The 48,004-nt window shown below is 34.8% G+C and carries 49 protein-coding genes and 4 other annotated features; of the genes, 3 read left to right on the forward strand and 46 right to left on the reverse strand.

Annotated features, from left to right (window positions below; translation table 11 throughout):
- Together J6D32_RS07470 and J6D32_RS07475 are read right to left on the reverse strand one after the other, a co-directional pair.
- Positions 1–341: PH domain-containing protein (locus tag J6D32_RS07470; protein ID WP_287467500.1), on the reverse strand; the 341-nt coding region annotated here is incomplete at its 3' end.
- Positions 342–353: 12 nt separating this feature from the next.
- Entirely contained in the window at positions 354–1,193 is an 840-nt protein-coding gene (locus tag J6D32_RS07475; protein WP_132942791.1) for a hypothetical protein, read from the reverse strand.
- 380 nt (positions 1,194–1,573) lie between these two features.
- On the opposite strand from J6D32_RS07475, the gene J6D32_RS07480 reads away from it, so the two are divergent.
- Positions 1,574–2,026: a NanQ anomerase/TabA/YiaL family protein gene (locus tag J6D32_RS07480; RefSeq protein ID WP_006785780.1), complete on the forward strand. Its 453-nt coding sequence runs from the start codon at positions 1,574–1,576 to the stop codon at positions 2,024–2,026.
- A 28-nt stretch (positions 2,027–2,054) separates the two neighbouring features.
- Here J6D32_RS07480 and J6D32_RS07485 read toward each other — a convergent pair whose 3' ends face one another.
- The 25 genes from J6D32_RS07485 to J6D32_RS07605 form a co-directional block, all read right to left on the reverse strand.
- Entirely contained in the window at positions 2,055–2,699 is a 645-nt protein-coding gene (locus tag J6D32_RS07485) for a peptidylprolyl isomerase (protein ID WP_006785781.1), read from the reverse strand.
- A gap of 14 nt (positions 2,700–2,713) precedes the next feature.
- Positions 2,714–3,430 (reverse strand): GntR family transcriptional regulator, encoded by a 717-nt coding sequence (locus J6D32_RS07490; protein WP_006785782.1) that lies wholly within the window; start codon positions 3,428–3,430, stop codon positions 2,714–2,716.
- A 98-nt stretch (positions 3,431–3,528) separates the two neighbouring features.
- A complete protein-coding gene (locus J6D32_RS07495) occupies positions 3,529–4,227 on the reverse strand; it encodes an N-acetylmannosamine-6-phosphate 2-epimerase (protein ID WP_006785783.1) in 699 nt (232 codons plus the stop codon).
- Between the two features lie 34 nt (positions 4,228–4,261).
- Entirely contained in the window at positions 4,262–5,296 is a 1,035-nt protein-coding gene (locus J6D32_RS07500; protein ID WP_009606272.1) for an ABC transporter ATP-binding protein, read from the reverse strand.
- On the reverse strand, positions 5,286–6,293 hold the full coding sequence (locus J6D32_RS07505; RefSeq protein WP_009606273.1) for an ABC transporter ATP-binding protein: 1,008 nt from the start codon (positions 6,291–6,293) through the stop codon (positions 5,286–5,288). The genes J6D32_RS07500 and J6D32_RS07505 overlap by 11 nt, the downstream gene beginning before the upstream one ends.
- 12 nt (positions 6,294–6,305) lie before the next feature.
- Positions 6,306–7,235, reverse strand: coding sequence for an ABC transporter permease (locus tag J6D32_RS07510; RefSeq protein WP_006785786.1), 930 nt, complete (start codon positions 7,233–7,235; stop codon positions 6,306–6,308).
- Positions 7,236–7,244: 9 nt separating this feature from the next.
- Positions 7,245–8,204 carry an ABC transporter permease gene (locus tag J6D32_RS07515; protein WP_006785787.1) on the reverse strand — a complete coding sequence of 320 codons (960 nt, stop codon included), beginning with the start codon at positions 8,202–8,204 and terminating at the stop codon, positions 7,245–7,247.
- 75 nt (positions 8,205–8,279) lie between these two features.
- Positions 8,280–9,965: an ABC transporter substrate-binding protein gene (locus J6D32_RS07520; protein WP_006785788.1), complete on the reverse strand. Its 1,686-nt coding sequence runs from the start codon at positions 9,963–9,965 to the stop codon at positions 8,280–8,282.
- A 235-nt stretch (positions 9,966–10,200) separates the two neighbouring features.
- Positions 10,201–10,977 (reverse strand): glucosamine-6-phosphate deaminase, encoded by a 777-nt coding sequence (gene nagB, locus J6D32_RS07525; protein WP_006785489.1) that lies wholly within the window; start codon positions 10,975–10,977, stop codon positions 10,201–10,203.
- 129 nt (positions 10,978–11,106) lie between these two features.
- Positions 11,107–12,045, reverse strand: a complete 939-nt coding sequence (locus tag J6D32_RS07530; RefSeq protein WP_009606912.1) for an ROK family protein — start codon at positions 12,043–12,045, stop codon at positions 11,107–11,109.
- A complete protein-coding gene (locus J6D32_RS07535; RefSeq protein ID WP_006785487.1) occupies positions 12,042–13,010 on the reverse strand; it encodes an acetylxylan esterase in 969 nt (322 codons plus the stop codon). Before J6D32_RS07535 ends, J6D32_RS07530 begins: the two co-directional genes overlap by 4 nt.
- A 1-nt stretch (position 13,011) precedes the next feature.
- Complete coding sequence (locus tag J6D32_RS07540; RefSeq protein ID WP_055165623.1) at positions 13,012–13,977, reverse strand: acetylxylan esterase; 966 nt, start codon at positions 13,975–13,977, stop codon at positions 13,012–13,014.
- A gap of 100 nt (positions 13,978–14,077) precedes the next feature.
- The gene (locus J6D32_RS07545; protein WP_006785485.1) at positions 14,078–15,007 is read right to left on the reverse strand and encodes a dihydrodipicolinate synthase family protein; all 930 of its coding nucleotides are present in this window, start codon (positions 15,005–15,007) and stop codon (positions 14,078–14,080) included.
- A 269-nt stretch (positions 15,008–15,276) separates the two neighbouring features.
- A complete protein-coding gene (locus tag J6D32_RS07550; RefSeq protein WP_006785484.1) occupies positions 15,277–16,212 on the reverse strand; it encodes a LysM peptidoglycan-binding domain-containing protein in 936 nt (311 codons plus the stop codon).
- A gap of 538 nt (positions 16,213–16,750) precedes the next feature.
- Positions 16,751–18,034 carry a GTPase ObgE gene (obgE, locus tag J6D32_RS07555; protein ID WP_006785483.1) on the reverse strand — a complete coding sequence of 428 codons (1,284 nt, stop codon included), beginning with the start codon at positions 18,032–18,034 and terminating at the stop codon, positions 16,751–16,753.
- Positions 18,035–18,182: 148 nt separating this feature from the next.
- On the reverse strand, positions 18,183–18,467 hold the full coding sequence (rpmA, locus tag J6D32_RS07560; RefSeq protein ID WP_006785482.1) for a 50S ribosomal protein L27: 285 nt from the start codon (positions 18,465–18,467) through the stop codon (positions 18,183–18,185).
- 11 nt (positions 18,468–18,478) lie between these two features.
- Positions 18,479–18,790: a ribosomal-processing cysteine protease Prp gene (locus J6D32_RS07565; protein WP_006785481.1), complete on the reverse strand. Its 312-nt coding sequence runs from the start codon at positions 18,788–18,790 to the stop codon at positions 18,479–18,481.
- Between the two features lie 11 nt (positions 18,791–18,801).
- Positions 18,802–19,110 (reverse strand): 50S ribosomal protein L21, encoded by a 309-nt coding sequence (gene rplU, locus J6D32_RS07570; RefSeq protein WP_006785480.1) that lies wholly within the window; start codon positions 19,108–19,110, stop codon positions 18,802–18,804.
- Positions 19,111–19,128: 18 nt separating this feature from the next.
- Positions 19,129–19,204 (reverse strand) — a sequence feature (ribosomal protein L21 leader region).
- Positions 19,205–19,392: 188 nt separating this feature from the next.
- Positions 19,393–19,764: a response regulator gene (locus J6D32_RS07575; RefSeq protein WP_006785479.1), complete on the reverse strand. Its 372-nt coding sequence runs from the start codon at positions 19,762–19,764 to the stop codon at positions 19,393–19,395.
- Between the two features lie 46 nt (positions 19,765–19,810).
- The gene (locus J6D32_RS07580) at positions 19,811–20,629 is read right to left on the reverse strand and encodes a site-2 protease family protein (protein ID WP_006785478.1); all 819 of its coding nucleotides are present in this window, start codon (positions 20,627–20,629) and stop codon (positions 19,811–19,813) included.
- A 20-nt stretch (positions 20,630–20,649) separates the two neighbouring features.
- Positions 20,650–21,441, reverse strand: a complete 792-nt coding sequence (locus J6D32_RS07585; protein ID WP_006785477.1) for a M23 family metallopeptidase — start codon at positions 21,439–21,441, stop codon at positions 20,650–20,652.
- A gap of 201 nt (positions 21,442–21,642) precedes the next feature.
- Complete coding sequence (mreD, locus tag J6D32_RS07590; protein ID WP_006785476.1) at positions 21,643–22,158, reverse strand: rod shape-determining protein MreD; 516 nt, start codon at positions 22,156–22,158, stop codon at positions 21,643–21,645.
- The gene (gene mreC / locus J6D32_RS07595; protein WP_006785475.1) at positions 22,151–23,002 is read right to left on the reverse strand and encodes a rod shape-determining protein MreC; all 852 of its coding nucleotides are present in this window, start codon (positions 23,000–23,002) and stop codon (positions 22,151–22,153) included. Before mreC ends, mreD begins: the two co-directional genes overlap by 8 nt.
- 293 nt (positions 23,003–23,295) lie before the next feature.
- Positions 23,296–23,898: a GNAT family N-acetyltransferase gene (locus J6D32_RS07600; protein WP_009606904.1), complete on the reverse strand. Its 603-nt coding sequence runs from the start codon at positions 23,896–23,898 to the stop codon at positions 23,296–23,298.
- A gap of 95 nt (positions 23,899–23,993) precedes the next feature.
- The gene (locus J6D32_RS07605; protein WP_006785473.1) at positions 23,994–24,152 is read right to left on the reverse strand and encodes a hypothetical protein; all 159 of its coding nucleotides are present in this window, start codon (positions 24,150–24,152) and stop codon (positions 23,994–23,996) included.
- Between the two features lie 308 nt (positions 24,153–24,460).
- Here J6D32_RS07605 and J6D32_RS07610 point away from each other — a divergent pair, with 308 nt between their 5' ends.
- The gene (locus J6D32_RS07610; RefSeq protein ID WP_006785472.1) at positions 24,461–24,799 is read left to right on the forward strand and encodes a DUF1622 domain-containing protein; all 339 of its coding nucleotides are present in this window, start codon (positions 24,461–24,463) and stop codon (positions 24,797–24,799) included.
- Positions 24,800–24,830: 31 nt separating this feature from the next.
- Here the strand turns inward: J6D32_RS07610 and radC are convergent, their stop codons facing one another.
- The 19 genes from radC to J6D32_RS07705 all read right to left on the reverse strand — a co-directional run bounded on the left by radC (position 24,831) and on the right by J6D32_RS07705 (position 47,167).
- A complete protein-coding gene (radC, locus tag J6D32_RS07615; RefSeq protein ID WP_006785471.1) occupies positions 24,831–25,502 on the reverse strand; it encodes a RadC family protein in 672 nt (223 codons plus the stop codon).
- Between the two features lie 34 nt (positions 25,503–25,536).
- Complete coding sequence (locus tag J6D32_RS07620) at positions 25,537–26,202, reverse strand: sporulation protein (protein ID WP_229059721.1); 666 nt, start codon at positions 26,200–26,202, stop codon at positions 25,537–25,539.
- 100 nt (positions 26,203–26,302) lie between these two features.
- Positions 26,303–27,583 (reverse strand): bifunctional folylpolyglutamate synthase/dihydrofolate synthase, encoded by a 1,281-nt coding sequence (locus tag J6D32_RS07625; RefSeq protein WP_287467501.1) that lies wholly within the window; start codon positions 27,581–27,583, stop codon positions 26,303–26,305.
- A 35-nt stretch (positions 27,584–27,618) separates the two neighbouring features.
- The gene (locus J6D32_RS07630; RefSeq protein ID WP_006785468.1) at positions 27,619–28,131 is read right to left on the reverse strand and encodes a PASTA domain-containing protein; all 513 of its coding nucleotides are present in this window, start codon (positions 28,129–28,131) and stop codon (positions 27,619–27,621) included.
- A 270-nt stretch (positions 28,132–28,401) separates the two neighbouring features.
- Positions 28,402–31,038: a valine--tRNA ligase gene (locus J6D32_RS07635; RefSeq protein ID WP_006785467.1), complete on the reverse strand. Its 2,637-nt coding sequence runs from the start codon at positions 31,036–31,038 to the stop codon at positions 28,402–28,404.
- A gap of 270 nt (positions 31,039–31,308) precedes the next feature.
- Positions 31,309–31,529, reverse strand: a binding site (T-box leader).
- Positions 31,530–32,020: 491 nt separating this feature from the next.
- A complete protein-coding gene (locus tag J6D32_RS07640; protein ID WP_006785466.1) occupies positions 32,021–33,004 on the reverse strand; it encodes a hypothetical protein in 984 nt (327 codons plus the stop codon).
- Positions 32,982–34,955 (reverse strand): hypothetical protein, encoded by a 1,974-nt coding sequence (locus J6D32_RS07645; RefSeq protein ID WP_006785465.1) that lies wholly within the window; start codon positions 34,953–34,955, stop codon positions 32,982–32,984. The genes J6D32_RS07640 and J6D32_RS07645 overlap by 23 nt, the downstream gene beginning before the upstream one ends.
- A gap of 454 nt (positions 34,956–35,409) precedes the next feature.
- Positions 35,410–36,495: a M42 family metallopeptidase gene (locus J6D32_RS07650; RefSeq protein ID WP_006785464.1), complete on the reverse strand. Its 1,086-nt coding sequence runs from the start codon at positions 36,493–36,495 to the stop codon at positions 35,410–35,412.
- A gap of 142 nt (positions 36,496–36,637) precedes the next feature.
- Positions 36,638–36,997: a 50S ribosomal protein L20 gene (gene rplT / locus J6D32_RS07655; protein ID WP_006785463.1), complete on the reverse strand. Its 360-nt coding sequence runs from the start codon at positions 36,995–36,997 to the stop codon at positions 36,638–36,640.
- A 41-nt stretch (positions 36,998–37,038) separates the two neighbouring features.
- The gene (rpmI, locus tag J6D32_RS07660) at positions 37,039–37,236 is read right to left on the reverse strand and encodes a 50S ribosomal protein L35 (RefSeq protein ID WP_006785462.1); all 198 of its coding nucleotides are present in this window, start codon (positions 37,234–37,236) and stop codon (positions 37,039–37,041) included.
- 24 nt (positions 37,237–37,260) lie between these two features.
- The gene (gene infC, locus J6D32_RS07665; RefSeq protein ID WP_170837685.1) at positions 37,261–37,797 is read right to left on the reverse strand and encodes a translation initiation factor IF-3; all 537 of its coding nucleotides are present in this window, start codon (positions 37,795–37,797) and stop codon (positions 37,261–37,263) included.
- A gap of 25 nt (positions 37,798–37,822) precedes the next feature.
- Positions 37,823–37,947 (reverse strand) — a sequence feature (ribosomal protein L20 leader region).
- Positions 37,948–37,990: 43 nt separating this feature from the next.
- Complete coding sequence (locus tag J6D32_RS07670; protein WP_006785460.1) at positions 37,991–39,007, reverse strand: hypothetical protein; 1,017 nt, start codon at positions 39,005–39,007, stop codon at positions 37,991–37,993.
- 163 nt (positions 39,008–39,170) lie between these two features.
- The gene (thrS, locus tag J6D32_RS07675; protein WP_006785459.1) at positions 39,171–41,108 is read right to left on the reverse strand and encodes a threonine--tRNA ligase; all 1,938 of its coding nucleotides are present in this window, start codon (positions 41,106–41,108) and stop codon (positions 39,171–39,173) included.
- A gap of 76 nt (positions 41,109–41,184) precedes the next feature.
- Positions 41,185–41,399 (reverse strand) — a binding site (T-box leader).
- Between the two features lie 84 nt (positions 41,400–41,483).
- The gene (gene dnaI / locus J6D32_RS07680) at positions 41,484–42,392 is read right to left on the reverse strand and encodes a primosomal protein DnaI (protein ID WP_006785458.1); all 909 of its coding nucleotides are present in this window, start codon (positions 42,390–42,392) and stop codon (positions 41,484–41,486) included.
- A 5-nt stretch (positions 42,393–42,397) separates the two neighbouring features.
- The gene (locus J6D32_RS07685) at positions 42,398–43,765 is read right to left on the reverse strand and encodes a replication initiation and membrane attachment family protein (RefSeq protein WP_006785457.1); all 1,368 of its coding nucleotides are present in this window, start codon (positions 43,763–43,765) and stop codon (positions 42,398–42,400) included.
- Positions 43,766–43,828: 63 nt separating this feature from the next.
- Entirely contained in the window at positions 43,829–44,194 is a 366-nt protein-coding gene (locus J6D32_RS07690) for a hypothetical protein (RefSeq protein ID WP_006785456.1), read from the reverse strand.
- 39 nt (positions 44,195–44,233) lie between these two features.
- The gene (gene coaE / locus J6D32_RS07695) at positions 44,234–44,848 is read right to left on the reverse strand and encodes a dephospho-CoA kinase (protein ID WP_006785455.1); all 615 of its coding nucleotides are present in this window, start codon (positions 44,846–44,848) and stop codon (positions 44,234–44,236) included.
- Positions 44,849–44,862: 14 nt separating this feature from the next.
- Entirely contained in the window at positions 44,863–45,696 is an 834-nt protein-coding gene (gene mutM / locus J6D32_RS07700) for a DNA-formamidopyrimidine glycosylase (RefSeq protein WP_006785454.1), read from the reverse strand.
- 40 nt (positions 45,697–45,736) lie between these two features.
- Positions 45,737–47,167 (reverse strand): hypothetical protein, encoded by a 1,431-nt coding sequence (locus tag J6D32_RS07705; protein ID WP_287467502.1) that lies wholly within the window; start codon positions 47,165–47,167, stop codon positions 45,737–45,739.
- 245 nt (positions 47,168–47,412) lie between these two features.
- Here J6D32_RS07705 and J6D32_RS07710 point away from each other — a divergent pair, with 245 nt between their 5' ends.
- The gene (locus tag J6D32_RS07710; RefSeq protein ID WP_287467503.1) at positions 47,413–47,883 is read left to right on the forward strand and encodes a GNAT family N-acetyltransferase; all 471 of its coding nucleotides are present in this window, start codon (positions 47,413–47,415) and stop codon (positions 47,881–47,883) included.
- Positions 47,884–48,004 lie beyond the last annotated feature (121 nt).

The raw sequence follows: 48,004 nt of genomic DNA on the forward strand, positions 1-48,004 counted from the left end.
ACTTCTGTGACATTAACACCCCTTGCAATGGTTTTTTCAATAACGCCATATCCTGATACCCAGATCTTAAAATCAACATCTAAATCCACTGTTCCAGCTGCCTCCAAACTAAAACACGAAATTTTATGATAGGGAATGTTTACATACTCAACCTTACTTCCCGTCACACCCTGGACATCTGATAGGATTAATCGTTTATTTGTCAACACAATATAGTCTCGAAATGATTTAAAAGCAAACTTAATCTCCTCATCTGAAGTTAAAATTCGTTTAAACTTCTCATCCACCTTATCAGGATGAATCTCTACCGAATTACCCGATAACTTTTGCATGAATGACATGCCATCCCCTCCTTAAAAATTATCCACATATATTCCACGAGTTTCTTGTTCAAAATACAACGATCCCACCGTTTGAACACGTCCATCTGGATGATGATAATAAATAAAACGCTCTTCTCCCTCGTAAAAGGCATCGACATTAAAAACAATCCCAAATTTCTGACTTTTAGGCACAATCTCACTGTAAGCCCCTAAGTAATGAATATGATTAACATCAGAATCTAGATAAACATCCTCAGGAATACTAATCGTCGGATAATCGGAATTTAATCGAAAATTATTTAAATTAATCAGAGCTCCCAAATCCGTCGCTTCCGTGACTTCAAGTACGACGACAACCGTCCAAGTCGGTCCATTTTCATAGTATCCCCAATCCCACTCATCAGTTGACTTAAATTTTCCAAGGTTTAACGTGAAGTGATTCGCCAAATAAAATAATTCAGAATTTAAATCGGATGAAATAACATCTGAGATGAGATTTTCAGTTCCTTGAATTGAGGTCTGTTTTGTAAAGTACATTTGCTCAACCACTACTATTCCAAGCATGATTAAAACTGCTACTCCTACTATCATGCCAATTTTAATTTCTTTAACCAAATGATTCGAAGCACCAGAGAGACTCGGATAGATACGATCCATTTCTTCCGCTCTTTCATCTAATTCGTCTAATCGGCATTCCATAATACAGTCATAAGCTTCCTCCCATTCCTGTAGCTTCTGCCTGTAATACATATTACACTTAGCCTCTTTTTTATATTTCAAAACGAGCTCATCATAAATCGCTTCAATTTCTTCAAGCGACATCGAAGCATTCACTCCTAATACTTGATAGGCACGATTTAAATCATCCATTTCTTTCCCCCTACTCCCTTTCCATCCATTCACTCACAGTATTTCATTTCATTTTATGAATAAAAATCAAAATAAATGTCATTTCATCAGTAAAAGCCAAAAAACGGGTAGAGTTAGCCCCTACTCGTTTTTTATCACCCACGTCATAACTTTCATACTTTATAATCGATCTATCCCTGCTCCTAATTTCTAGTTCCTATCCTCTTCATATGTAAAGTATTTTTAATTTTATTTTCTGTTTTTTTCAATTTTCCAAACCTTCAATTTGCTTAAAAATTAGAATGACTTAATTCATTCAAAATTCATCTTCAACTCTTATATGTAACCTCTTACCTAAAGGATGGAATGTGGTATAATATGGATGTTGAGGGGGAATAACAATGATAATCGGAAAACTAAAAGACTTACCACGTTACAAAGGATTAAACCAAAACTTAGATACAGCTATTGATTTTATTTCAAATCATGATTTATCGACTTTACCACTAGGCAAAACTGAAATTGATGGAAATGATGTCTTTATTAATCGATTTGATTACTATGGAGAAGAACTTTCTAATTGCTTACTTGAGGGGCATCAAAATTATTTAGATATCCATCTCGTGTTATCAGGATGCGAATACTTAGGATATGCAGATGTTAGTGATTTAAATATCAAAACAACTTATGACGAGAAAACTGATTTCATTGAATTTGAGGGAACTCCGTTGATTAACTGTCCATGTTATCCTGAAACATTCGTCATCGTGTTTCCAGAAGATATTCACATGCCAAAATTAAAAATCAATCACGAACTCGTTCAAAAAGCAGTTTGTAAAGTTAAATTATCATAAACAAAAAGAGGCCCTTGGCCTCTTTTTCCTATTCTGAAATTACTTCTGGTTCAGGATAATCAATCCCAAACGTATTCACCGTCATAGACTCAATGATGACTTCTTTATCAACGGGTCTTCCATCAGGCGCAACCGTTAATGATTCTAAAGCATGCGCTACATCCATTCCACTAATCACTTTTCCAAAAGCTGCATAAGAACCATCTAAATGAGGAAATTCACCCAGCATAATAAAGAATTGACTTCCGGCACTGTCCATATCATTTGAACGTGCCATCGATAATACACCTTCTGTATGTTTTAAATCATTTCCAATCCCATTCGCTGCAAATTCTCCAACAATTTGATAACCAGGTCCACCACTTCCAATTCCTGTCGGATCCCCACCTTGTAAAACAAATCCTTTATCCACTCGATGAATCGTTAATCCATCATAAAACCCTTTTTCGATTAATGAAATAAAATTATACACGGTATTCGGTGCGATCTGCGGATACAATTGGGCTTCAATGGTTCCATAATCTTTAATAACCATCGTCACAATCGGTAATTGTTCAGGTGTTTCAACTTCTGGATAAATAATTTCATCTGGTAATTCAACTTTACTGCATCCCATTACGATTAAAGTCATGGCACACATGATGATTCCGGCTAAATATTTTATTTTTTTCATTTTTTAAATCCCCCTTAAATTCCTTTTCGATAAGCTGGCTGAATAAATTTATAGCGATCGGCTCGGTAATATGATTCCACGTATTCAAAAATTTGACCACTTTTTAAGTAAGACTGTAAACAAATGAGTAAACAAGGTGCTCCCGCTTCTACTTCTAAATAAGTACTAATCGGGGCTTCTAGTGAAATAGCTTCAATTTCTTGAATCGAATAATCAATTAAAAGTCCTAACTCTTTTTCAATGTAATCATATAATGAAATAGCGCCGATATCATCAGGTAATGACTTAATAATTTGAACCGGTAAATAAACAATTTCTACTGCCATTGGTTCTTCATCAGCCATGCGAACACGTTTTAATTCAATCACTTCTTGACCTTCTTTAATTTGAAGTTTACTTGCAACGATTTCATTGGCGAGCCTCACGGTCTGACTAATTAATCGACTACTCGGTTTGAATCCTTTTTGAATCATATCTTCGCTAAAACTTGTCAGTCCATGAATGCTTTTTTCATACTTTTGATGATTAACAAACGTTCCTTTCCCTTTTACGCGATACAAAACACCTTCGTACACTAATTCATTAATCGCTTGACGTGCTGTCATCCGACTCACATCATAAAGTTTCGCTAATTCCGGTTCTGAAGGAATCGTTTGATGCTCTTTATAATGTCCCACTTGTATTTGCTCTTTTAATTCTCGTGCAATTTCACGATATCTTGGTAACGACACGCCTCATCCATCCTTTATATTATATTAATTTGATTTTACCAAAAGAAAAACCAGGTGTCTATGTAATCTGACACCTGGTTCTTTTTGTTTTATTGTTTCTAATCTTGATGCAAAGCATCAACAAATCGTTTTGTGATTTCTAAAGGCCTTGTAATAGCCCCTCCCACAACAACGGAAAAAGCCCCAATTTCAAGCATTTTAGCCGCTTGTTCTGGATAATGAATTTTACCTTCTGCAATAACAGGCACCTTAATTGTTTGAGCTAACTTTTCTACTAACTCATAATCAGGTCCCCCACTTGGCATTGAATAACTGGTATACCCACTTAAAGTCGTTCCAACAAAGTCAACCCCACTTTCATAGGCATAAACGCCTTCTTCATATGTTGAAATATCAGCCATTAATAACAACTCTGGATATTTGTCCTTAATAGCCTGAATAAATTCTTTAACACTGCGTCCATCTACTCGATCTCTTAACGTACAATCAAGCGCCACAATATCTGCACCAGCCCCAACTAATTGATCCACTTCATCCATTGTCACTGTAATATATTGCTCAAACCCTTCGTATTGTTTTTTAATAATCCCGATAATCGGTAAATTTGTTTCTTCTTTAATCAAGGCAACATCACGAACACTATTCGTTCGAATCGCACAAGCTCCCCCACGTTTTGCAGCTCGTGCCATCAAAGGCATGACACTATAATCCTCTTGATATAATGGTTCACCCTCTAAAGCCTGGCAGGACACAATTAAATTCCCTTTTAATTTTTCAAGTATAAAATCTTTTGTCACGTTTCCCCTCTCCTTTTATAACCGACATCAACCCTTAAATAACTTCTTCGACATCTTGACTCATTTTATCTGCAACAAGGTGACAAGCCACAAAATGTTCTTCTCCGTCAATCAAGTAACGTTTTAATTCTGGTATGACTGTTTTACATTTTTCCATACAATCTTTACAACGTCCATGAAAATGACAACCACTCGGCGGATTAACTGGACTTGGAACATCGCCCTCAAGAACAATACGTTCGGTCTTTTTATCTAAATCAGCTACCGGAATAGCCGATAAAAGAGCTTGTGTATATGGGTGAAGCGTATGCGAGAAAATCTGATCTGTTTTAGCAAGTTCAACAATTTTTCCAAGATACATCACCGCAATTCGATCACTAATATATTCAACAACACTTAAATCGTGTGTAATAAAAATATATGTTAAATTTCGTTCTTTTTTGAGTTGTTTTAATAAGTTTAACACTTGAGCTTGAATAGAAACGTCTAAAGCACTAACGGATTCATCACAAACGATTAACTCAGGATTAATACTTAATGCTCTCGCAATCCCAATTCGTTGTCGTTGACCACCCGAAAATTCATTAGGATAACGATCCATATAATCGCGTCGCATATTAACTGCCTCTAATAAATCACCAATAATTTGTCGTCTCTCTTTTTTGGATTTAACGCCAAATTTTTTCAAAGGATCTGATAAAGATTGATAAATAGTAAACGCAGGATTCAACGAAGAATGAGGATCTTGAAACACAATCTGCATCTTTTGTCGGGCCAAATCCATTTCCTCTGCTGTCAGTTTTCTTAAATCTTTTTGACCTTCTTCTTGAAATTGATACAGCATTTCTCCAGCAGTTGGTCTAACTAATTGTAAGATTGATTTTCCAAGCGTTGTTTTCCCACATCCTGACTCTCCCACTAATCCAATCGTTTCGCCACGATAAATGGTTAAGTCAATTCCATTAACAGCTTGAACATACTGTTCCTTTTTCTTAAACAATCCCGATTTAATTGGAAAATAAGTCTTAACCCCTTTTAATTCTAATAAAACTTCCTGATTATTTTCCACTATTCATCACCTCTTTATATTTAAAACAGCGAACCATATGCGTGCCATCAACCATGGTTTCCCCTGGCATTTGATTACATTTTTCACACGAAAACTCACAACGTGGTGCAAATTGACATCCAGTCGGACGATCAAATGGATCAGGTGTTGAACCTTTGATTGGTTGAAGATCTTGATGACTTCCTTTTCCTAGAATCGGAATAGATTTCAGTAAAGCTTTTGTATATGGGTGCGCAGGGGTTCTTAGTATTTCGTCAACACTTCCACACTCAATAATATTTCCCATATACATCACTGCAACATCATCTGCTAGCTCACTCACCACTCCCATATCATGAGTAATCAATAAAATAGCCGTTTCATGATCTTTCTTTAATTGATTCATTAACTCAAAAATTTGTGCCTGAATCGTTACATCGAGTGCAGTCGTCGGTTCATCCGCAATTAAAACTTTAGGATTGCAACTCATCGCCATCGCAATCATTGCACGTTGACGCATTCCACCTGAAAACTGATGTGGATACTCATCAATTCGCTTTTCTGGAAATGGGATTCCCATCTTTTTTAATAATTGTAATGTTCGTTCTCGAGCCTCTTTTTTACTTATTTTTTCATGCGCTAAAATGTTTTCCATGATTTGAAATCCAACTGTATACACCGGATTTAAAGCCGTCATCGGATCTTGAAAAATCATTGAGATCTCCTGCCCACGTAAGGCTCGCATTTCTTTTCCATTGCGCTTTAATTGATCAATTCGAATATCTCCTTGATGCGAATGATAAATAATTTCTCCCGCTTCAATGCGAGCTAACTTCGGTAACAATTGCATAATAGAAGATGAGGTTACACTTTTTCCACATCCTGATTCTCCAACAATACATAATGTTTTTCCTTTTTTTATTTCAAACGAAACGCCATTAATGACTTTATTACAACGTTGATTCGTATAAAAATACGTATTTAAATTATTAACGGTCACTACTGCTTCATTTTGCACACTCTCACACCCCTATCCTTGTTGTGTTGGGTCGGTACTATCTCTTAGTCCATCTCCAATAAAGTTAATACTCATCACAAATAATGAAATAACAACCCCAACGGGTAACCACAACCACCAGCTATTTTGTAACGTAAACATATCCTGTGCGGCATTTAAAATATTTCCCCAAGTCGCGATTTGTAATGGAACTCCCAGTCCTAGAAAACTCAAAGATGCTTCTTCTAAAATAAACATCGCTGTACTTAAAGTAATATTAACTAAAATAGGACCAATCGCATTCGGTAACATGTGTTTATAACAAATCACAAATGAATTTAATCCAAAGGCTCTTAATGATTGAACATATTCCTCCTCTCGAATGGATAATATTTGAGCGCGTGTTAAACGATAAACACTCCCCCATCCAGTTAAAATAAAAATAATGATTAAATTCATTAAACTTTGTCCAAGAATAGTCACCAATAATAAGACAAGTACTAATTGGGGAAATGACATAAAGACTTCAGAAATACGTAGGATTAAAGCATCAAACCAACCACCACGATATCCTCCATAACAACCCAGTAATACTCCAATACTTGCACATCCTAATGCACTTCCAAGTCCAATTAAGATTGAAATTCTCCCTCCATATAAGACCCTGGCAAAGACATCACGCCCGACCTTATCTGTCCCAAACCAATGAGTGGCTGATGGAGCTTTTAAAACACTACTCATATCAATGGCTAGTGGATCATACAGCGTTAAAAGTGGCGCAAAAATCGCCGATAACAAAATAACTCCAAAAATAATAACGCCAATAACGGCTAACCGATTATTTAATAACTTTCTTAAAGAACGATTCATCTTTTTGTGACCGAGTTGCCCTTTTTCCTCTGCTTCTCTTAATTTATCAAGTCTTCGATCAAATCGACTTCTCTTCATTACACTCGCACTCATAAGAACCTCCTATTTTAATTTAACTCGTGGATCAAGTAAGGCTGTCACCACATCAACTAAGAAACTAGCAGTTAAAACAGCTAAGACAGAAAATAAAGCAATCATCATAACTAATGGATAATTTTGCGCACGCACAGCGGTTGCAAAGGCATTTCCAACACCCGGCCATCTAAAAATCGTTTCAATCACAACGGCTCCCCCGATGAGTGTTGGTAACCTAAATCCAATTAAAACAACAACCGGTGTCAATGCCACCCTAAATCCATGAACTAAATTAACCCGCCACTCAGGTAACCCTTTGCTACGTGCTGTTCTAATGTACTCTTTGTTCATCGTATCTAACATACTTGAGCGTGCATAACGCATAACCCCTGCTGTTAGGGCAATTCCAAGAACTAACGCAGGTAAAATTAAATATTCGATTCGATCAAAAAAGGCTGTTTGTCCAGGCATCGAACGTCCGCCAACGGGTAACCATTCTAAATTTAATGAGAACATTAAAATACATAACATTCCGAAGAAAAATTGTGGAATCGAAACTCCAATCATACCAGCTACTGTTAATAACCCTTCTGTAAAAGTCCCACGACGAATCGCACTGAATAATCCAAGGATACTTCCAAGAACAGTTGAAATAAATAAAGCGGCTGCTGATAACTCAAGCGTTGCTGGAATTAACTCTTTTAAGATTTGGCTAATCGGAACACCACTTGAAACACTATATCCAAAATTTCCTTGTAACAGTTCAACGACCCAACGGAAATAACGAACTAAGAATGGATCATTTAAACCATATAACTGGCGTAACTCTTCAAGCTTTGCTGGATCGGCATTGGCTAATAATTCTGGACTAATTAAATGTGATACGGCGTCACCTGGCGTTAATTCTAATCCTAAATAAATTAAAAACGTAATAATGAACACCATCGGAATCATTCCGAGTAATCTTTTAACAATAAAATTAAACATGTGGCCCTCCCCCATATTTTAAAATAAGGAGTGGATTTAAGTTCCACTCCTTAAATCATGACACTAAGAATTAAATTATTCCGCTAATTCCCAGTTTTGAATTTCCCAGTTGTAGTTATACTGTGGGTTCCCGATTGCATCAGCCCCTTTAACAATTTTTTGACTTTGCACTAAGAAAACTGGCTGGTAATATAATGCCATTGTAAATAATGTTTCATTTTCGTATTTTTGTAATTCATAGAATGCATCTTGTTGAACTTTAGCATCCATTGATGAGTTTGTTGCATCAATTAAAGTATTTAACGTCTCATCTGATGGAGTATGTGAGTTAGAAGCTGAGCCTGTACGGTAGCGGTCATAATATTCATGCATTGATAAAGCAGCATTTGCTCCATATGCCATATCCCAATCAACAGCTGATGGTCCGTTGACTTGATCTTCTGGTGCTGACCATAAAATCGTTGCTAAATCTCCCTCAACTAATCTAAAATTCATCTGTATACCGATTTGGCTTAAGTAAGCTTGAATAGTTGTCATTAAATCAACAGTTAATTGGTCTGTGTAGTAGTAAACAACATCTAACACATAATTTGGATCCCAATTTGCCTCAGCTAATAATTCTTTTGCTTTTTCTGGATTATATTCATAATCATTTAAACCAGAAACTTTGCTTGATCCATTTGGCGTTAAGCTATTAGCAGGAACAGCTGAACCATTGAATAAGTTATCACAAATTGCTTGCATATCGATTCCATAACGAATCGCTTGACGAATGCGTGCATCAGCTAATGGTGAAACAGATCCATCTTTTTTATTAAATTTATTTACATACAATAAACGAGTATAACGAACATCCACTTGATTAATAGTTAATCCCTCAACCCCTTGTAAAGCTTTCACATCATCAACATTTTTCGTATACCCATAGTCAAGTAATCCAGCTTTTGCGTTATTAACAAAGTTTGAATCACTTTCACCACTTGGTGTTAAATGAATTTTAAAATTTGCCACACCATCATAGTATTGATCAAATGGAACTAATACGGTATAGTCGTTCATTTTTACTTCTTCAATTTTATATGGACCTGACCCAATTGGGTTTTGGAAGAATTTTGCTTGTTGAATTTGAAGCGGGTCAACATCTGTGAAATACTTTTGTGGTAATGGAGCAAATTGTGTAAAAGTTAACAACGCATCTGGTGCTACTTTTTCAAACGTAATCATCACATTATTTCCATCAATCACGATTCCTTCAAGTTCTTCTGTATCTCCTGCTAAATAAGCATCAGCTCCTAAAATAGCATGGAAAGTTGACGTGAAGACTGGATTTAACACAGCGGTTCTCATTGAGTATTCGATGCTCCATTTAATATCTTCAGGTGTAATCTTTTCTCCATCATGCCAATAGATATTATCTCTTAAAACAAAAGTTAATTGTGTTCCATCTTCACTTAAGGAATAGTCTGAAGCAAGTCCTCCCTCTACTGGATTTAAGTTTTCATCTGCTTCAATTAAGTGCTCATATAATACTTTGTTATACATAAATAATCCTGGGTTTAACCATGGTGTTTCAAAAAACTCAACAGCCCCCCCATTTGAATACAGAACTTTTTCTTCATTAGATGTTGCTGGTTGCTCTGCAACTGTTCCTCCATTTGAACTATCGTTAGTTTCATTTTTTGCCTCATTTCCTCCATTACCACAAGCCACTAAAGATACACACGCTAGTGTTGCAATCATCCCAGTAAATAACTTCTTCATCCACTTTTCCTCCATCTCAATTTGATGTGAAAAAAATATTCATCATCTAAATTTTTTTTGAATATTTATTTCATTTACAAACTCATCATATCATCGCCCACACCCCGTGTAAACGTTTTTAAAAAATGAGAAAAAATAGTCCTAATGAGAAACAAATTTGTCCATATCATCACTTTTTTAGGGTTCAATATAAAAAAACAGATGGTTTGATGACCATCTGTTTTTTTGACTTTTTTTATTCTGCAACAGCTGTTGAAGCCAATTGAATATTTAACTTTTTTGTATCCAACTTAACTTCAGATAAAGCTTCCTCATCTGCAATTAAAATGACATTGGGATGCACTTGTAAGATTGAAGCTGGACAATCCGTTGTCACACTTCCCCCTACCATATGTGCAACTGCTTTCGCTTTATTTTTTCCAAGTGCGATTAACACAATTTGATTCGCTTGTAAAATGGAGCGAATCCCCATCGTCACTGCATATTTTGGTACCTCATCTAATGACTCAAAAAATCTCGCATTATCAAGACGAGTTTGCTCATCTAATGTTACAACATGAGTCGTTGCATTAAATGGTGTTCCAGGCTCATTAAATCCAATATGCCCATTTGAACCAATACCTAAAATTTGAAGATCTACTTTATTTTGACGAATCACTTCATCATATCGTAAACATTCATCCTGCGGATTCAAACAATCTCCTGATGGAATATTAACATTATTTAAATCAATATCAATATGATTAAATAATTGTTCTTTCATAAATGTCGCATAACTTTGAGAATGTGTTGCATCAATCCCAACATATTCGTCTAAATTAATCGTTTTAACATGTTGATACGACGTCTTATTTTTTTTATGATCTTCAATCATCGCCTGATATAATCCAATCGGGCTACTTCCAGTTGCTAAACCTAAAACAGGATTTTCTTTTGTTTTTACAACCTTTAAGACTTCCGAAAGAGCAGCCTGTCCCATTGCTTCTACAGATTTAACTTTAATAATTTTCATCCTTATTCCTCCTTAATCAAAATCTTCTCAAATTCTTGATTATCTTCCTTACCTACATTATACCTGTCTATACAAGTCCTGTCTATACAAGTTTTTGATTTTTTTTAAAAAGGCCTAACTGGCCTTTCATTAAATATGATGAATATGATAATAAACTGCACCAACTAAACCGGCATTATTAAAAAGCATGGCCGATTCAACTTTCAATTCTTTTTTGAACTGTTCCATTGCATGAGATAAGACATACTCTCTAATAGGCTTAATAAATCGCTCTTCTTGCGTGCAAACACCGCCACCAATCACAATAATTTCAGGATTAAATAAATGAACCAAACTCACAAGTCCTTTTGCAATCATAAGAATCCATTCTTCTACCATATCAGCTACTTTTTCATTCCCCGCTTCTAACGCCTCAAAAATAACACGTCCATTTACCTCATCCCTTGAAACAGGTAAATCTAACTCATCATACCCCTCTAAAACTTTGTTAACTAACGCCGTCATCGATGCATAATTTTCATAGCACCCTATATTTCCACAACGACATTTCACACCATGAGAATCAATCGAAAAATGCCCTAACTCACCCCCAATTCCAGTAGTCCCTTGCAAAATCTCGCCATTCACTAGGATTCCACCTCCAACTCCTGTTCCAATGGTTATTCCGATGACATGCTCGTAACCTTTCGCACGCCCTAACCACTTCTCACCGATAATCATACAGTTCGCATCATTTAAAACGGTCGTTTTCAATCCATATTTAAGCTCTAATTCCTCTTTAATATTTGTATGACACCAATTTTTAATATTTCCCCCAACACCAATGACACACCCACTTCGATAATCGATTTGTCCTGTTGCTGATACTCCAATCCCTAAAAAATCTGCCAACTCTACCTGCTCTTTTTCAAAAAACTCATCAATTGCTACCTTAACTGTTTCAATAATAGGGGTCTCATAAGCATCAACTGCAACACCTTTACTATACGTTGAAATAATCTCTCCCGTTTTATCAACAATCCCTAACTTAACAGCCGTCCCACCAATATCAACGCCTAAATATTTCATACACACCCCTCCTCAAATTGAATAAATCTTAAAACTTCATCTTCAAATCGATTGCAAAGTTCATGATCAAACTTTGCAAATACTAAGTGCATCTTATTACACATTGCCTGATTGAAAATAGCATACTGCGTACTTGGTGGACAAGATGAATCAAGCAAACCTGTTCCAAGTAAAAATTTACAGTTTAATTGCTTCGCAAAATGGACCACATCTAAATACCCAAGTCTTGAAAACACCTCATCCTCACGCTCATGAAGTGGATCAAACCATCTAAAATAATAACGAAGTCCTTCATACATTAATGAATCTAAATCCATTTCCCATACTCGTTTAAAGTCAGCTAAAAAAGGATCTTTAGCCACACATTTGTTAATTTCTTTATTCATTGCGGCCACAACAATCGCAAGTGCTCCACCTTGTCCTTGTCCATAAGAGACTATTTTTTTGGTATCAATTTGAGGTAATTGTGATCCAATTTTTGATAATAAATAGGCATCTAAATAAACTTTTCGATAATACATTTGATCCAGTTCATCATCAATGCCTATCATTAAATGACCACAGACAGTTGTTCCTAAAACACCTCCCAAATCTTCACTCATTCCGCCTTGTCCTCGACAATCCATTGCTAACACGGCATAACCAATGCCAATATAGCGCGTTAGATGATACCAACTCTTACTACTTTGCTTATAATCATGAAATTGAAGGATAAGCGGTACATTTTGGCGATTCTTTGGACAAATATATTTCGCATGAATTCTTGCGCCATCAATTCCCTTAAAATATAACTCATAATAGTCAGCACACTCATTTAAGAACTCTTTTTTTACCAATTCATACTCTAAGTCTCTCTCATTTAGTCGCGCTATTTGTCGATTCCAATAGTCAATAAAATCCGAGGGATAATTTCCTTTTCCTAAATAACAATTAAGTTCCTGTATAGGCATATCCATCATTGGCATCTTAATCACTCCCCTCTAGAAAAAAATCAATTAACAAATTATCAAAAATTCCAATTTCTTCATGTTTATAATCAGGAAAGATGACGTGTTTTTTCGGTCCATTCAAATGATTAAAAACAGCAAACTGCGTACTAGGCGGACATATCTGATCCATCAATCCTGTTCCTAATAACACAGGTACCTGAATTCGATGAGCGAAATGCTGAGCATCAATATATCCGAGTTTTGTAAATATTTCTTCTTTTCGTTCATGTAATGGATCGAACCACTTAAAGTAATAGCGAAGTCCCTCATAGGCTATCTGATCCAAATCCATTTCCCACACACGTTCATAGTCAGATAAGAATGGATACAGTGCAGCACATCGTTTTATCATTGGATTTAATGCCGTACAAATAAGAGCTAATCCACCTCCTTGACTGGCTCCATTAGCAAAAATTCGTGTGTGATCAATCCCTTCTAACTGTTCAACAATGCGACAAAGAAGACAGATATCCTGAGCTAACTCAACATAATACATTTGTTTAGGATCCCCATCTAATCCTGCTACAATATGACCAGATACCGTCGTTCCAATTCGTTTGGATAAATCCTCACTTTTACCTCCTTGACCCGGACAATCCATTGCAATTACGGCGCATCCTATCCCAACGAAAGAGGTTTGCTCAAACCAACTTCGACTCGCTCCAGGATAGCCATGAAACTGAAGAATGAGTGGAACATTTTTGGACGATTTGGGCTTTATATATTTCGCATATCTTTTACCCCCACGTATTCCGATAAACGATATCTCATAATATTCACAAGTCTCAAACTGATAAATTTCATATGGATTCATTTCATAGTTTAACGAAACATTTAATACTTCTAAAATTCTTTCATTCCAAAAATCATCAAAATCTTGTGGAATCGGATTCGTTCCGTCGTAGATTTCAAGCTGCTTTAAAGGCATATCAACCATTGGCATCCGCGTCTCTCCTTTTAAACTAGGATTTATTTTAAAATAACACCCGCTACTTTGACGGGTGTTATCTTTATTTAAATTTGTGTGCAGATCAATTTATCTCTTAAAGATGCTTTAAAAATTCAACATCATGAATTTCGTATTTTTCTTTTAATACCTTGAATCCTTCTTTATAAATGGCTTCATTTTCAGGTGTTACATTTTCAAATGGACGACGGCAGTACCCTGCATTAATTCCCATCCATTTAAGCATCACTTTCATTAAAGCATAGAACGATGGATAACTTAAAGCATACATAATAATTTCGACTGCTTCTTTTTGTAGACGCTTTGCCTCGTCCAATTCCTTATTCTGGACCGCATTGTAAATATTAATAAATAATTCTGGCATCACATTGTAAAATGATCCAACAATTCCATCTGCTCCAGCTAATAGTCCAGCCATGGCCATTTCATCTGCTCCGGAGTAAACCAAGAAATCTTCTCCAATTTCATCTTTTATTTGAGTAATTTCATATAAAGATAAGGCTGTGTATTTAATTCCTTTAACATTTTCAATTTGAGCTAATCGTTTAATAGCATTCATCCCAAGTAATCCAACAAGCGGTACGTTATAAACAATCATTGGAAGAGAGGTTGCATTGGCAATATCTTCATAGTATTTGACAATTTGATCCTCATTAAATCGCCAATAAAATGGTGGGACACTTGAAATTCCATCTGCTCCAGCTCTTTCAGCATGTTGTGCCAATTCAATTGATAATTTAGTTCCAATAGCTCCAACATGAACAACGACTGGAACGCGCCCTGCTACCTCATCCATGACAATTTCAACAACACGCATTCTCTCAATAGATGACATGGTAAATCCTTCACCTGTTGAACCAGTTAAATATAATCCATTTACCCCTTTATCAAGTAAAAAGGAAACTAACTGCCTCATTCCCATCTCATCAATATTTTCGTCTTTGTCAAATACCGTTAATAATGCTGGTACAACCCCTTTAAAGTCTTGAATACTAAATTTACTCATCTTTTTAAGTCCCCTCCGCCTAAGTAGCTTTTGAATCGATTATAAAAATATTTTTCAAACACTTCTTTTAAAATGGAGTTTTCCTCCAATTTCATTGTTATCTTAACACTAAAACTACTATTAGTAAACGCTTACCGGCGGGATAAAGTAGAGTTCAAAAAAAAGTGAATATGAAGTGTGACTTTATCCATATCGTTTTAATATAGATTAAAAAGGAGTCTATCTCTTTTGAAATAGACTCCTTTTTAGGAAATGGGATTAACTTAGTTTTAATAGTAAGGATAAGATGAGCCACAAGATGGTGCTCTGTGTCCATATCCCCATCCGTAATTAGGACGGCCCCATCCATAACCGCCATAATATGGATACCCCCATCCATATCCTCCGTAAAATGGATAGCCTCCCCATCCAAAACCTCCGTAAAATGGATAACCAAATCCACCCATAAAAAAGCGTTCATCTTCTGGTCCTCTTGTCATTCCACATACTGGTGGATAAGGAATCGAATAAGGACTTGGCATTGGTGGATATGGAACACCTGCATATGGGAAGGTCATCTGAGGAACATTAGGAACTTGATAATTTGTTGTCGTATAAGACGGAGCACCTTGATAATATGATTTATTCATATTAACTAGATATTCCTCCATTGTTTGTTGAGTACTTGCAATTTTTACACCCTCATTAGGCGCTTTTACTGCCTCGGTTTTGGTTTGAACCTGTTTAAGTGGAATAGTTACGGCTTCTTCGGTTTTGGTTTGAACAAGTGGGACAGTAGTCATTTCTTGATGGGTACTCACTGTGACTGGCGTCTCTGTCACTAAAGAAGTCATATTTTCAACTGGTTTTTGGGTTACCGTTTGCGTAGTCGTTGTCGTCGTTGTCGGTGTTTCAGAAAGCATATGACTCTCTGTTACTGTTACTTTTTTTGTTGGGGTTGTGTTGACAACAACAGGCTCTGTAGTTGTTGCAGTTTGTAAATTAATACTCTCCTTATCTAAATTAGGATAATACTTTTGAATGTTTTGTGCTACATTTGGCTCATCTTTTCTGACTGGTGATGGCACTTTAACTTTTAATCCGGGTACGAGTGGAGTTAAATGATTAATATGTGTATTCATCCCTATCAAATCCTGGACACTAACATTGTATTTTTCTGCAATAGAATCAAATGTGTCATTTCGTTGCACGATATGGATTTTCATAAGTCCGATTCTCCTCTCTACAATTTTCTCTTTACAATATATGTTAACCATTTCTTGAATATAACTTCGTATTTCATGAGAAAAAGATTCTATTATCTAAAGATAAAGATTTTTAAATGATGTAATTCTTCTCAAGGGTTAGGTCTTTTAGAAGCTAGACCTATTTTTAAAAATAAAATCTATCTTCGATTACTCTAGAAAATATCCTGCAAGAAAGACTGGCCTATCAAGAAGAAAAATCTCTGCGTTGCTAGAGTCATTTAATAACAGTTTCACACCATTACAAATCTAGACGTATAGTCAATGCTAATCCATTACAAATAAAAATTTTTTTATTTAATCTGGCGCTCTTTAAACCAATACCGTCCCATTTTGATTATGAATTTAGAGTAAATATTTTATTTATTATTGTTAATTTAAAAACAATAAAAGAATGAGATGAATTGACATATTCATGCTGTACCATGTTGGCTTTAAAGTAACGCATAAAACAAAAAAAACCATATTACGACATGTAACATGGTTTTTTGAAATAGGATTAGTCTTTGAATTCAAATTCAAAGTTAAGAATACGAACAAGATCTCCATCTTGTACCCCAAGATCACGTAATGCTTGATCAACTCCAGCATGACGTAATTGACGTGCAAATCGCATAACAGATGCTTCACGATTAAAGTCTGTTTGATGGAAGATTTTTTCAATATGGGCTCCAGTTACCACATAAACTCCATCATCTCCACGAGTGATATGGAATTTAGCTTCTTCAGGAGCAAACTTATACATAACTGATTGTTCCACTTCTTCTTCATCATATAATGGGAATTGTGGAGTTGTTTCTAATAAATCAGCTGTTTTGTATAATAATTGGTCAATTCCTTGACGTGTTGCAGCAGAAATCTCAACGATTGTAACATCGTCTCCTACTTTCTCTTTAAAGATACGTAAGTTTTCTTCTGCATCCGGATTATCCATTTTATTCGCCACAATAATTTGTGGGCGTTCAAGAAGTTTATAACGATATTGTCCTAATTCGTTATTAATCGTTACATAATCTTCATAAGGATCTCGGCCTTCCATTCCTGACATATCAATAACATGTAAAATAACACGTGTACGTTCAATATGTCGTAAGAATTGATGACCAAGTCCAGCTCCACTTGCCGCTCCCTCAATTAATCCCGGTAAATCAGCCATAACGAATGAACGACCATCCGGAACTCCAACAACACCTAAATTTGGCACTAATGTTGTGAAGTGATAAGCAGCGATTTTTGGTTTACAAGCTGAAACAACAGAAATTAAAGTTGATTTTCCGACACTCGGGAATCCAACTAATCCAACATCAGCTAAAACTTTTAATTCAACACGAATTTCGCGTTTTTGTCCTAACTCACCATTTTCAGCAAGTTCTGGCGCTGTATTTCTTGGTGTAGCAAAATGAATATTTCCACGTCCTCCGCGTCCACCTTTTGCAATAACAGCACGTTGTCCATTTTCAGTTAAATCAGCAATAATTAAATTTGTGCTCGTATCATAAACGATTGTTCCAACAGGAACTTTAACAATTAAATCGTCTGAATTTTTACCATGGCAACTTTTTGCCATTCCATTTTCACCATTCTTAGCGGCTAAAACTCGGTTATAGCGAAGATCGAGTAACGTTGATAATCCTTCATCTGCGACGAAAACGACACTTCCACCGTTTCCTCCATCTCCACCTGCAGGTCCACCATTGGCGATATATTTTTCGCGACGGAAGGCAACAGCACCATTTCCTCCATCACCTGCCGTCACTTTAATTTTGACTTGATCTATAAACAAGGCAATCCCTCAATTCTATTTTGCGAAGCAAAAGCTTCATCAATTTGATTATCTATTTATATTATCAATTGATTTAGTCTTTCTCATACAAAGAAATCTACATAAAAATAAACCCCTAATCTGATGATTAGGGGAATTATTCAATCAATTAGTTAGCTGCTGGGTAAACAGAAACTTGTTTTTTGTCGCGTCCTAAACGCTCGAATTTAACAACACCATCGATTTTGCAGAATAAAGTGTGATCTACACCCATACCTACGTTTACACCTGGATAAATACGAGTTCCACGTTGACGGTAGATGATTGATCCTGCAGTAGCAAATTGTCCATCAGCTAATTTAGCTCCTAAACGTTTTGACTCAGAGTCACGACCATTCTTTGTAGAACCAACACCTTTTTTAGATGCGAATAATTGTAAATTTAATTTTAACATGTTTCCACCTCCTATTTGTTTTCTATTACTGTTAAATATTTAAAATGATCTTCTTCAATCGTATTCAAAGAAGTCAACATTCCAAACATCAGCGTTTGAGCCGCATCAGTTGATGGAATATTTTCAACGAATAAATAACCATCTTCCATTTTAATTGTAAGTTCTGATTCATCTAAGCTGATAATGGAATTGGTTAAGCCAATCGAAACAGCACTCACCGCAGCGCAGACTAAGTCTTCACCTGGTTCACCTGCAAAGGCATGGCCGCTAATCTCAAATGACTCTACTTTATTGTTTTTATAGTTAAAATTGGCTGTAATCATGTGTCAACTAATTAAGCGTTGATTGCTTCGATAACAACTTTAGTGTATGGTTGACGGTGACCTTGTTTCTTTTTGTAACCTTTTTTTGGTTTGTATTTGAACACGATAATTTTTTCACCTTTACCATGTTTCTCAACCTTAGCAGTTACAGTTGCACCTTCTACTAAAGGAGCACCAACTTTTGTGTTTTCTCCTCCAACGAATAATACCTCGTCGAAAGTTACAACTTCACCTTCAGCAACATTTAATTTTTCAATGTAGATTGCTTGACCTACTTCAACTTTTAATTGTTTACCACCAGTTTTAATAATAGCGTACATTTACCTGCACCTCCTTAAAATTTAACTAAGACTCGCCATCAAAGGCATATGAAGTTTCATATTTGAAACCTTGTCCGAGCGGTTGTAGTACCCTAAGGTGCTAACAACATGATTCATTATATCAAAGTGAATCCTATTCGTCAACGATTTATAAGTGGTTATGTCTACCTTTTTTTACGTTTATCTATTCAATTTGACATTCACTGAACTAATCTATGAGATAATCTATTCATTTTATTTTGGTTTATTTTTCACTTTTAAAACAAAAAGCCTTATGTTTTTTTACGCACATAAGACTTTTTTAATTAAATTCAAATCAACAGGTTTTAATAAAATATCATCCATCTCAGCTTCCAAAAATTTCGGATCATCTTTTGATAAACCATTGGCCGTTAATGCAATAATGCGACCTGAATACCCGAGCTGACGAATTCTTTTTGAGGCTTCATAGCCGTCAATTACTGGCATACAAATATCCATGACCACGACATCGTAATTAGGATTTTGTTTTATTTCATCAATGGCTCCTTCACCACTGTCAACCGTTTTAACATGCTTCACATCTATTACTTCTAAAATATCTTCCATTAGCATGAGATTAATTTCATTATCATCTACTACTAAAACGGAAAAATCATGTTCCATCATTTCCATTTAAACTCCGCCTCCATAGTTACTTAAAAAAGTGACAGTTATCATTTTAATCACTTTTAATTTTAACGTCAATAATTACCTTATTATTTTCCCTAAATTTCAACTGTAACCAAGTTAGCTCGTCATGAAACCTTTCATTAAACTGAAACATGTTTAAATACCCTCGATAAATTTTATCCTCCCAGGAATCATCACAAAGAATCGTGATTTTTCTTGGTAAATCAACATTTCTATACATTTTCTTATGTAGTAAAAATCGTTGAAATAAATACTGAGCATTTTGATTAAACTTTACAGTCGAATAAAACAAAAAACCTAGGATTAAATAGAATTGTCGAAAATCGTATAAAATTGTAAGTAATACAATAAAACTGATAAACACAATATTAAAGTAACAAATTATTCTTAAAGAGTATCGATACGGAAAAAAACATGACAAGATATCTCCAAGTATTCGACTTCCATCAAGTGGCGGTAATGGAATTAGATTAAATACGATAATAAAACATTGCGCCCATATAAATGAGTTTATCCATTTTAATTGAATTCCACTCACCTCTAGTTGTGCAAAATAAAGAAAAATGGATAGTAACATGAGATTAACCATGACGCCTGCACTACTGATCAATAAATCTTCTTTATTCGCCTTATTCAACTCTCCCTTAAATCGCATCTGTCCACCAAATGCAAAAAACTTTAGCTCATCTAATTCCCATTTGAAAAAAGAGGCCATCAGGAGATGACCACATTCATGCAACAAAATACTAATTGCAAACACAATATATTGATTAAAATATCCAGTTAAGATAGCTAGTAACGTCACGATATAATAAGATGGCTCAAACTTAATCTTATTCTTATGCAACCTTAAGCCCTCCATTTCATCTAGTTCATTAGGCTATTTAAAAAATCACTAACATCTAAGTACTCCCCATCTTTTTCTAATTGCAAATAGAAATAAGCATAATCCCCTAACTCTGTTCCAGGTTCTCCAATCACTGAACCAACACCTAATGACTCTCCTTGTTTAACATGTTCATACAAACTCACACTTCGTTTTTCTAAAAAACCAACGGTTAAAATCATATCATTATCTAATTCAATACTCATATAATTACTGATATCTGGATCAATCCCGACATGAATCACAATTCCAGGCACTAAATTTGGAATACTTTCTCCGATTTCAGTTTTGACAATGACACCGTGATGGAAATCACGTAACACCATGTTTTCATTAATCTTAGTTAAGTACTCCGCCACATCAATCATTTGTTCTGTCCCTTCAGATTCAACTCCCACGTCACTCTCCGTTGTTCCAATAATTCCACTAACTGTTGTGGTGTCATTCTCTTGAGTTGGTAAATTAAATTCAAATGGAAACATATTAGTTAAAAACTTCTCGTATTGATTTTTATACTTCAAAAAAGGCATCTCACTCAGTAAAATCGTCTTTACACTTTGATAAGCCGGAGTTTGTGGTAACTTTTGAAGAATTAAAACCCCCATCAAAATACATAAGCAAACTGTTGCCTGCATGCTAAAACGCCCCACCATCTGGCTAGTCTCATCTTGCTGTTTTTTATTTCGATACTTTGCATAATAATTTGAATGTGTTGGTCGATATCCTTGATAATTAGACCGGTATGTGCTTTTTCTCTTTCTAGGATCAGCCACGATTTATTCCCCCTAACAACATCATTTACAACTCATAGCCTGATATTTCACTTTCATCATATGAAGGAAATTAAGCATTTAGACCATTTGAGGAGAAATTCAAAACTTATTTTAAATAAAAATTATTTAGATTATCTCAATGCATTTATAAATGTGTCATCTTTACTTTATAAAACAAAAAGCATCTCTTAAGAGATGCTTTTACATATGTTCAAGTTGTTTTTGATATCTTCCAAACTGACTTTTCAAAATGGGATACAAGACTAAAACAACAAGTGAGTTAAATAATAAGGTTGGAAATAAAATTAATTTTACGAAGGCATAACCACTAACATTCGTTACCATCATCGTATTAACTAAAAAATAAACCGCCCATTCTTCAATCACAATGACAATTGAGAATAAAGCAAGCATCGATAAAATATTGACTGGCATACTATTTGAAACAAAGCGTTGAAGTAAGAACGTAATAATCGGGAACAAACACGTATAGATTCCAAACAAATCCGCATAACAAATATCATATAAAATACCGAAAATAATCGCAAATACTAATGCCTTATTTCCACGATCATAAAACGTAAAGAAGCATAAACACATTAAAAACACATTAGGAATTGCACTATAAGAACCAAACATCGGTTGAATTGGTAAAAAACTAACTAACAAATTATCCATAACAAAGCAGGTAATAAATAAAACAATGACTCTAACCATTATTCGGAACCACCGCCTCACGTTTTACAACAATGACATAATCCATATTATTATAGTTTTTCTCCCCTTTTAAATAAAGCGTCTGTGTCAAGCCATCTTTACTAACTTCAGCACGATCCACATAGCCAATTAATAAAGCACGCGGATAAACACCTCCAAGTCCACTTGTAATGACCACATCCCCAGGCTCTACCAATACATCTTTTGAAACCTGTGTCATCACTAACTCATCATTCATGTAATCATAACCTTCAACCGTTCCGATTGAATTTTCTTTCCCATCAATTAAAGCTGACACCTTACTACCGAAATCTTGATTTTTAATTAATTTAACTTTTGATGAAACTTCGTTGACTGTAATCACTTTACCGATTAAGAACCCCTCTTTTGATAAAACAGCCATATCCGTCTCAATTCCATCTTTTTTCCCTTTATTAATCACCATAAAGTCATGCCATTGATCAACATTCCGCATCACGGTTGTGGCATTAATCGTATCATAGCTGGTCAGTGACAACCCTGTCTCTAATGTTTCCTCTAAAGAAGCCAACTGCTCTTCTAACTGATTCGTATAAACGTTTAAAGACTCATAATTATAAAGCTGCTGTTTTAATAACTTATTTTCCTCATACGTATGAAATAAATCATTCACATTCGTCACAAACCGCTTAAAGCCTTCCACAATCCCTGTATACCCAGTCTGAACCACTGACATTCCATCTTTAATCACACGTTCAGGAAGTGGATTAAGCGTTTCATTATGCATCGTATACCCCACCGTGATTAAGGTCATAAAAATTAAAACGATAATTCCAAAAACTTTTAAATGGTTAACACCCTTCATTCGAACACATCCTAAACTTAAACAATAATATATACTGCTAATTATATAGAATTGATATGTTATACACAACCCCATTTGAACAGATAGATTTAACTGTGGAAAGTTTACACACTTTTTACACTATCTAAAAGAAAAAGAGTTACAATATTCCAAAAAGAACAGTATTTTTTTCCTATCTGACATGAAATATTCTTATTTAGTTTAACTCAAATTTCGTCATCTCATCCTTAATTCGAATCCGATCATCTCAATAACACTGAATGACCAGACAAAAACACATAAAAAGTGGAATCTTACATTCCACCTTTTATATTTGATTGAAAGGACTTAAAAAACTCCTCTTTCTGAATTTGATAAACCTTACAATCAATCCATTGTCGTCTACTATTTTGACAGGCGTTTTTCAACAAACGATCATATGTCATACCAAGCTTTTGCATCACGCGGCCTGATGCCACATTTAACACATCGTGACGAGCCTTCACTCTCGTAAACCCGACTACTTCAAAAGCAAAAGCTAAAATCGCACAAGAAGCCTCCGTCGTAATTCCTTGATTCCAATACTTTCGACTTAAACAATAACCAAACTCACAAACAGCCCCTTCTTTTTGATGTAAGTTGACTATATTAAATAAAGAAATCGACCCAATCACATCCTGTGTTTCTTTTAAAACTATTGCCCATTGATAAGTCGTTAGATGTTGATAAGCCATCTCCCATCCTATCAATACTTTAGTAGTTTCCCCGATATGATGATGTATAGGCCAAGCCACATAGCGTGTCACTTCCTCATCACTTGCCCAATTATTAAAAACCATTACTGCATCATCCCGTTTGAATTTTCTTAAAATCAGCCGTTTCGTTTCTAACTCACACGTTCCTACATGCTTGACCATTCATACATTCCTCATCTCATTCTATTACATTTTTATTAGTTACATTATAACATCTAACCCTTTGACTTAGACATCCTTTCAACTATCTCTTACATTTATTTTCCACTATCACCGTAATTACTTAAAAATCGAGCAATCGGATCCAAAACCTGACATCCTTCCCTTGCTTGATTCAACATCCAATAATCAACCTCAACCCCATAGACTTTTACACTGCAAACAACTAAACTGCCATTTAACTCAAAAGGTTGCATCTCTGAATCTTCAACTCTTATAGTCGATAAATAATAAAACTCTCACATCCCCACACGATTTTCAATCATACATCAATCAGGTCCTCGATACGAAATCTAGACAACACTTCCTTCAAACTCTTCTGTTTTTAAATCATTACACCATAAATCCACACATACCTCCTAGCCCCCCCACTTTATTAAAGTTTTCTAAACTATATATCTAGAAACGTCTAACAAATAACAAATTTTTCTGATTTTTTGAAAAGTTGTATATCTTTGTCATTATTCCGAATAATAAAAATAATCTTATAAAAAAGAGGGACTTTATGGTTGAATCAATAATTGATACTATATTACCTATCATTATTAGTATTTTAGAAATGATGGGAATCTTAATTATAACCATTGGATCATTTAGGGCTTTTTATCATTATGTTAGAGCACTTCTCACAAAAGATGCCTACCCTGTTAAACATCAATTTGCTAATTCCATGGCAACAGGGCTAGAATTTAAATTAGCAGCTGAAATATTAAAAACTGTTCTCATCCAAAGTTTAAATGAACTTATTATCCTCGGTTCCATCTTTTTATTGAGAGTTTTAATGACGATTGTCATCCAATGGGAAATGAAAGAAGATGCTAAAACCAACGTTAAAACAGAATAAAAGCTCGCTGTAATAGCGAGCTTTTATAATTTTATAAATAACCTTTTTCTTTAAGACTTACAAATTGATCATCACCGATAATTAAATGATCCAGCACTTTAATACCAATTAATTCGCCTGCCTCATACAAACGATGAGTCAAGCCAATATCTTGTTCAGACGGTGTAGGATCACCACTCGGATGATTATGTGCACAAATCACCGAAGCCGCAGAACGTTTAATGGCTTCTTTAAAGACTTCTCTTGGATGAACAATCGCTTTATTTAATGATCCAATAAAAATTGTTTTTTTCGAGATGATATAATTTTTAGTATCTAAGAATAAAACAACAAAATGTTCTTGTGTCAAATGTTTCATTTCAACTGCTAAATAATCGACACAATCACTAGGTGATAAAATAGCATCAACTTTTTGATATTTCGCTTTAGAAATACGTTTCCCAAGTTCAATACTTGCAAGCAATTGAATCGCTTTGCTTTTGCCTACTCCCTTTACATTCATAAGCTCTTCAATGGTCATCTCATTTAAAAACTTCAATCCTTGTGTTTGCTTTAAAATAAGCTGTGCCATTTGAAGAGCTGATTGATTCTTTGTCCCCGTTCTTAATAAAATGGCTAAAAGTTCAGCATTTGATAAAAACTCTGCCCCCTCAGTTAATAAACGTTCTCGTGGCCGCTCATCAAACGGTAAATCACGAATCATAAAGGACTCCATTTAAAATCAATCACTTCCAATCTTATTGAGTTAACCATTGATAGATTTCAAGTAACATTTTTTGACGCTCATTGGCAAGCGTCTCAAAGGAAGCATTTGATAAGGTCATATAATAACCAAAGATGTGCATCTCATCATCTGTAAACGTCTGTATAAACTCACTTGTCATTTCAAATGGATTTTGTTTGACAGCTTGTAAAAAATAATCCCAACGTAAATCTCCACTTTCAATTTCTAATCGTTTAATGAAATACGTTAAATTTTGGCTTTTTAAAGCTTGTTCAACACTTTCTAATGATTCTTTCGTTCCTGAGATATGGGAAAATACAGAATACTTTCCATCCGTTCTAGTAACACCATAGTTATACCCTAGTTTTTGTAAATCTCCAGCTAACGTTAGAAGATTATCATAGGTTTCAAAAACACCTAACTGCATAATATAAATGGCATTTTCATCATTTACTGCCACCTCTATCGAGGTCTTTTCTTCAGTTGTTTCATCTGATTCGCCCGTTGCTTTAGTCTCTTCAGGTGTCTCAACTGAGACAGTTGGTTGATCCTCACTTGAATTTGGCAATAAAATCCCATCTAATATTTTACCAAACGAAAACCCTAAAACAGTAAATATCAACGTCAACAACAAAAAAGCTCGAATCATCTTAGGATCCATTTTATTTTTTTTAACCATAATCCCCCATCCAATCGTACAAATCATCCCATGATTAGTTTTACTAATTAGTTTATGAGTCTCATGATATCAAAATCATCTTAAGAAAATTGTTGAAATCTCATTTCATTAAATATTTTCGAACTTCTGAAATGAAATATAAAGATCCCGTAATAATTAGGCACTTCTCATCCGTTAAGTGATCTAATAACTTCTCAAGTAATTGTTCATAATCTTCGTCATAATCTGCATTCAGACCGCTATAACTCTCAAACTGATTTTTTCCCGATTGTGCCCGTGGATAATCAAAGGTTGTAAAATGAACCTCATCCGCTACTACTTTTAAATACTTAAACATCTCGCTATACTCTTTATCCTTTAAAACACTCACCATAAATACATGGCGTTTGGTTGGATAAAGCTCTTGTACTGTTTCACATAGGTTCTTCATTCCCTCAGGATTATGAGCACCATCTAAAATAATGGCTGGCTCATCATGAATCAATTCAAAGCGACCTTTCCAAAAAGCTTCTTTCATTCCCCTATATATATTTACTTCAGAAATGCTAAAAATCCTTTTTTCTTTTAAATACTTTAAGATAGAATAGGCTAAAGTCGCATTTTTAACCTGATGAAGTCCTTTCATATTTAACTTAACATTCGGTAAATCAACCCAATCAAATTGAATCCCTTCATGTCGATTCTTAATATTTGTTGGAGCATAAGTACTTAAGGCATTTAAATATGGGCTATTTTTCCCTTCACAGGTAACTTTAAAAATTTCTAACACATCGTCATCATCCTCTGTTGTAAACAAAGGAACACCATGTTTTACAATCCCCAGTTTTTCAACTGCAATTTTTTGTAAAGTATCACCTAAAATCGCTTCATGATCATGGCCGATATTCGTAATCCCACATGCCAGTGGTTGGATCATATTTGTTGCATCCAAACGACCTCCTAATCCCACTTCATAAATCACGACATCAACGGGCTGATTTTTAAAATAAACAAATGAAATAAGTGTGATTAATTCAAATTCTGTAAAAGGTCCAATATCAGTTTTATTAATTTCTTCAACGATCGGTTTCACGACATTCGCACACCACGCTAAATCATCATCACTAATCGGAACACCATTTAATGTAATACGTTCATTAAATGATTCAATATAGGGAGACGTAAAGGTTCCTACAAGATACCCTGCATCCTGTAATACCGAACGAAGATACGTAACTGTTGATCCTTTTCCATTCGTTCCTGCAATATGAATAGTTCTTATTTTTAAATGGGGATTCCCAAGACGTGCTAAAGCAGCTTCCATTCGTTCAAGTCCTGGTTTTATTCCAAATCGTAATTGTTGATTTACCCATTCAATGACATCATTTCCATTTCTAAACATTTCAACACCACCTAATTACATCAAAATCAGCTGTTTTAATTTAGCGTCACTTGGATTTTTTCACCTTTCTTAAGTGTCTCTCCCATTAAAACAGACTGAGAAATAACCTGATTACCACTTCTTTTTTCCACTTCATCTGATCCTTCAGTCGACACTACAATTAAATCGTGTTCATTTGCAAACTCCATTAACTTTGACACGCTTTTCCCCGTAAAATCATCCATTACAGGGGCCCCTTTAGAAACGGTTACCGTTAAGACCAATGGATCTTTTCCAATGACAGTTCTTGGTTTAATGGATTGTTCCATGACCCTATTTTGTAAAATATCATAGGAATAAACTAATTCATAAATCACTGTTATATTTTCGTGTTCTTTGTCATATGCCATCACTTCTTCGGCTGACCACCCATGAAAATTAGGAAGTGTATTTGATTGAATTGAATATTTAACATTAAAAATTAATGTGCCAATAATCCCAAAAAGAAAAATCCAACAATAAAACTTAGCATTTAAACGATATTTTTTTCTTTTCTTTGACTCATTCATGTTGATACCACCCTTTCCCCATCCAATAATAGATTATTTTTCCCATTTTATCTAAATTTATAACTCTCTTTTGATTTAAGCATCATTTGATATCATATTTTTTGTAATACTATCATAATTCTACCAACTAATATTCGTTTTTGAAAGAAAAAACCGTCCCTCATAACTTGTATTTTTTGTCACATTTACTAAAAAATATAATTACTTACAAAATTCATCATCTTAGTCGATAAAAAAAACTGCCCTAAAACTAAGGCAGTTTAAAAATAATTATTTTTGAAGTTGTGCTAAACGTTCTTTAACCGTTTCAAATTTTTCTTTGTAATCAGCTAATTTATTACGTTCTTCTTCAACTAAGTGAGCAGGTGCTTTTGAAACGAATTTTTCATTTGCAAGCTTAGATTCTCCACGTTTAACTTCACCTTCTAATTTTTTAAGTTCGGCTGTTAAACGATTAATTTCTGCACTTACATCAATTAATCCTTCAGTTGGTAAGAAGATATCAGCTCCTGTTACAACAGCTGTCATTGTTTCTTCTGATACTGTTAAATCTTTTTCAATCACTAATTCACTTGGATTACAGAAACGAGCTAAGTAAGCTTGGTTTGCTGTTAAGTTGACTAATGCCTCTTCTGATTTAGCGTTGATAAAAATACGGATTTTTTTGCTCATTGGCGCATCTACTTCAGCACGGATGTTACGAACTGAACGGATAATATCCATTAATAATGTGAAATCAGCCATTGTTTTCGCATCATTGAATTCTGGTTTAACAACTGGCCATGCTGCTACTGCACATGCCGTATTTTCACGTGTAATCATTTGATAAATTTCTTCTGTTACGAATGGCATAAATGGATGTAATAATTTCACGATAGATTCTAATACATAAGTTAAAACCATACGAGTTGAACGTTTTGCTTCTTCGTCTTCACCTTGTAATGGTAACTTAGCCATTTCAATATACCAGTTACAGAAATCTTCCCAGATAAAGTTGTATAAGTGACGTCCTACCTCACCAAATTCAAATTTATCTGCATTATAGTTGATTGCTTCAATTGTTTCATTTAAACGACCTAAAATCCATTTATCTGCAACGTTTAATGTAGCAGCCTGTAAACATACATCTTCTACTGTCATCCCTTCCAAATTCATGATGACGAAACGAGAAGCATTCCAAATTTTATTAATGAAATTCCATGTAGACTCTACTTTTTCTTCAATATAACGTAAATCTTGACCTGGTGCTGAATTTGTTGTTAAGAAGTAACGTAAGCTATCTGCCCCGTATTTCTCAATAACATCCATTGGGTCAACCCCATTACCTAATGATTTACTCATCTTACGTCCTTCAGCATCACGTACTAATCCATGGATTAAGACATTTTTAAATGGACGCTCATCTGTAAACTCTAAACTTTGGAAAATCATACGAGATACCCAGAAGAAGATAATATCATATCCTGTTACTAATGTATCTGTTGGGAAGTAAGCTTTAAAGTCCTCACATTCAACATCTGGCCAACCTAAAGTTGTAAATGGCCATAAAGCAGACGAGAACCATGTATCTAATACGTCTTCATCTTGGTTCCAGTTTTCAATATCTGCTGGAGCCTCTTCTCCGACATACATTTCTCCAGTTTCTTTATGATACCAAGCTGGAATTTGATGTCCCCACCATAATTGGCGTGAAATACACCAATCATGAATGTTTTCCATCCAACGTAAGAATGTATTTTCAAAACGCTCTGGAACGAAGTTTACTTTATTATCAGTTCCTTGATTTGTAACTGAACGAGCAGCTAATTCTTCCATTTTAACGAACCATTGTGTTGATAAATAAGGTTCAACGACTGCATCTGTACGCTCAGAGTGCCCAACTGCATGAACATGTTTTTCAATTTTAACAACTAATCCCGCTGCTTCTAAATCAGCCACTAATTGTTTACGTGCATCTGCACGATCCATTCCATTATATTTACCTGCTAATTCATTCATTGAACCATCTAAGTTCATACAGATTGGACGAGCTAAGTTATGACGATTTCCAACTTCAAAATCGTTAGGGTCATGAGCTGGCGTAATTTTAACAGCCCCTGTTCCAAAATCCATTTCAACATATTCATCAGCAATGACTGGGATTGGTTTAGCATTTCCTGGAATCAGAACATTTTTACCAAGTAAATGTTTATAACGTTCGTCTTCAGGGTGAACCGCAACGGCAACGTCTCCAAACATTGTTTCAGGACGAGTTGTTGCAACTTCTAAGAATTCATCTGTTCCTTCAATCATGTATTTGAAATGATAGAAAGCTCCTTCGATTTCTTTATGAATAACCTCGATATCAGATAAAGCTGTACGAGCTGCTGGATCCCAGTTAATAATGCGTTCACCGCGATAAATTAATCCTTTTTCGTATAATTGAACGAATACACGGCGAACTGCTTTTGATAATCCTTCATCTAATGTGAAACGTTCACGAGAATAATCTAATGATAACCCCATTTTTTCCCATTGCTGACGGATAAAGCCTGCATATTCTTCTTTCCATTCCCACGCTTTTTCTAAAAATGCTTCACGTCCAATATCGTAACGAGATAATCCTTGTTCTTTTAAACGTGCATCAACTTTTGCTTGAGTTGCAATTCCAGCATGATCCATTCCTGGTAACCATAAAGCATCATAACCTTGCATACGTTTCATACGAATAATGATATCTTGTAACGATGTATCCCAAGCATGTCCTAAGTGTAATTTTCCTGTCACGTTTGGTGGCGGAATAACGATTGTATATTTTGGTTTATTTGATTGTGGTTCTGCTTTAAAACAATCTTGTTCATACCAGAACGCATATTTACCTTGTTCAACATCTAAATGATTATACTTAGGTGCTAAGTTCTTAGTCATTTTAATGCCCTCCTTCAATTCAAATTCACGATAAGGTCCCGTTTAATCATCAGAAAATAAGCTAGCAAAAGTGTGCATGTACATCTTGAAATTTTATTCTTTCATCTCAAGACCAAACAATTGATAGACGACATCGAATTAGTGATATCCACCACAGGCGTATAGACGTTCTAGCTCTTAATTCATTTAAGAAGAACATCTAACATAGTTAAACTAAGTCCGTATCAGTAAACCGACAAGCTCGACTAACAAAAAAAGCACTCCGTCCTATAAAAGGACGAAATGCTTAAAATTCCGCGGTACCACCTTAATTGTAAGTTTATACTTACCACTTATGCTTTAACGCAGCAAACGGAATTTCTTACTAACTTCTCTATTCAGAAACTCAACTCGCAGGCTACCTTCAAAGTCTTCACATAGAGTTCTTTCAGCACATGAACTCCTCTCTAAAATGTAAAAATACTTTTACTCCTCCTGGTCACGGTTATTACCTATCATGCTATATATGTTAGTATTCTACAACATCAAACAAATTTATTCAATAGCTGAATAAGAATTTCAAATTAATTCTAATACCTTATAAAAGATATTAAGTGAATGGAACAAAAAAACATCTAACTTAAAAATTTGCTAGATGTTTTATATATAATGATTAATAACCTAGATCGTGAAAGTCAGTCTTGGTTATTCAAATGCTCGATTATCAAGTCTGAATACACATTCTCTCCCCTCGAAAAGCCGCCCTTCATTACTAGATAATGAGATAAAATTTTCTTTCTGTAGAAAATTAATCAGGGCTTATATATTATATCCCTTATCTCATGCATAAACTATATTAAGGGGGTGGATATGATGTATCCAAAAAATAATCCAAGAAGAGGTGGATGGCGAGCTTATCTAAGCTCTTTAAAATCAATTATTTGTCTTTTATTTTTTTATCAATTATTCCTCATCATTTTTTCTTTTTCACAGTTTGACTTTGTCATGTTGATGATCCTTGGGGGCTTGTTGGCGTTGTTGTGGTGGGTGTGTTAAACTCATTATAAACTTGAAAAGCTAATAAATGAGGAGCTAATGTTTCATTTAATACTGCAATATTAATCAACGAGTGGTCTTGTAAAGACTCACCGAGCTCTGATAAGTCAACTAATAATGATTTAAAGAAAAAATAGTGCCGCAAAATTGCGGCTTTTTCATTTTTAACATAATCTAAAATAATTGATTTCATTCCAGGAACCTGATAATAAACCTCAACCAAATAATACATATCCAATGAAGATAAAGAAAACAGGCTTTTTTCAAAATTAATCAGATATGTATCCTTTTCGCTTATTAAAACATTAGCCACATTCACATCACCGTGAATTAAACTAATCGGCATCTTATGATCCCTTTTTAATAAATCGTAAAACTTTTTCAACTCCTCATGAGCCTGCTGTAACATCCGATAAATCATCGGATAAACCATCATAAAATACCACTCATAAGGCGAGCGATCCTTCTTAAGTTCGCACGCCTCCATAATTTTTTGTAACTTCGAATAACTCGTCTCAAGTCGTTTATACTCTTTATTATAAATTTTAGAAATTTCTTCATCGCTTATATCCGTCATTAAACGCGTTTTCTCATGCAAGTCATTTAACAATTCAACATAATAGTATAACTGCTTTTCAAGTGGAACAGCAATAATTTGAACATAATCTGTCAGATAAAAAAATTGACCTCGACAAGGAACTAAATGTTGTCGATCTCTCGTTCTATAAATGGGTAAAATATTTTTAGGTAATGACTTATAAGCAAATAATTGCTTCATAATAAATTCATCATTACCCTCTGCTAGCTTTAAAACATATTCGTGTTGTGCTGTCGAAACTTTCAAAGATTTAGAGGTAATGTTTGAAACCTTTTCAACACTCAGATTATAATTTGTTTCAATTAAAATTTTAATTTCTTCTAAATTGTCCATAATTTATCATCACATGATCGCCTGGACAAAGAGGAGACTGAACATTTGCACAATTATAAATATGATCTTGGGTTACATTATATTTTGTACAAATATCATCAATGGTTGTTTCTTCCTCTTGAACAAACACGATTTTAATAATACTTTCCCCATCTGAGAATTGACTTGCAATCGAATCATCACTTGATGATGACATATTGACGGCTACCTTACTTTCCTTTACCTCTTCTTCAACAGGTTGTACAGCAACTAATGATTGTTCCACTTGAACCGGTTGTGTTATTTGTTGTGTTACTTGAACTGGTTGTGTCATTTGTTGTGTTACTTGAACTTTTTGAATAACAGGTTGTGAGACAGTTTGAATTGATGTCGAAACTGGCGTTTCAGATACAGTTTCTTGACTTTCCACCGTCGCCACTTCCTCCTCTTGATCTAATCCATATAACATATCAAACAAGTTAGACTTTTCTTTCACAACAGGCTCTTCAAAAGTTACTTCTTTAATATTTTGTTTTAATGGATACGGTAAAATTTCTTCCTCTTCTATCATTTCTTTTGGTTCTGTCACTTCTTCTTGCACCACTGGAATTGGCATCACTGGATGATATTTAGTCGGCATCGTTTGTTCTGAAATAACTTCTTCCCATCCTGTTGATTGTGAGATTGGTTGTTGAATCGTTTGCTCAATCGTAGCCACTTGCTCAACAACTTTTTGTTCAACGGGTACTTGAATTTCCTCAACTTCTTTAACGACTTCCTCTTTAACCGGTACGACTTCTTCAACCACCTCAGTAGCAGGAGTAGTTGGAACAGGTTCTGATTTTTTTTCTACAACAACCGGTTCTTTATTTAAAATTTGCTTAATTTTATCTGTTAATGTTTCTTTTCGAGATGCCTGCTCAACAAATGCACCTGAATCAGATAATTGTTCAACCACTGGCTCTAGCTCTTCTACTACTTCTGCTTCAATCACTGGCTCTAACTCTTCTACTACCTCGGCTTCAACCACTGGCTCTAACTCTTCTACTACTTCTGCTTCAACCACTGGCTCTAACTCTTCTACTACTTCTGCCTCAACCACTGGCTCTAACTCTTCTACTACCTCTACTTCAATCACTGGATCTCGGTCTTCCACCACCTCTACTCCAATCGCTGGTTCTAGCTCTTCTACTACCTCGGCTTCAATCACTGGTTCTAGCTCCTCCACTACCTCACCTTCAATTACTAAATCTGGCTCTTCTCCTACTTCCTCAATCGGTGCAACTGCCTCAACATCCCCCCCAACCACAGGAACAAATTCATCATTTGATTCAGTAAAGATTTCTGTTTCTCCTTCTTCCTCTCCATCATTTTGAACTTGGTTAACTGCTATTTCTTTTCGAGCCACCTCTGATAAAAATGGTTTAGGAAGTGCAGCATCTTTTTTAACTGGTTCCTCATCAACTAATTCCACCGCTTCCTGGTGAGATGGCATCGCAACGTCATCAAAATCTAAATAGTCAAGATCCTCATCATCATTCGACGCAACTGATTTAGGAGAAAAAATAGCTTCCTTAGTAAAAATAACAGGCGGTTGTTCCTGCCCTTCATCCTCTTCATCAGGTTCAATTAATGTTGGTGTACTATCTAAATTATATCCTGCAATGCATAATCTAATATTTAAACATAACCTATTTCCATCTTCAATCGTATAATCAAAATTCTCTACATCAATTTTAATATTCGTCGTACGATCGTTATTAGGTAGCGTGATATCTAAAGGAATACACTCATTAAATAAAAATTGCTCTTTAGTCGATGAAACATATTCTCCATCAATACACACTTGCCCGCGAAGTGATAAATAATCCCCTTCATCATAAACGTTTGTCTCAGGTACAATATTAATCGATACAATATCTTCTATGTTTTTGATTGGTAGTGTACAATCCCAATTAAATGAATAACTCATTTTTTACCCTCCTATTTTTCTTTGTCATTTCATTATATTCCTAAGTCTTTAAAATATGTAAAAACTTGCGAGGATGACTAAGACTTCATCATTTTTTTAAACATAGAATCTTTTATCGCTTAACAAACATTTTAAACCGAAATGTTCTTTACCATTTTTCTACATTTTTTTGTTATTTCGACTATTTTTTTTACCATAAATTATGATATAATTACTTCATCCAAGAAATTGGATAGCATAACACTACCCTAATTGATACGGTTTACCCCATCATGCCGTATCAGTATATTATTCTCTTTCCATTCCAATGTTTTATAATTACCCTTTTTTTGAGGTAGAATGGACCTCAAACTTTCTTAGAAAAGAGTCTGTTTAAACTTTTTTTAAATAGACTCTTTTTTTATGTTAAAACTTCATTAAAAAAGACTATCTCACTTTAGAGATAGTCTTTTTTTTATTCAAATGTAATTTTGTTGACAGTTTCCTGATCTAAACGACGAACAACTTCTGTCATTAATTTAACTGTATTTTCATAATCATCACGATGAATCATTGAAGTATGTGAGTGAATATAACGTGATGCAATTCCAACTGACATCGCAGGGGCCCCATCATGTGCTAAATGCATTTTGGCTGCATCAGTTGCTCCTCCTGGCGTAATATCAAACTGATATGGAATATTTAATTCATCCGCTACGCTCACAACAAAATCACGTAATCCTTTATGACCAACTAATCCACCATCAATTAAAGTAATGATTGGCCCTTTCCCCATTTTTGCTTGGATTTGATTCGTAACCCCTGGCACATCTCCAGCTAGTCCTACATCTAAAGCGAAAACGATGGATGGGTTAATCATTTGGCTTGTTGTCACTGCTCCACGGCATCCAACTTCTTCTTGAACTGTTCCCACACCGTAGACGATGTTTGGATGAGATTCACCTTTTAAATTATTTAACACTTCAACAGCTACGGCACAACCGATACGATTATCCCATGCCTTAGCTAATAAGTATTTATCATTCGCCATCGTACGGAACTCAATATAAGGAGTAATCATATCACCTGGTCGAATACCAAGCTTTTCTACCTCTTCTTTACTCTCAACACCTAGGTCAATATACATTTCTTTAATATCAACCGGTTTTTGACGTGCCTCAGGTGTCAAAATATGAGGTGGTGTTGACCCAATAACCCCATGATACGTTTTCCCACTATTTGTTGTGATAGTGACTTGTTGTGCAAGCATCACTTGTCCCCACCATCCACCTAGTGTCACGAATTTAATAAATCCATTATCATCAATACGTTGAACCATAAATCCAACTTCATCCATATGACCTGCAATCAAGATTTTCGGTCCATCTTTTTCCCCTACTTTTTCAGCAATTAATGATCCGATATTATCTTGATAAATTTTATCTGCTGAGTCACCAATATATTTTTTCATCACTTCACGTGCTTGACGTTCTTGACCCGGTACAGCATTTGCATCTGTAATTTCTTTTAAGAACGTTAGAGTTTGATCTAACTTAGTCATTATGTTTCCTCCTATTATCCATAATTTTCTATAAGTAGTATCATATCATTTTATCTCATTGATGAAAATAATTTTAAAAATATTTTCTTTAAAAATATCAAAAAAACACTACCTTAAGGTAGTGTTTGAAGTTTATAAAAAATTATTTATTCATTGCAGCTTTTGCAGTTTCTGCTAAAGCTGTGAATGCAGCAGCATCAGCTACAGCTAAATCAGCTAACATTTTACGGTTAACTTCGATTCCAGCTAATTTTAATCCGTGCATTAATTTGCTGTATGATAATCCATTCATACGAGCAGCAGCGTTGATACGAGTGATCCATAATTTACGGAAATCACGTTTTTTCTGACGACGGTCACGGTATGAATATTGTAATGATTTCATTACTTGTTCATTTGCAGTTTTATATAATGTGTGTTTTGATCCAAAGTAACCTTTTGCTAATTTTAAAACGCGTTTACGACGTTTACGTGATACAACTCCACCTTTTACACGTGGCATATTGAGTTCCTCCTTTTGTAGTACAAAAAATATTTAAATGATTATAAGCTATATAACATATCTTTGATACGTTTGTAATCGCTATTTGAAACAACAGCAGCTTTAGCTAAGTGTTTCTTTTGTTTAGTTGTTTTATTGTGAGCTAAGTGGCTTGTATAAGCGTGAGAACGTTTTAATTTTCCTGATCCTGTACGTTTAAAGCGTTTAGCAGCTCCACGATGAGATTTCATTTTTGGCATGGTAGAGTTCCTCCTTTATCTTTTCTACTTTTTCTTTGGTGCTAAAACGAGAAACATTGAACGTCCGTCAAGTTTTGGATTTGATTCAAGGTCTGCGATTTCAGCACACCCTTCAGCAAAGCGAGTTAAAACATTGCGACCGAATTCTGTATGAGCAATTTCACGCCCTTTGAAACGTACGCTAACTTTAACTTTATCACCTTTACTAAGGAATTTTTGAGCATTTTTTAATTTAGTATTAAAATCATGCTGATCAATGTTAGGACTTAAACGAACTTCTTTAAGACTTACAACCACTTGGTTTTTTCTCGCTTCGCGAGCATGTCTTTGTTGTTCGTAACGGTATTTACCGTAATCCATAATACGACAAACAATCGGATTAGCTTGTGGTGCTACACATACTAAATCTAAATTTTGTTCAGAAGCAGCACGTAAAGCATCTTTGCGTTGCATTAAACCAAGTTGTTCGCGGTTAGGACCAATGACTAACATCTCCTTAGCGCGGATATCCTCGTTGACTAAGCTCTCGTTTTTTACATTCTTCTTGCTAATGATGAGCACCTCCAATTTTATAGAACATTCATGGAAAAAAAGAAAAACGTAGGCATTCAAGCGCCCACGTTTAAAATCACAGTTAAAAAAAACTATGCGACTTTTAAACCTATCGACTTAAGCCAATCAGGTGAGAAGTGGGTACTTCTTCTTTCCACATGATATTCACATTTATTAATTATAACACCTTGATTAGTATATGTCAATCAAGCGCTATATATTCTTTAATTTTTTTAAGATTTGTATCATTTAGGAATCCACTCTCAACCAATGCGGTTAAAGCATCATCATTAATGACCTCATCTTTAACTAGTCTATCATAAGTTTTGTTTTTAATCAACTCTTCATAGTAAGAATTAAAAATTTCCAGTGTTATGGTTTGATTGTTCAGATATTCCTGAGTATTTGCTAAATATTCTTTCATTTCATTAATTCCAATCTTATTATTTGAAAAATTAGCTAAATAACCAGAAGTTGTTGCAATATACGGGATTAAATATTCATAGGCATCTTGCAACGAATTTTTACGACTTGGGTCTTTTTGAATCATTTCTTCCATCACTTTAAGATTAACTGTCGTCCCATCAAAAATGAGATGTGCCTCTTCTTTGTAAGTTTGTAATACCTGAGTAAGTGTTTCATAGGGGGCATAAAACTCTTCAATATCCTTTGAAATAAAAGGAACTGTTTTTAATAAAAAAGAGGAGAATGTATGGGGGCCTACTAAATTAAACAAAGGAAATCCAACAATCATTAAAACAATGATTAAATACGTATACGTATTTAAAATGGTACACCCAGAACTTAGAATCCTTCCAAACGTTGAATTTAACTTAATTTTTCTGAATAAATACCTTTCCCATTCATAGTTTCTTCCGAATACATATAGAATGCTCTTTATAATAATAAATATAAACATATAAATAATAACAAACATAATAAGTGGAATAATCATTTCTTCGTGAGGTTGCACTAAATAAAATAACTCATCAGGAATCATTAATCCTATATTCGCATTTTCTGGAATCGTCTGAATCGCTTTATTAGTTAAAAAAATAGAAATAAAATAAGTCGCTATCATTGAAATCAGTTGCAAAATAAGTTGAAGAAAACTGAAACGAAACGTATCTTTATAACCCAGATAAGCAGCGATTAAAAAAACAAGAAGGGCTATTACATCTACACTCCACTGTCTTAACACGACCATAGTTTCAATCATTTTTATCACTCCCTACTTTACAATACCTACTTATTCTTTCCTTTTAACTGATAAAAACACAATCATCAACTAAATTCATTATTGTAATTCTCTATCATTCTATTCATAAAATTCCAAAAATCTATAAAAAAATGAGAAGCTACAAGCTTCTCATTTTGACTTATTATTCAGGTTTATAGTTTTTACGCTCTGCAATTTCTTCAACTAAGAAATGAACGAATTCTTTTAATGGTAAAGTCTGAGTTTTTTGCTCACCGAAACGGCGGAATGTGACTTCATTATTAGCAACTTCTTTATCCCCTAATACAATAGACATTGGGATTTTCTTAGTTTGTGATTCACGGATTTTATAACCCATTTTTTCTTCACGCTCATCGATTTCTAAACGAACACGGTATTTACGTAATTCTTTAGCAACTTCTTTTGCGTACTCTAAATGATATTGATTATTAACTGGAATCACTGTTACTTGTGTTGGAGCTAACCATAGTGGGAATGCTCCTTTGTAAGTTTCAATTAAATAAGCCATGAAACGCTCATATGTTCCGATTAAACCACGGTGCATAACAACTGGACGTACTTTTTCACCAGTTTCAGATACATAAGTTAAATCGAAACGTTCTGGTAATAAGAAGTCTAATTGAATAGTTGACATTGTAATATCATGTCCTAAAGCTGTTTTGATTTGGATATCTAATTTAGGACCATAGAAGGCCGCTTCTCCTTCAGCTTCAATGAATGGAATATTATTTTCGATTAATGTCTCGCGTAACATTGACTCTGCATTTTCCCACATTTGATCATCATCGAAATATTTTTCTTTGTTTTCTGGATCACGAAGCGATAAACGATAGTAGTTAATTTCAACTCCGAAGTCTTTAATCACACGGTGAATTAATTCTAAACAACGAGAGAACTCTTCTTTAATTTGATCTGGACGAACAAAAAGATGAGAATCTGTTAAAGTCATCGCACGTACACGCTCAAGACCAGTTAAAGCACCTGAGGCTTCAAAACGGTGTTGAATAACTTGCTCTGCATAACGAATTGGTAAATCACGGTATGAACGTAATTTTGTTTTATATACCATCATATGGTGAGGACAAGACATCGGACGTAATACTAATTCTTCATTATCCATTTCCATTGGAACGAACATATCTTCTTGATAATGTGCCCAGTGTCCTGAAGTACGATATAAATCAACAGATCCCATAACTGGAGTTGCTACGTGTTGGTATCCGTAATCTTCTTCTAATTCAGTAATATATCGTTCGATTTGTTGACGAACTTTCATACCATTTGGTAACCAGATTGGTAATCCTTGACCTACTAATGGACTGAATGTGAATAATTCTAATTCACGTCCTAATTTTTTATGATCACGTTCCTTACGCTCTTCTAAAATACGTAAGTGATCAGCTAAAGCATCTTTAGATAAAGCAGCTGCCCCGTAAATACGAGTTAACATTTTATTGTCGCTATCTCCTCGCCAGTAAGCTCCTGCTACACTTAATAATTTAAAGAACTTAACATCTTTTGTATTTGGAACATGTACTCCGCTACAAAGATCTGTAAAATCACCTTCTGAATAAGTTGTGATGATTTCACCTTCTTTAATCGCATCAATTAATTCTAATTTATATTCATCAGCTGCAAATAATTCTTTTGCTTCTTCACGGCTTAATTCTTGACGAATAATCGGTAAAGCTTCTGAAGAAATTTTTTGCATCATTTTTTCAATAGCTGGTAAATCAGCTTCTGAAATTTTTGATTCTGTATCAATATCATAATAGAATCCATCTTCAATCGCAGGTCCTACTCCAAATTTTGCATCTGGATAAAGACGTTTAATAGCGGCAGCCATTAAGTGAGCAGCCGAATGGTTAATAATTTCCCACGCTTCTGGACGATCATTTGTAATTAATTCAATTTTTGCATCTGCTTCAATTGGACGAGTTAAATCATATAAATGTCCGTTAATTTTAGCAGCCACACATTTTTTACGTAATCCTGGTGAAATAGAGTGCGCAATCGCATCTGCAGTAACTCCATTTTCAAATTGTTTCACATTCCCATCTGGGAAAGTAATGTTAATCATGGTATTTCCTCCTTTTATTTTTCGTTTACCTCGGAGCGAAATTTTTGAGTATAAAAAAAATCGCTCCTAAAATTTAATTAGGAACGATTATAATCGCGGTACCATCCTATTTCCAACAAAGAAAAGACTCTTCGTTAGCAACTCAATTTAACGTTAACGCAGTCAGCGGGAAACTTTTTCAAGTCCAGTTCAAAGGGAGTAATTCAAACATCGTACTTAGAAATCTTTCAGCCATGGATTCCCTCTCTAGAAAGTCGTATGAATAAATCATATCCTTATCAAAACCTTTGATATATCAGTCTACTCATTAGTATATGTATGAATCATATTATAATGTATGATTTTTTTGAAATCAAGCAAAAAGTGATAAGAATTTTAGCGATTTTGACGATAATTTGTTCCAGTAATAGCGACAGGAACACTTAAAGCTTTGATACGTTCTAAAATACGTGCCCCCTTAATTTCCTCAACTTCTCCTTTTTGAGTATAAGAATAATGATGACGTAATTGTTCATAATCCAAGTTCGAAGTGAAAAAAGTTGGAAGCCCCTGATGCATTCGATAATTTAAAATACGGCCAAGCACTTCATCCCGCATCCAGCTCGTCATCGATTCACTTCCAATATCATCTAGCATCAAGACATCGATTTGCTTTAATTGTTCAATTTTATCATATCCACTATTATTGTCACTATTAAATCCTGATTTAATTTCAGCAACCAATTCAGGAAAGTAAACTAAGCCACAAACAATTCCACGTTGAGATAAGATATTTGCAATGGCGCTTAACATATATGTTTTCCCTGTGCCAAAAGGCCCATATAAATAAAGACCGCGACCTTTTTTATTTGTCATGTATTCATTAATAAATAAAGTTGCTTTTTCATAAAACTCGACACGCTCAGGATCCATGATAAATCGTTCAAAATTCGCATTTACAATATCACCCGGCATATGAAAACTTTTAATATTCGCTAAATGTTTTTGATTTAACTCATAATGACAAGGCGTATATGCAATCTTAAGTTGCTTATACCTTGGTTCAAGTTCTGGTCGATGTCCTTTAACGGGTTGCTTACAATAATCTAATCCTAGACAACCCTCACATTTGGATTTATTTCGTGAATACTCATCTAAATCGGATATAAAGCTCGACAGACGTGACATATCCACCTCAGACTCATGACATTTTAATGCCTGTGCAATCTCTGGTTCATTTAATAACTCTTGATATGCCTGCTCAGCTCCAAACGTTTTCGGTATTAAATCACCTAATCGTTTCATCTAATTCACCCTTTCCCATTTAGAATCTGACTCTGTAATTGTTTCATGCGTTCAATCTTTTGTAAATCTTCTTCACTCAATGTTTTTTTATTCGATTCTTGCGTTTGCGGTGCTTTCAGCCAATCAGGAACTTGCTCTTGACGAACTACTCTCGCTGATTTTTGATAAGATGGTTTACTTGCTGCTGGCATCGTTTTTTCATTTTCACGTTTTTGCTTCGCTTTAAGCGTTGACTTAACTTGAGCAATTGCTTTTTCAGTATTATCAATCTCTTTACGCTGCCATTCACCCGCAATTTTTTCAACCAATTGCTTTGGCAATCGCCCATCTGAAATATTTAACACATAATCAATCAACACATTCACAACACCGGATGGCATTTGTTGATCCACCACTAACCACTCAACTAATTGACGATCGGCTGGAACAGGTTCTTTTTGATGTTGCTTAAACTTCAAGAAACTAAGTGGATGTTGTGACAGATGAATCAATAATTGTTTTTCCTTTGCACTTGCCGCATTCGCTTCACTAATCATGGTCTCTTGATTAACCTGCGAAACTTCCACCACCTCGATTGGCTTTCCTTTATTTAGAAATTGAAAATATTGTTTCGCTTGTTTTCTAAATACCTCTAAGTTGACGAAGCCATCACTATCTAAAGCATCAAAAATAAGACGAGCTAATTCACTTTCATCTAATTTATATAAAAAGGCAATCTTATTAATTTGATCGAGAAGTTTATCCGATAAAATTTGATCATCGAGTCCAAACTGCTTGAGTAAAGCAAATAGTAACTCTTCATTAAAGGCTTTCTCTAGCTCTACTCCCTCACGCTTCATCTCACTAACCGGCAGTGGACTAGCTTGTAGGGTTTGAGAGTTACGAAGTAACACCGTCGTATCAAATACTTCATTAAATGGTTTTGAGACATTTTTTCCTTCTGCTTTAAAAGCATCTTCAATAAAAAATTGCTTTAATGCTTGATAATCTACATTCCCAACTTTTAAATTTAAAAAGACATTAATAATTCCATCGCTAAAAAAGGCACGAGCTTTCATCGGTCTTTTTAAAACATACGTTATATGATGAGATTCTTCGGTGATATACACAGAAACTAATCCAACGGCTTCTAATTTATAACGCCACTCTAAAAACTCCTCAATATTCGTATTGAGTAACTGTAATAACAAATGATGCGTTAAAGATTGTTCCTGTTTTTTTAGTGCTAACGTATTTAAAGTCGTAAATAAACTCACGGCTTGCGGACCAATAATGGGTTGATACAGCAACGTCAAAACTTGTATTTCTTCCGAAGTCATCATTTGAATGGGACTTAAGTCGAATGTTGTATTCGGTTTAAGAGATACTCCCATTATTCAAACACTCCTTCTTTTAAAATGTTAAATCCCTATTAAAAATAGGGATTAATCAATCTATTATCGGTTTAAAGCTAATCCTTTAAACATAATTTTTTTATCTAATTCTTTATAGAATTCTTGAATCAGTTTTTTACCTTTTCCAAATGTAATGAGACCAGGCGTATTAATCGTAAAATCAACCGCTGATTCAATCGGCGTAATTTTAACAATCGTCACAATCACTTCAGCATCTTTACGCTTAAGCATTAATTCTTGACGATCATCATCTTCAAATTTTACCTCAAAGTTTAATGATTTAGCAACCTCAATAATCGCTGCTTTCGTTGGTTGATACTTTGCTTTATAGTAATGAGTCATTAACGCCTCATCCGTCGTTTTTTCACCTGATTCGTAGTGTGTTTTAAATAAGTCCATAAATCCCATTTCTAGTTCCTCCCTTAATTCCTATACTTTTCCACTATATTAATTATGACTATGTTTAAGACAGCAGCATAACTGATGATACAGTGTCTCAAACTGAGTTCGTAACTCACTGACTTTACCTTCGTTAACTAAAACGAAGTTCGCAAGATCACGTTTTTTATCCAGTGACATCTGAGAATTAATCTTGGCGAGCGCATAGGCCTCCTCGATTTGGTCTCTTGCCATCAGTCGTTTAATTTGCGTTTCCTGACTGACATAAACGACAATCGTCACATCCGTCAGTGATTCAAACTCAAACTCATATAAAAGTGGCATATCGAGAACCACCATCGATTCATTAGCTTTTTTCGCGAGTTCAATCCCTTCTACTAACTTTTCACGGATTAAGGGTTTCATAATTTCATCTAATTTTGCTTTTGCAGCCTTATCTTGAAAAATTAAACGCCCTAGCCCCCCGCGGTCTAGGTTCCCATCCGCTAAAATAATATCCTGTCCAAATACATCTGCTAATCTTTTTAGAAGTACCGTATTTGGTTGTTGCATCTGTCTGACAATTAAATCAGCATCTAAAACCGTCACACCCTTGTCTAAAAACAACTGAGTGACCGTACTTTTTCCTGATGAAATTCCACCCGTTAATCCAACTACTAACATGGATACAATCCCCCTTAAGACTTAATTATTTGGCATGTTGGACAAAAGTAAGTTCCACGTCCACCAACCTTAATTTTCTCAATAGGGGTTTCACAGATTTTACACACTTCACCCAATCGTTGATGAACTAACAACTCTTCTTGAAACGTTCCTGATACACCATGTGTGGATGTAAAGGTTCGAATGGTTGTCCCACCTAATGAGATGGCTTTTGCTAACACCTCTACTGTATATTTTACCACATTTTCAATCTCGTTGTCGGATAATTCATAGCTTGGGGTTAAAGGATGAATCTTTGCCCTAAATAACACCTCATCTACATAAATATTACCCAGTCCACAAACTACACTTTGATCTAGTAATAATGACTTAATCGGTTTCTTTTTCCCTTTTATTTTTCCTTTAACATACGCTGGGGTAAACTCATCTGAAAAAGGTTCCACCCCAAGCACTTTAAAAGCAGAGGTTTCTTCTAAATCTTGACCTTTTTCATATAAATGAAACGTCCCAAATTTACGCGTATCTTGATAAAGTAACTGACGTCCATTATCGAGTTTAAAGATAGCATGAATATGCTTGTTTAATTCAAAATCATCTGCCTCATAAAAGTACTTACCTTCCATACGAAGATGCGAAAGGAGTTGATAATCTTGAAAATGAAAAACTAAATACTTTCCGCGACGACTAATCTCTTCTATCACTTGATTCGTTAGCTTTTCTTTAAAAACATCTGCACTCATATTTTTAACCATCGGTTCGTATCGTAACTCAATCTCTTTTATTCTTAAGCCTTTAATCTGGCTATTTAACACATTTTTAACTGTTTCAACTTCTGGTAATTCTGGCATAGCAATTAGTCCATCCTTTTTCATGTCATTTTCATGTTGTTTACTTCACAATGGATTGGTAAATCTCAAACATCATGATTAACAAGTCACGCTCAAGCGTTGAAATCGGTGCTTGATAATCTAAGTATTTGCCTTTAAAAACAATCTCTAAATCCGATGTCTGTAAAATCAATTGTTGCACCTGCTCGACTTCCTCTTGACTTAATTCAATCGTAATCCATTCGATAACTTCATCTTCAATCCAAACTTGACGCTTTTCAGACGGATCCATTTCAAACGAAACGATTGCCTCTCCATTTTGACGAAGCTCAATCAAATCAAAATCATTCATCGTCTGACCATAATATCCAAATACAACAGGCATCGTCGCACTTGTAATATCACTATTTGCCACGATATAAGGCATCACATTAATATTTTGTTCAACCATTGACTTATCTACACCCTCAGCCGTTCCTTTTTTTATATTTGTAAAAGCATAAGTGGCTAAGTTAACGGGATTAAAAGCGGTCGATGATTGAAGTGCCAGCTGATTATAGGTAATCACTTGCTGATTACTTTCTGTATTCACTAAGACTTGAATTTTCCCCGCATATTTACCGAGTGCCTTATCTCGTCGTTGAGCTCGCTGAAGTGTTACTTCAGATAACTTCAAATGAAGTGTCTCTTCATAACTACTTCCTAAATACGGCTCAATCTCTTGTAAAAAGTTAATAACAAATCCCAGTTGATTATTCTCAATCAATTCCTCGATTTCCTTCATGACCTCTAAATAAAACTCCGATTGATAATACCATCTTAGCGACGTGATACCCTCGTCATTTTCATTATCAATCAAATAATTCAATCGTTTAATTGCCTCAACATAATTTTTTTGTTCATAAAATTCATTTGCTTCCGTCAAATATTGTTCTTTAATCAATTGAACACATTGCATGATTCTACCTTTAGCCAATTCATAATAAGACTGATCATTAAACATCACTTGACCATAAGCTTCAATCGCCTCTTCAATGAATCCCTGTTGTTGCAAATTCACACCTTTAATATAAGCTCTTTGTGATTGATAATACTTCGATACTTCATCAATTGTTTCAATTACTTTAGAACTCGAGAAAAATAACGGTTCAATAATTTGCTCATACTGCAAATACTCTTCGTACTCAATTTTTCGAAGCATATATAAATTCGTATAATATTGATAACGACTAATCAAAGAATCTCCTAAATCCTTTTTAATTCGTTGTCCATAGTCACTATCTAAATTAATAAATCGCTGATAAACCGAAGTCACATCATCTGGCGATACTTCATCATAAATATAATTAACTAAGATATTCAACTGTTTTTCATACAGGATAACATGTCGATTATAAATCATGGCCCCCCATATAATCAATGCTACAACCATAACAATAACAATTTTTAATGAAAAGAACCAATAATTTTTTAACTGCTTTAATACCCCCATAACGTCCACCCCAACGAAACTTGCTTTTATTACCATTTTAACACAGAAAGCGCCTATCACCTATCATTTATTCGAATTTTTCACAAAGAAAAACGCTGACTAAAAAAAGATTTTCACAACCTCTAACGCCTAAAAGAAACTCAATTTTAAGGCGCTAAAGAAATATCTCCATCATCAACTATCACGCTTCCCTAAATGAGTAAAATAGATTAAAATAAATCTACTATCAAAAACGGGGGGATTTTATGATTCGCAAGGCTTCTTTAAATGACTACAATCAAATCTCAAAACTAGTTTCAGAAGTTCATCAACTTCACGTCCTAAATCGACCAGATGTCTATTTGGATCTAAAACAACCATTTTCATACGATTCTTTTCTTCAGTTACTTGAAGAACCAACCTCAAATCTTTTCGTCATCGAAAATTCTAATCAAAACCTCATCGGATACGGTATCATCAACTTCCTTAAAACACGTTCACTCACCATCATGAAGCCATCAACAATCGCCTACATTGATGATTTTTGTATCTCATCTTCTTACCAACATCAAGGCTATGGTGCACAACTTTTTGATTACTTAAAAGAATATGCCAAAGAACAAGGTGCTACCTCTTTACAACTGACGGTTTGGGAGTTTAATGAACCAGCTATAGCTTTTTATGAAAAAATGGGCATGAGTACGAGAAACAGACGATTAGAATTGCCGTTAAAATAAGTAAAAAGGAGAACGAAAACTTCTGTTTTCATTCTCCTTTTTTTTAGATTAATTCTTCTAACATATCAAGTAATTCATTGAAGCGTTCAATCGTTGCCTCTAATGGCATTGAGGTCGTCAT

This window comes from Turicibacter sp., from assembly GCF_017941855.1.
Lineage (GTDB): Bacteria > Bacillota_I > Bacilli_A > MOL361 > Turicibacteraceae > Turicibacter > Turicibacter sanguinis.

Coding starts and splice junctions, on each gene's coding strand:
- mreD (WP_006785476.1), bottom strand. CDS start 22,158: ATGGTTAGAGTCATTGTTTTATTTATTACCTGCTTTGTTATGGATAAT.
- J6D32_RS07645 (WP_006785465.1), bottom strand. CDS start 34,955: ATGAGTTATTCATTTAATTGGGATTGTACACTACCAATCAAAAACATA.
- J6D32_RS07705 (WP_287467502.1), bottom strand. CDS start 47,167: ATGGGGGTATTAAAGCAGTTAAAAAATTATTGGTTCTTTTCATTAAAA.
- J6D32_RS07520 (WP_006785788.1), bottom strand. CDS start 9,965: ATGAAGAAGTTATTTACTGGGATGATTGCAACACTAGCGTGTGTATCT.
- radC (WP_006785471.1), bottom strand. CDS start 25,502: ATGATTCGTGATTTACCGTTTGATGAGCGGCCACGAGAACGTTTATTA.
- J6D32_RS07485 (WP_006785781.1), bottom strand. CDS start 2,699: ATGAAAAAAATAAAATATTTAGCCGGAATCATCATGTGTGCCATGACT.
- dnaI (WP_006785458.1), bottom strand. CDS start 42,392: ATGAAACGATTAGGTGATTTAATACCGAAAACGTTTGGAGCTGAGCAG.
- coaE (WP_006785455.1), bottom strand. CDS start 44,848: ATGTTAGTAGTTGGATTAACGGGTGGAATTTCATCAGGAAAAAGTACG.
- J6D32_RS07480 (WP_006785780.1), top strand. CDS start 1,574: ATGATAATCGGAAAACTAAAAGACTTACCACGTTACAAAGGATTAAAC.
- J6D32_RS07670 (WP_006785460.1), bottom strand. CDS start 39,007: ATGATTGAAACTATGGTCGTGTTAAGACAGTGGAGTGTAGATGTAATA.
- J6D32_RS07690 (WP_006785456.1), bottom strand. CDS start 44,194: ATGGGATTTATGGACTTATTTAAAACACACTACGAATCAGGTGAAAAA.
- J6D32_RS07625 (WP_287467501.1), bottom strand. CDS start 27,583: ATGTTTAGAAATGGAAATGATGTCATTGAATGGGTAAATCAACAATTA.
- J6D32_RS07515 (WP_006785787.1), bottom strand. CDS start 8,204: ATGTTTAATTTTATTGTTAAAAGATTACTCGGAATGATTCCGATGGTG.
- J6D32_RS07630 (WP_006785468.1), bottom strand. CDS start 28,131: ATGAATGAGTCAAAGAAAAGAAAAAAATATCGTTTAAATGCTAAGTTT.
- J6D32_RS07530 (WP_009606912.1), bottom strand. CDS start 12,045: ATGAAATATTTAGGCGTTGATATTGGTGGGACGGCTGTTAAGTTAGGG.
- J6D32_RS07710 (WP_287467503.1), top strand. CDS start 47,413: ATGATTCGCAAGGCTTCTTTAAATGACTACAATCAAATCTCAAAACTA.
- J6D32_RS07510 (WP_006785786.1), bottom strand. CDS start 7,235: ATGAGTGCGAGTGTAATGAAGAGAAGTCGATTTGATCGAAGACTTGAT.
- mreC (WP_006785475.1), bottom strand. CDS start 23,002: ATGAAGGGTGTTAACCATTTAAAAGTTTTTGGAATTATCGTTTTAATT.
- nagB (WP_006785489.1), bottom strand. CDS start 10,977: ATGAAAATTATTAAAGTTAAATCTGTAGAAGCAATGGGACAGGCTGCT.
- J6D32_RS07605 (WP_006785473.1), bottom strand. CDS start 24,152: ATGCAACCTTTTGAGTTAAATGGCAGTTTAGTTGTTTGCAGTGTAAAA.
- J6D32_RS07640 (WP_006785466.1), bottom strand. CDS start 33,004: ATGGACAATTTAGAAGAAATTAAAATTTTAATTGAAACAAATTATAAT.
- J6D32_RS07550 (WP_006785484.1), bottom strand. CDS start 16,212: ATGAAAATCCATATCGTGCAACGAAATGACACATTTGATTCTATTGCA.
- J6D32_RS07620 (WP_229059721.1), bottom strand. CDS start 26,202: ATGGTTAAAAAAAATAAAATGGATCCTAAGATGATTCGAGCTTTTTTG.
- rpmI (WP_006785462.1), bottom strand. CDS start 37,236: ATGCCAAAAATGAAATCTCATCGTGGAGCTGCTAAACGCTTTAAACGT.
- rplU (WP_006785480.1), bottom strand. CDS start 19,110: ATGTACGCTATTATTAAAACTGGTGGTAAACAATTAAAAGTTGAAGTA.
- J6D32_RS07535 (WP_006785487.1), bottom strand. CDS start 13,010: ATGCCAATGATGGATATGCCTATACAGGAACTTAATTGTTATTTAGGA.
- J6D32_RS07650 (WP_006785464.1), bottom strand. CDS start 36,495: ATGACTAAGTTAGATCAAACTCTAACGTTCTTAAAAGAAATTACAGAT.
- rplT (WP_006785463.1), bottom strand. CDS start 36,997: ATGCCACGTGTAAAAGGTGGAGTTGTATCACGTAAACGTCGTAAACGC.
- J6D32_RS07475 (WP_132942791.1), bottom strand. CDS start 1,193: ATGGATGATTTAAATCGTGCCTATCAAGTATTAGGAGTGAATGCTTCG.
- J6D32_RS07565 (WP_006785481.1), bottom strand. CDS start 18,790: ATGATTACAGCCAATTTTAACTATAAAAACAATAAAGTAGAGTCATTT.
- J6D32_RS07540 (WP_055165623.1), bottom strand. CDS start 13,977: ATGCCAATGGTTGATATGCCTTTAAAGCAGCTTGAAATCTACGACGGA.
- thrS (WP_006785459.1), bottom strand. CDS start 41,108: ATGATTAACATTACTTTCCCAGATGGGAATGTGAAACAATTTGAAAAT.
- J6D32_RS07610 (WP_006785472.1), top strand. CDS start 24,461: ATGGTTGAATCAATAATTGATACTATATTACCTATCATTATTAGTATT.
- J6D32_RS07545 (WP_006785485.1), bottom strand. CDS start 15,007: ATGAGTAAATTTAGTATTCAAGACTTTAAAGGGGTTGTACCAGCATTA.
- J6D32_RS07635 (WP_006785467.1), bottom strand. CDS start 31,038: ATGACTAAGAACTTAGCACCTAAGTATAATCATTTAGATGTTGAACAA.
- J6D32_RS07685 (WP_006785457.1), bottom strand. CDS start 43,765: ATGGGAGTATCTCTTAAACCGAATACAACATTCGACTTAAGTCCCATT.
- mutM (WP_006785454.1), bottom strand. CDS start 45,696: ATGCCAGAATTACCAGAAGTTGAAACAGTTAAAAATGTGTTAAATAGC.
- J6D32_RS07600 (WP_009606904.1), bottom strand. CDS start 23,898: ATGGTCAAGCATGTAGGAACGTGTGAGTTAGAAACGAAACGGCTGATT.
- J6D32_RS07575 (WP_006785479.1), bottom strand. CDS start 19,764: ATGGAAATGATGGAACATGATTTTTCCGTTTTAGTAGTAGATGATAAT.
- rpmA (WP_006785482.1), bottom strand. CDS start 18,467: ATGTTAAAATTAAATTTACAATTATTCGCATCTAAAAAAGGTGTTGGT.